Raw genomic sequence first — 56,656 nt, forward strand, 5'->3', positions numbered from 1 at the left:
ACGGGATGCGCCAGCCCCAGGCGGTCATCGCCTTGTCGTCGAGGCCGAGCGTCACCAGCACCACGACGAGCGAGGCCAGGAGCTGGCCGCCGATCAGCGTGACGTACTGGAACGAGCCGTAGAAGCCGCGCTTCCCCTTCAGCGCCACCTCGCTCATGTAGGTCGCCGAGGTACCGTACTCGCCGCCGACCGACAGGCCCTGCGCCATGCGGGCGAAGAGCAGCAGGATCGGCGCGAAGATGCCGATCTGGGCGTAGGTCGGCAGGATCGCGATGACGAGCGAGCCGGCGCACATCATCATGACCGAGATCAGCATCGAGGTCTTGCGGCCGTAGCGGTCGGCGACGCGGCCGAACAGCCAGCCGCCGATCGGCCGCATCAGGAAGCCGATGGCGAACACCGCCGCGGTGTTGATGAGCTGCACCGTCGGGTCGGCGCCGGGGAAGAACACGTCCTTGAAGTAGATTGCCGTGAAGGCGTAGGCGTAGAAATCGTACCACTCGACGAGGTTGCCCGACGACGAGCCGATGATGGCCTTGATGCGGGCCTTGTTGTCGTAGGCCGCGATGGTCGGGTTCGGCGAGGCGAGGCTGTCGGCGGCGGGCCGGCTCTGGGCGCTGGATGTCATCGCGGGTTCGGTCTCCTCCCGGAGGTGGGATTCTGGCGGCGCGACGGGGCCGCGGGCCCGCGCGTCGTGCAACGCACTAGGAGAATGCCGGGCCGGGGTACAGCCCCGCAGCGCACCTATCCGATGTTTTCGGCACCCCCGGGCCGGATGCCCCAAGGATAAAGCCGCTCGATGCGGTCGCCGCTCGATGTTGCGGCCCACGGATCATGGCGGAACGGAATTGCCGGAAACCGAGGGGAATCAGTCGGACAGTTTTTCGCAATGCAGCATGCTTGCGAAAACTCTCACGGCGCTCCGGCGCAGCTTGGACGGCCGGCCGTGCTCGCGGTGCCGGTCTCGCCGGCGACGCGCTCGGCATGGGCCGCCGCGGCGGCATCGAGATGCGGGGCCAGCTGCGCCTGCGGCGGCGGGATCTCGTCGCCGACCTGGACCCAGCGGGCACCGGTCCATTCCTGTATGGTGGCCGGGCGGTGGCCGCTGTGGTCGGCGCAGGTGAGGCGCAGGCGCCGGGCGAAGCCGACGAGGCCGAGCTCCTTCCAGCGCACCGGATCGAGGTCGATCGTCTCGAGGCCGCGGCGCATCTCGGTGCCGTCTATCCGCTTGCGGCCGGAGAGGCGTTGGGCGTTGCGGATGCCCTCGGCCAGGATCACTCCCGCATAGACGCCGCGGTTGTAGAGCGGGCCGGGCGTCTCCTCCTTGGGCGTCTGCGACAGGCCGGCATCGACCACCAGGAGGTCGATCTGGTCGAAGGCCGGGAAGCTGTCGCCCGGCGCGTGCCAGGTGACGACGCGCAGGCCCTTGGCGGTGAGGTCGCGGGCGCCGGGGGCGGGGCGCAGCAGGTCGTCCTCGCCGGTCCAGCCGACCGTGACGACCCGGTTGAGCGGCAAGCCCGCCGCCGCGGCATCCCGCAGCGGCGTGCCGCCGAGGCCCGCCGTGGCGTCGAGGATCACGTAGTCGGGGTCGGCCGCCCGGGCGGCGCGCCACGGGTCGGTGCCGCCCGCCTCGGGGCTGTCGGGCAGCGCGTAGGCGCGGAAGGCGAGGCCGGCCTCCGCGGCGAGCGCCCGCATCACCGCCACCGGCTCGCGCCCGGCCGGGCTGTCCCGGTGCAGGTAGGCGAGGCTGCGGCCCTGCGGGCTGTCCTCGCTGCCGTCCTGGGCGAGGTGGGCCAGCGCGACGGCGAGGCCGTCCCACACCGTGGCGGGCGGCGCGAAGGCCCAGGGAAGCACGTCGCCGCGGGCCATCACGGCCGGGCCGTAGCCCGCGGCGACGAGGGGCATCCGGTCGGCGGCCAGCCGCGGCAGCAGCGCCAGGGCCGCGTCGGCGCTCGCCGGCACGAGGGCGATGCTGCCCCGCGCGGTCGCGGCCTCGTAGCAGGACAGCGCCCGCGCCGGCTCGCCCCCGGTCTCGCATTCCTCGACCGCGAGGGGGATGCCGCCGACCCCGCCGTCGCGCCGGCCGAGCATCGTGAGGTAATCGAACAATCCGTTGGCGAGGGGCGTGCCCGCGGCGGCGGCCGGGCCGGTGCGTTCGGTCAGCACGGTCAGCGGCAGGCCCTCGGCCGCGACGGCCCGGCCCGGCAGGGCGGCCAGCACGGCGAGGAGGACGGCGATGGCGGCGGGGCGGGGCGGCATGGCCGGGTCCTGGAATCGGGGCGCGCCCGACCCTACGCCCGGGGCCGGCCCGGCGATAGACCACCTGCGGGTGGCCCGCCCGACGGATCCGTCAGGCGTCGAGCACGCGGCCGGCCGGGAACAGCAGCTCGACGAGGGTGCCCTCGCCCTTGCGGCTGGTGATCCGCAGGGTGGCGCGGTTGGCCTCGACCAGGGCCTTGGTGAGCGGCAGGCCCAACCCCGTGCCGCCGCCGCGGCGGGTCTGGGCGGTGGCGACCTGGCGGAAGGGCTGGAGCGCGACCTCGACCTCCTCGGGGCTCATGCCGATCCCGGTGTCGCGCACGCGGAGCGCCACGCCGCCCCGGTCGGTCGTCGCCGTCGAGACGATGACCTGGCCGCCCGCATCGGTGAACTTGACTGCGTTCGAGATCACGTTGAGCACCGCCTGGCGCAGGGAGCGCTGGTCGGCCAGCACCGCCGGCAGGCCGGCGGCGAAGCTCGTGCGCATCACCACCCGCTGCCGGGCGGCCTGGGGCTGCATCAGGGCGACGGACGCCGCCACGAGATCGTTGAGGGGAAGCCCCGCGAAGGCGAGATCGAGATGCCCGGCCTCGATCTTGGCGAGGTCGAGGAGGTCGTTGACGAGGCTGACGACGTGCTCGCCCGAGGCGCGGATGTCGCGCAGGTAGTCCCGGTAGCGCTCGCTGCCGACGGGGCCGAACTGTTCCTCCAGCATCACCTCGGCAAAGCCGATGATGGCGTTGAGCGGCGTGCGGACCTCGTGGCTGATCGTGGCCAGGAAATCGGATTTCTGGGCGCTGGCGCGCTCGGCCTCGCGCCGGGCCCGGACCAGCTCGGCCTCGGTGCGCCGGAACGCCGAGACGTCGCGCAGCACGGCGGCGACGCGGCGCTGCGTCCCAGTCGCCACCGGCGCCAGGGTGAGGAGGACGGGCAGCGGGCCGTCGGGCCCCCGCGCCATCACCTCCTCGCCGGTGGTCGCGGTCTGGCCCGCGCTCGCCCGCAGGAGGGCGGCCTGGGCCGCCGGCCGGCACTCGGGCGCGAACAGGCCGAGCAGCGGCTCGCCCGCGACCTCGCGGGACTCGACGGCGAGCAGGTCGCGCGCGCCCCGGTTCATCCCGACGATGCGACCCTCGTCGTCGAGCACCACCACGCCGTCGGTCACCGCATCGAGGATCGCGGTGGTCTCGCGCAGATGCGCGTCGCGGTGGGCGAGATGGGCCTCCGCCGCCGCGAGGGACTGGGCCGGGTCCAGGTCGGGCAGCCGCCGGATGGTGAGGACGCTGGCGGGTGCCCCGTCCCACTCGACCACCGCGACGGCGACGCCGACCGGCACGCTGCCGCCGGCCCGGGTCGCGAGGACGGTCGGGGCGCCCTCGCCGGTACCGGGCGCCGCCGCCGACGGGTCGCGGCCGCGAAAGATCGCGGACGGGCCGCCGGCCGCCGCCAGGGCTTCGAGGCTGTCGTAATCCGCCAGCGCCAGGAGGTGGCGGTTGGCGAGCAGCACCTCGTCGCCGCGATGGACCAGGAGTCCGACCGGCAGCCGCTCGACGAGGCGCGCCAGCGCCGCCTCGGTGCCGCGCTCGGGCAGGCGGGCGAGGGCCTGAGCGCCGCGGAACGGCGTCACCGCTCCCCGGCCCGACAGCCCTTGCGGCGCCGGTCCGGCGCCGAGGCTGCCCTGGTCGCCGCCGAACCGGGCGCCGAGCGCCCGGGCGATCTCGCGGAACGCCGCGTGTTCGTTGAGGGTGAGGGCGGCGGCATGCGGCGCCTCCTCGTCCTCCGACGATGCTTCGCCCGTCGCAGCCTGCTCCGTCGCAGCCTGCCCTGGCGCCTGGGCCGGGTCCTCTCCCGCGGACGTCTCGTGCGGGGGATTCTCTCCCGCAGGATGCAGGGGCTCGGTGCCGTCCCGGCCGGGCATCTCCGCCGTCGGTGGGTCCTCGACGGGCACGGCCGCGGTGGAAGGGCGCGCGGCGTCCTCGTCCGAAGTGGCCTGCGCCGCCACCGCGTCGGACGCGCTTTCCTCCGGGAGCGGTGCCTGCGCCGGGCCGGCCTGCGGCAGGGTCGCATCCCCGGCGATGTCCTGGACGGTGCCCGCCGCGGGAATCTCGAGCGTCGGCGCCTCCGGAAGAAGCGCGGCCGGAGGCGTCGCGTCCCCCGCGCCGGGCTCGACCGGCGCATCCGTCGTCTCGCCGGAGAGCGCGACCGGGGCGCCCGGCCCGGGCGAGGCGGGGGCGGTCACGGCTGCCGCGGTCGCCGGCCGGACGGACGGCTTGCTGGCAAAACCCCAGCTCATCCCGAGCTGCGCGAACGGCACCGCCATCAGGCCGGCGAATTCCGCCATCGTGGCGCCGGCGATCGAGGCGAGGTCGGGCGCCTCGCCAGTGGCGTCGGGCACGGGATCGGGGGCCGCGACCGGGCGGGGCCGGGCCGGGCCGGGGAGCGGCGCATCCGCGGCCGGCACGTGGCGGCCGACGGCGATCACCGCGGCGGCGCGCTCGCGCAGGCTCGGGCGCGGCGGCTTCGGCGCCGCCGGCTCGGGCCGGTCGGCCGCCGGCACGATCCGCTCGGGATGGATGACGCCGAAGCCGCTGAAGCCCGCGAAGCTGCGGCCGGCGCCGAGCCGCGGCGCGCCCGACAGGTCGACCGCCACCGCCTGCCGGGTTCCGTCGAGGCGCCAGCGCACCGGCACGGCCCGGAAGGTGCGCGGCTGTGCGAGCGCGTCGGCGAGATCCGCCTCGGCCTCGACCGGCCCGGCGAGGAGCGTCTCCCAGCTCTGGCCGACCGGGGAGGCGCCGACGGTGTCGGACAGGTGCCCGGTCGCCTCGATCACGACGCCGCGGGCGTCGCTGCGCCACAGGAAGCGCAGGCCCGGACCGGATGCGGGCCGCGGCTGCACCGGGGCGGCGTCGGCCGCGGGCGCCGGCAGATCCGATGCCGGAGCCTCGGGCGGGGGAGCGGGCGCCAGGACCGGCGCCGCGGCGACCTCCCGGATCGGAGCGTCAGGCGCGGCGGGCTCCTGCGTCGCCGCCCGGCGTCCGCGCCGCGCCGGCAGCGGATCGACGATCGCGACGGCGAGGCCGGTGGTCCCGTCGGGCAGGGCGGCCGGCAGGCAGGCGCAGAGCAGGGGCGGGGCGAGGCGGCCGGCGGCGAGGCGCAGGCGCGCGAGCCGCGGCTGCGCCGGGCCGTCGGGCCGGTTCGCCACCCCGCGCAATTGCCGTGCGAGGTCGAGGGCCGGATCGATCCGGCCCTCCGCGTCGGCGATCGTCTCGCGCAGGGAGGCCGCCGCCGGGGAGGCGTGGAGCACCCGCTCGGCGCCCGGATCGAGCAGCAGGAAGGCGCGATCGGGGCCGGCGATTCGCTGACCGAAGGCCGGATCGGCCCGCAGGGCCTCGATCGTCGTCTCGAAGAGCACGTCCCGACCCACTGCCTCTCCTTTGGCGCGCTGCGCCGCGCCGAACCCACGCGAGATCCGGACCGAAACCGTCTTCCGCTTTAACGCAACTGGCATCGTCCCGCACCGGCACGAAATGCGCAGTCGTTGCGTTATCGTGGCGTCAACCTTAACGAACCCCGGAAAGGTGGCGTTTCACCCAAAGCGTGCTATTGTGCAGTGCACAATACGTGCCGGATCCCAAGCGTGCTGCGGCAAGGTTCCAAGCGTGCCGCGTCAAGGGCCGCATCAGAAAACGAGGAGACGAACATGACCCAGACCCCGAACTACGAGATTCCGACCGAGATGCGGGACTTCGCGGAGAAGAGCGTCGAGCAGGCCCGGAAGGCGTTCGATTCGTTCATCGGCGCGGCCCGCAAGACCTCCGACACCCTCCAGGGCTCGGCCGAGATGGCGCGCAACAACGCGCAGGACGTCTCGAGCCGCGGCTTCTCCTTCGCCGAGCAGAACGTGAACGCCGCGTTCGACCTCGCCCAGAAGCTCGTCCGCTCGCGCGACGTCCAGGAGGCGATGCAGCACCAGGCCGAGTTCGTGCGCAGCCAGTTCGCCGCGATGCAGAACCAGGCCCGCGAGTTCGGCGGCATCGCCCAGAGCGCGATGCAGCAGAGCGCCGAGAACGCCAAGCAGGCGATGCAGCAGGGGGCCGAGCACGCCCGCTCGGCCATGCAGCAGAGCGCCGACCAGGCCCGGCAGGCGATGCAGAAGGGCGCCGATGCGGCCCGCAGCGCCACCGACCAGGCCACCAACGCCGCCAAGGACGCCGCGTCCTAAGGCAGGGCGCACGGGCCCGCTCCGGCGGGCCCCGGCACGTTCGGGCCGCGCTCCCCACGGGAGCGCGGCTTTTTTTATCAGGCGGAGGCCCCGATCAGGCCGGGGCGTAGCCGGGCTTCTTCAGGATCGTGTCGGCCTTGGCGACGATGTCCGGCTCGTAGACGGTCGCGGTCCAGGCGCTCGGCTCGACATCCTCGACGCCGACCGAGACCGAGCCCTCGGAACAGCCGGTGGCGGTGATGAGCGCCTTCGTGACCTCGTCGGCGATGCGCTGCTTCTGCTCGTCGCTGCGGCCGGCATAGAGCTTGACGATGATATGCGGCATGGAGCGTGGTCTCCTCGTTTAACGGGCGCCGTACTCGGCATCGGTGACCGGCTCGAGCCAGGTCACGGCACTGCCGTCGAGCTTCTCCTGGATGGCGACGTGGCTCATCCCGGTCGTCGCGCTCGCCCCGTGCCAGTGGCGCTCGCCGGGCTCGAACCACACCACGTCGCCGGGGCGGATCTCCTCGATCGCGCCGCCCTCGGTCTGGGCGAGGCCGAGGCCCGCGGTGACGATCAGCGTCTGGCCGAGGGGATGGGTGTGCCAGGCCGTGCGCGCCCCCGGCTCGAAGGTGACGTGGGCGCCGGCGACCCGGGCCGGCTCGCCCGGGCTCATCAGCGGGTCGATCCGCACCCGGCCGGTGAAGTACTCCGCGGATCCCGCCTGCGACGGACGGGACCCGCTCCGGTTGATCTCCATGTGCCCTCCTGGCGATGCTTCCCTGGCGTTCGGACCGGGATCTAGCGCGCTCCCGGCCCGCCCCGCCAGGGGAGGGGGATCAGCGCGCCGCGTCGCGGCCGACCCGGCTGTGGCGCCGGCCGTAGCCGAAATAGATCGCGAGACCGATCGCCAGCCAGACCACCAGGCGCAGCCAGGTCTCGCCGTCGAGGGAGAGCATCATCGCGAGGCAGACCAGGATGCCGGCCGCCGGCACGACAGGCACCAGCGGCACCCGGTAGCCGCGCGGCTCGTTCGGATGGGTGCGCCGCATGATGACGACGCCCGCGCACACGATGATGAAGGCGAGCAGCGTGCCGATGCTGGTCATGTGGCCGAGCGTGCTGATCGGGGTCAGGCCGCCGAGCAAGGCCGCGAACACCATGAAGAACAGGTTCGAGCGGTAGGGCGTGCGCCAGGTCGGGTGGATCGCCGCGAAGAACTTCGGCAGCAGCCGGTCGTTCGCCATGGCGTAGAACACCCGCGACTGGCCGTAGAGCAGCACCAGCATCACGGTGGTGAAGCCCGCGATGACGCCGAGGGTCACCAGGGTCTGGAGCCAGGGGAACGGGGTCTGCTTGATCGCGGTCGCGACCGGGGCCGCGTCGCCCTTCATCGAGGCGTAGGGGACGAGGCCGGTGAGCACCGCCGCGAAGGCGATGTAGAGCACGGTGCAGACCGCGAGCGAGCCGAGGATGCCGACCATCATCGTGCGCTGCGGGTTCTTCACCTCCTGCGCCGCCGTCGAGACCGCGTCGAAGCCGATATAGGCGAAGAACACCACGCCGGCCGCCCGCATGATGCCGCTCCAGCCGTACTCGCCGAAGGTGCCGGTGTTCTCGGGGATGAACGGCACGTAGTTCTGCGCCTTGACGTAGAACAGGCCGACGCCGACCACGGCGAGCACCACCGCGACCTTGACCACGACGATCACGCTGTTGACCCGGGTCGATTCGCGCACGCCCCGCATCAGCAGCAGCGAGATCAGGCACAGGATCAGCACCGCCGGCAGGTTGACGAGGCCGTGCACGCTCGATCCGTCGGCGAGCTGCACGGTCTCGAACGGCGAGTGCAGGAGCCGCGGCGGCAGCGTGATGCCCCAGTCCTGGAGCAGGGTCGCGACGTATTTCGACCAGCTGACCGAGACGGTTGCGGCGCCGACCGCGTATTCGAGGACGAGGTCCCAGCCGATGATCCAGGCGACGAACTCGCCCATCGTGGCGTAGGCGTAGGTGTAGGCGCTGCCCGAGACCGGGATCATGCTGGCGAGCTCGCTGTAGCACATGCCGGCGAGCGCGCAGCCGATGGCCGCGATGGCGAACGAGATCACCACCGCCGGGCCGGCATTCTCCGCCGCCGCGATGCCGGTGAGCGAGAAAAGCCCGGCGCCGATGATCGCCCCGATGCCGAGCCCGATCAGGCTGAGCGGCCCGATGGTCCGTTCCAGGGCGTGGCCGCTGCCCTCGGCGTCCTGCCGCAGCCGGTCGATGGGCTTCGTGCGCATCAGCCCCTCCGTCATGCTCTCCTGCGCCATCCGTGTCCTCCCGCTCGGGTTTTGTTCTCAACGCAGCGTCAGCGAGGAAGCTGCACTTGTCGAGATCGTGAAGAAGGCCGGGCGAACCGACGACGGGCCGCGCCGGGAATCGCAGTTCCGCGATCGTCTCGTCCGCGACGCATCGGCGGCTTGCCGACCCGGCCTCCACCTCCCTACTCTCGGGGGAACAGAGACAGGAGGAGCCCCCATGTGCCGGATCTTCGCCGAGCAGACGCCGGAGCGCTACGCCTACGAGACGCGCTCGCTGCGGATCGGCGGGCACTGCACGTCGCTTCGCCTCGAGACCGCGTTCTGGACCATCCTGGAGGAGATCGCCCGCCAGGAGGGTCTCAGCGTCGCCAAATTCGCCACCAAGTTGCACGACGAGGTGCTGGAGCGCCATGGCGAGGTGCGCAACTTCGCCTCCCTGCTGCGCTGCTCCTGCCTGATCTACCTGTCCCAGGGGCGCCCGGCCGCGGCGCCGGTGCTGATCGCCGCGGAGTAGGGCCTCACCCGGCATCCTCCAGGATCATCGCGGCGCCCTTCTCGGCCAGCATGATCGTCGGCGAGTTGGTGTTGCCGGACGTGATGCGCGGCATCGCCGAGGCGTCGGCGACCCTCAGAGACCGCACCCCGCGCACCCGCAGGCGCGCATCGAGCACGGCGCCGGCATCGTGGTCGGCCCCCATCCGGGCGGTGCCGACGGGATGGAAGATCGTGGTGCCGAGGTCGCCCGCCGCCTTCAGCAGGTCGGCGTCGCTGGCGATCGAGGGGCCGGGCAGGTGCTCCTCCGGCCGGTAGCGGGCGAGCGGCGCCTGGGCGACGATGCGGCGGGTCACCTTGAGCGAATCCACCGCCACCCGGCGGTCCTCCTCGGTCGAGAGGTAGTTGGGCCGGATCTCCGGGGGCGCCAGCGGGTCGGGGCTTGCCGCATGCACGCTGCCGCGGCTCGACGGACGCAGGTTGCAGACGCTCGCCGTGAACGCCCCGAACCGGTGCAGGCCCTCGCCCCACTTGTCGAGGGAGAGCGGCTGGAAGTGGTATTCGAGGTTCGCCGTGGCGTAGTCGGGCGAGGAGCGGGTGAACACCCCGACCTGGCTCGGCGCCATGGTGAGCGGCCCGGTGCGAAACAGCGCGTATTCGACGCCCATCCAGCCGCGCTTGATCAGGTTGGCGTATGTGAGGTTGAGGGTGGGCACCCCCGTCACCTTGTAGACCGGCCGGATCTGCAGGTGGTCCTGTAGGTTCTCGCCGACGCCGGGCGCGTGATGCGCGACCCCGACCCCGAGTCCCTGGAGCCGGGTCCCGTCGCCGATGCCCGACAGTTCGAGGAGCTTCGGGGTCGCGACGGCGCCAGCCGACAGCACCACCTCGCCGTTCGCCCGGGCGAGGTAGCGCCGCCCGCCGCGCTCGAACGCCACCCCGACGGCGCGGCCGTCCTCGATCACCACCCGCTCGACGTGGATGCCGGTCTCGAGCCGGAGGTTCGGGCGGTGCAGCGCGGGTTTCAGGAAGCCGCGGGCGGCGCTCCAGCGCCGGCCCCGGCGCTGGTTGACCTGGAAATAGGACGAGCCTTCGTTGTCGCCGGTGTTGAAGTCCGGGATCTTCGGGATGCCGGCGGCCTCCGCCGCGTCGCGGATCGCGTCGAGGATCGCCCAGCGGATCCGCGGCGGCTCGACCCGCCACTCGCCGCCGGAGCGGTGGAAGCTGTTGGGCGGCGCGATGTGGTCCTCGTGCTTGAGGAAGTAGGGCAGCACGTCGTCCCAGCCCCAGCCCTCCAGGCCGAGCTGGCGCCAGCCGTCGTAATCGGCGGCCTGGCCGCGCATGTAGATCATCGCGTTGATGGCCGAGGAGCCGCCGATGACCTTGCCGCGCGGATAGGCGAGGCGGCGCCCGTTCAGGCCGGCTTCGTCCTGGGTGGTGAACAGCCAGTCCGCCCGCTTGTTGCCGATGGCGAAGAGGTAGCCCGCCGGGATGTGGAACCAGATCCAGTTGTCGCGCCCGCCCGCCTCCAGCACCAGCACCCGCCGACGGGAATCGGCCGACAGCCGGTTGGCGAGCACGCAGCCCGCCGAGCCCGCCCCGACCACGATGTAGTCGTACGTGCCGAAATCCTCGAAACCACCGCCGGCCGTGGTGCCTGCCATCGTGCGTCCCGCCCTGATCTCTCGTTTTCTGGCGGCCGGTGTAGCGCATTCCCCTGGCGACGGCGCAAGAGGTTGCCGCTAAGCTCCCCGAAAAGCGGGGAGGGATCGATGCGGCGCAGCTTCGGAATCGTGGCGGGGCTCCTGACCGGGATCGCCGGCGGCCTGACGGCGGCCCCGGCACTCGCCGGCGACTGCGCGGCGCTGGCGAACCTCAAGGTCGAGGCGGTGAACCTCCATTCCGCCGCCGAGGTCCCGGCCTCCGGCGACCTGCCGGCCTATTGCCGGGTGCTCGGCACGGTGCGGCCGGCGACCAGCTTCGAGGTGCGGCTGCCGCTGCAGAACTGGAACGGCAAGTATTACGGCACGGGCTGCGGCGGCTTCTGCGGCACCCTCCTGTCGGACGCGCCCGGCTTCACCAACGCGATGAATTACGGCCTGCGCCGGGGTTACGCCGCCTCGACCATGGATGGCGGCCACTGGGGCACCGGCTCGGCGGACGGGCGCTGGGCCGCCGGCGACCTCGTCGCCCGGATGGATTGGGGCCAGCGCGCCGTGACCGAGACCGCCCGGGTCAGCAAGGTGCTGGTGCGGGCCTTCTACGACCGGCCGCAGCAAAAGTCCTACTTCGCCGGCTGCTCCACCGGCGGCCGCATGGCGGCGATGGAGGCCCTGAGATACCCCAAGGACTTCGACGGGATCATCAGCGGGGCGCCCGCCCTCGACTATACCGGTCTCGTCGCCACGAGCTTCGCCTGGGTGGCGAAGGCCAATACCGGCCCGGACGGCAAGCCGATCCTGACGACGCCGCGGGCCAGGCTCGTGACGGAGGCGGTCGCCGCCGCCTGCGGGGCGAAGGAGATGGGCGGTCTCGTCGCCGATCCGCGGCACTGCACTTTCAAGCCGTCCTCGCTCCGCTGCACCGGCGCCACCTCGGACACCTGCCTGACCGAGGCCGAGGTCGGGGTGCTGGAGAAGTGGTATGCCGGCCCGACCGACGCCTCCGGCCGCGCGCTCTATCCGGGCGGCATCCCGCTCGGCTCGGAGGCGCATTGGCCGCGCTGGCTCACGGGGCTGGGCAACGCACCGGCGATCCTGCCGCTCTTCGCCGCCGACTTCCTGCGCTACATGGCGTTCTGGCCCTCGCCCGGGCCGGGCTACCGGGTCACGGATTTCGATTTTTCCGCCGATCCGGCCCGGCTGGCACCGCAGGCGCAGGTCTACAACGCCGCCACCTACGACCCGGCGAGCGCGACGGCACGCCCGGCCGCCGGCCTCTCGGCGTTCCACGAGGCCGGCGGCAAGCTCCTGATCTATCACGGCTGGGGCGATTCCCTGGTCACGCCGTTCATGACCGTCGCCTTCTACGAGGCGCTCGCCAAGGGAACCGCCGGAAAGGCGGACGGTCTCGCGGCGGTCAAGGACACCGCGCGCCTGTTCATGGTGCCGGGCATGGACCATTGCGGCATCGGCACCGAGGGGCCGGGCATCGCCGATACCGGGATCGATCCCCTGACCGCGCTCGAGCGCTGGGTCGAGGCCGGCGAGGCGCCGCGCGAGCTCGTGGCGACGAAGCACGATGCCGGCGGGGCGATCGCGTGGTCGCTCCCGGTCTGCGCCTATCCGGAGGTCCCGCGCGCCGAAGGAGCGGGCCTCGTCTGCGCGGCGCCGTGATCGGCGCGGCGCCGTGACCGGTGCAGACCGTGACGGGCCGCTCGCTCGCGAGCGATTCGCTTGGCCAATCGGCTTAGGACGAGATCCTGCGCGAGCCGACGAGCTTCTTCAACAATCACATGTTAGACGTTGGCGATGGCCGCTTTCGTGGCATTGAGTGCCGCAGGAGTGGCGGACATGACGACCGACGACGCACGACCCCGGGTCCTCTCGATCACCAGCATCACCGCCGTCAGCACCATCGACGGCGGCGATACCCTGGCGGCCGAGGTGAGTGGGCCCGATGGCGGCACGGTGTTCCTGCTCATCCCCCTCGGCGCCGCCGGCGCCCTGATCACCCAGCTGACCGACGCCGCCGAACGGGGCGCGCAGGAGCGGCGCCTGCACAGCCGCGGCCGTCTGCCGACGGTGGAGGTCTAGCCTTTCCTCCGGCGAATGAGCGGGATCGTTCAAATGTGAACGATCGGCTGCACCGATCGTTTCGAGGGACCGGAGAGAACGGACCTCCGTCGTGGAGGTCCCGCGTTTGTCGTTCAGGAACAGGCTGCGATTCGAGCATCAGCTCGCCGCCCTGGTCGGGCTGCTCTGCCTCGCCCTCGTGGGGGCGACGGTGGGCGGAGCGATCTGGCTCGAGCGGCGCAGCGCCGTGCGGCTGGCCGAGGATCGCCTCGGTCGCCTGGCCGCCGGCATGGCCGAGAGCCTCGACGCCACCCTGCGCGAGCGCTTCCGCGAGATCCAGGTCGTCGCCGGCCTCGCGCCCTTGCGCGAGCGCTGGACCGCCGACCCCTCGGCGGCCCGCGGCGTCCTCGCCGCCATGCGGACGACGGCGCCGGACTATGCCTGGCTCGGCTTCGTGGCCGCGGACGGGCGCGTGCGGATCGGCACCGAAGGGATGCTGGAGGGGGATGCGCTGAACGGACGCGCCTGGTTCGAGGTCGGCCTGATCCGGCCCACTGTCGGCGACGTGCACGAGGCGGTGCTGCTGAACCGCCTGCTTCATCGCACCGGCGCGGAGCCCCTGCGCCTCGTCGACCTCGCGGCCCCGGTGCACGATGCGGCGGGCGCGGTCATCGGGGTGCTGGGCGGTCACCTGAGCTGGGACTGGGCGGGCCGGGTCCGCAATCGCCTCATCGAGACGGCCGCGCCCGGTACCGAGCTCTGGGTTCTCGACCGGCGCGGCCGCGTGCTCCTCGGACCCCATCTCGGGGCGGCACCGTTCGGCCCGGCCTTGACCGGCGGCATGGTTGAGCGCGGCAGCGGCACCTTCTCGGTCGATCTCGGCGGCGAGATGGTGCGGGCGGGTTTCGCCTCGGCGGCCAAGGGCGAGCGGACCGAGATCGCGGGCGGCGATCCCGCCCTCGGCTGGATCGTGGTGGCGACGCGCCCGCAAGTCCAGATCCTCGCGCCGGTGCAGCAATCGATCCGACCGCTCCTCGGCCTCGGCGCCGCCCTGGCCCTCGTCGGCGTCGCCCTGGCCTGGTGCCTCGGCCGCGGCATCGCCGCGCCGCTGCGCCAGATGACCGCCGCGGCCGACCGGATCGGCCGCGAGCCCGACGCGACGACGTTGCCGCATCTCGACCACGCCCGGGAATTTCGCGAGCTGTCGGCGTCCTTACGCGCGCTCCTGCAGCGGATCGGCACCGCCGAACGGCAGCTCAGCGACGCCACCGACCGCTCGACGCGCGTCGCAGCCTTCTACCGGCGCCAGATCGAGGCCCTGCGCCAGGTCGCCGGGACCGACATGCTGACCGGCCTTCTCAACCGCCGGGGCTTCGTCGTGCCGGCCGAGGAGGCCTTCGCCATCGGCCGCAGCGGCCGGGGCGCCGCGGTGCTCGTCATCGACATCGACCACTTCAAGCGCGTCAACGACGAGCACGGCCACGATGCCGGCGACGCGGTGATCCGCCATGTCGGCGCCCTGCTGGCGGAGGCGGTGCGCGGCTCCGACACCGTCGCGCGCTTCGGCGGCGAGGAATTCGTGGTCCTGCTCGTCGGCCTCGGTGCCGCCGAATCGGTGCTGATCGCCGAGCGCCTGTGCGCGGCCGTGCGCGAGACGACGATCACCCATCCGGGCGGCACCATCGGGGTCACGGTCAGCATCGGCGTCGCGATGGTCTCGGGCCTCGACCCCGACATCCACGCGGCGATCGCCCGCGCCGATGCGGCGCTCTACGACGCCAAGGCCCGCGGGCGCGACCGGGTCGGCGTCGCGGCAGGGCCCGACGGCGTGGGGCGAGCCGCGTGAGCAAAGCTCCGAGCGCCAGGTCGTGGCCTCTCCCGCAAGATCTAACGGTGACCGGAACCTGAGCGGGAATCGTCTCGTTGTTACTCCGTGTGAGTATCATGGAGCGATGGAGGCGACGATGATGAAAGGCGGATTGCTCTGGCTGATCGGCATTCCGATTCCGATCATCCTGATCCTGTTCTTCCTCGGCTACCTGCACTGACGAGGCCGGTTTCACCGGTTCGATCGTGCCGGCTTTCCCGCCTCCGTGTGCGGGAGGGGCGACCGGGAAGCGTGCGGGGGTGCCCCTGTTCCGAGAACCTGCTCGATCAGACAAGGGATCTTCAGACCCTCATCGTCGTTCCGGGCTCCGCTGCGCGGTTCCGGAACGACGCGGTGCTTATAAAAAATTTGCAAAACAACGATAGCAGTCAATCGGTCTCCAAGAGGCTGGTTGATTGCCAAATTCGAGACAAAACCCTCCATCGTCATCCCGAGTTCCGCTGCACGGCCCCAGGATGACGCAGGGAAGCGGCAATGTTGGCGCCAGATCGACGGGATGCATCGATCAAACAGGCTCTCCGGGCTATTCATTCGGTCGCATCATCCTCGTGCGCGGGATCTTCGATCCTCCGGCTCTCGTCCCGTGCAGGAGGCGCGCCATCTCCCATCCCGCCCTTGCGTCGAACGCCGCCGGCTTGGCAGACAGGTCCGCGGGCGGGAGCGCGAATGCGACGCCGCCGGCGACGGGAGGAGACCGACATGACGGACCGACACGTGACCAAGCCGCTCGCGGAAAAGATCGCCTGGGTGACGGGCGCGGGCAGCGGCATCGGCGAGGCGGCGGCCCTGGCCCTCGCAGGGGCGGGCGCCCGGGTGGTGCTCACCGGCCGCCGGGAGGAGCCGCTGCGGGCCCTCGCGGCACGGATCGTCGCCGAGGGCGGCGAAGCGGAGGTCGAGGTCGGCGACGTGACCGACGCGAGCCGGGTCGGCGCCATCGTCGGCAGCATCGAGCGGCGCTTCGGTCGCATCGACGTGCTGGTGAGCAATGCCGGCAGCAACGTGCGCGAGCGGCGCTGGGATGCCCTGTCGCCGGAGGGCGCGCAGGACGTGATCGCCGCCAACCTGTCGAGCGCCTTCTACGCCTCGCTCGCGGTGCTGCCGCTGATGCGCCGGCAGGGCGACGGCGTGCTGATCCACACCGCCTCCTGGGCCGGGCGCTTCGTCAGCCCGGTGAGCGGGCCCGCCTACACGGCGGCCAAGCACGCCGTGGTGGCGATGAGCCACAGCATCAACATGGAGGAATGCGTCAACGGCATCCGCTCGACGGTTCTGTGCCCGGCCGAGGTCGCGACCCCGATCCTCGACAAGCGCCCGGTACCGGTGACGCCCGAGGACCGCGCCCGCATGCTCCAGCCCGACGACATGGCGGCGCTGATCCTGTTCGTGGCGACGCGCCCGCGCCACGTCTGCCTCAACGAGGTGGTGATCAGCCCGACCTGGAACCGCGGCTACGTCCCGGATGCCCGGCTGGGCTCGCGCCTCGGCGCCTGACGGCCGGGCCTCACGCGGCTTTGCCGCGCGGGCCCCGGGTGACCGTCGCGCGGTCGCCCGGGGCCTGCGGGAGGTGATCCAGGTCAGGCACCCCGGCCGGCGGCGTCGGCCTGCTCGGCTTGCGCCTTCAGCTCGAGCTCGCTCCGGTGGAGCCGGCTGAGCAGCATGAGCATGCGGCCCGGCAGGGCCGTATCCTCGGCGGTGAGCGGCGCCGCGCGGCGCCAGGGGGCAGCATCCCGTCCGTAGGCATCCCGTGAGGGGACGAGCCGGGCGGGGGCTTGAGCGGTCTCGGCGGAAACTTCCGGCTCGACCTGCTCGCGGAGTCGGGTACGCATCGCACGATCCTTCGACGGCCGGCTTCTGGCGACCGGCGCCGCTATGAACGTCGACCCGCTGCCGCGGTTCCGTCGGAAGATGCGGATCTTCCGCAGGGGCAGGGCGGCTGTGTCGTCGACGCCACACCGGGCCGGGGCGGCCGGGGGTCCGGCTGCAGCGCCGTCATGCCGGAGGGGCGTGACGGGGCGGTGACGGCGGCCGGCGCGGATGCTATGGGCGCGGGCATGCTCGAAGGCCTGCCGCCCCACCGCCCGACCCACGTGCTCCGTCTCGATACGAGCGAGCGCGCGGCCCGCGCCATGACCGACCTGATCGGCGAGGTCTTCGACCCGACCGAGACGGCCGTCGCCGCCTTCGAGGCCGAGGACGGCAAGACCTGGCACCTCGAAGCCTATTTTTCCGAGGAGCCCGACGAGGAGGCGGTGCGCGAGCTGATCCGCCCGATCCTCGGCGACGCCGCCGACGAGGCGGTCTTCGCGGCGATCGACCAGCAGGACTGGGTCCGCGCCTCCCTGGAAGGGCTGAAGCCCGTGCGCGCCGGCCGCATCCTGGTCCACGGCTCGCATGACCGCGGCCGGGTGCAGCCCAACGACCTGCCCATCGAGATCGAGGCGGCGCTCGCCTTCGGCACCGGCCACCACGGCACCACGCTCGGCTGCCTCCTCGCCCTCGTCGACGAGGTGAAGCGCCGCCGGCCCCACCGCGTCCTCGACGTCGGCACCGGCACCGGCATCCTGGGGCTCGCCGCCGCGCGCCTGCTGCACACCCGCGTCATCGCCGGCGACCTCGACCCGGAGGCGGTGGCCACTGCCCGCACCAACGCCGCCTTCAACGGCATGGCCAACCTGATGGCGTTCTACGAGGCGCCGGGCCTGCGCCACCCGCTCGCCCGCGTCGCCCGCGGCTACGACCTCGTCTTCGCCAACATCCTGGCCCGGCCGCTGCGCGGCCTCGCCCCCAGCCTCGCCCGCGCGGTGGCGACGGACGGTACGCTGGTCCTCTCGGGCTTGATTCCCCGCGACGTGCCGGGCGTGCTCTCGGCCTACGCGGCGCAAGGCTTCCGCCTGCGCCGGCGCCGCCTGATCGAGGGCTGGGCCACCCTGGAGCTGCGCCGCGGCGGCGCGGCGCCCCGGCCGCGCTGAGGCCGGGCTGCCCGAGCCCGGATTCCGAACCTCTCGCTGACCCGACGACGGGAATCCCGCGGGCCGTTCAAGGAACAGGCCCACCCCTGATCGGTTGTCCGGGCATCGCCGCTTACCGGTAGGGGGTATATGTACCTGAGCCGGGGCGGCCCGTGCGCGGACCGCCAATCCCGGCCTCTCCGCGGCACGCGCCTCGGAGACCGATCAGCCATGAAGGCCCTCGTCTGGCACGGCACCGCGGATATCCGGTGCGACACCGTCCCCGATCCGACGATCGAGGACGGGCGCGACGCGATCATCAAGGTCACCGCCTGCGCCATCTGCGGCTCCGACCTGCACCTCTACGACCACTTCATGCCGGGCATGAAGTCGGGCGACATCATGGGCCACGAGACCATGGGCGAGGTGGTCGAGGTCGGGCGGGACAACAAGGCGCTCAAGGTCGGCGACCGGATCGTCGTGCCGTTCACGATCATCTGCGGCCAGTGCGACCAGTGCAAGCGCGGCAACTTCTCGGTCTGCGAGCGCACCAACCGCAACGCCAAGCTCGCCGAGGCCGCCTTCGGCCACACTACCGCGGGCCTGTTCGGCTACACCCACCTCACCGGCGGCTATGCCGGCGGCCAGGCCGAGTACCTGCGGGTGCCCTTCGCCGACGCGACCCACATCAAGGTGCCGGGCGGCATCCCGGACGAGAGGCTGCTGTTTCTCTCCGACATCTTCCCGACCGGCTGGCAGGCGGCGGTGCAGTGCGACATCCAGCCGGAGGACACGGTGGCGATCTGGGGCTGCGGCCCGGTCGGCCAGATGGCGATCCGCTCCGCGATCCTGCTCGGGGCCAAGCGCGTCATCGCCATCGACCGGGTGCCCGAGCGCCTGACCATGGCCCGGGCCGGCGGCGCCGAGACGATCGACCTCGATGCGGAATCGAACGTCGTCGCCAAGCTCAACGACATGACGAACGGCAAGGGGCCGGAGAAGTGCATCGATTCGGTCGGGATGGAGGCGCACGCCACCACCTCGCTCGACGCGATCTACGACCGCGCCAAGCAGGCGGTGATGCTGGAGAGCGACCGGCCGCACGTGCTGCGCCAGATGATCATGGCCTGCCGCCCGGCCGGCGTGCTGTCGATTCCCGGCGTCTATGGCGGCCTGATCGACAAGGTGCCGTTCGGCGCGGCGATGAACAAGGGCCTGACCTTCCGCATGGGCCAGACCCACGTCAATCGCTGGACCGACGACCTCCTGCGGCGGATCGAGGAGGGGCAGATCGACCCGTCCTTCGTCATCACCCACACGGTCGGCCTGGAGCAGGGGCCGGAGATGTACCGCACGTTCCGCGACAAGCAGGACGGCTGCATCAAGGTGGTGATCAAGCCGTGAGGACCCGGCCATGAGCATGAAGCGCACGGTGAACCCCCGCGCCCGCTCGGCGCACGACACCCTCGCCCGCGGCCTCGGCTGGTTCTCGATCGGCCTTGGCCTCGCCGAGATCCTGGCGCCCCGGGCCCTGTGCCGGGCGCTCGGGATGGAGGGCCGCGAGGCCCTGATCCAGGCCTACGGCGCCCGCGAGGTCGCCACCGGCGCGGCGATCCTGATGAGCCACGATCCGACGCCGTGGATCTGGGGACGGGTCGCAGGCGACGCCCTCGATCTCGCCACCCTGGCGACCGGTTTCGAGGACGACAATCCCCGCGCCGGCACCCTGGCGCTGGCCACCGCGGCGGTGGCCGGGGTGACGCTCGCCGACATCGTCTGCGTCCAGGGGCTGACGGCCGACAAGCGGCTGCCGCCGCCCGGGACCTACGAGTACCACCACCGCAGCGGCTTCCCCGGCGGCCTCTCCGCCGCGCGCGGCGCTGCCCGCGACTTCGCGGTCCCGCGGGACTTCCGCATCCCCGGCCCGCTGCGCCCCTGGCGCGACGGCCGCCCGGCGGACGCGTAACGAGAGAGGGCCGCCTCGCGGCGGCCCTCTCGCTCCGGTTCGAAGCCGGAGATCCCGTGATCTCTCAATTCCCCGTCGGCCGCTTGCCCATCGCGGCTGCGACCGACGGGAGGCGAGGGGCGACTACTCCTTGTCGCCGCGATGGATGCCCTTGTCGCGGTTCTCCTTCAGGCGGCCGTCATCCGAGTGCTGGACGGTGCCCTGGTTCGGCGCATCGGGATTCTTGTGGTTGTGGCGAGTGGTATCATCAGTATTGTGCGACTGAGACTGCTGCTTCTTATCCGCCATCTGCGTATCTCCACAGTCTATGCGGCGTACCGCCGTGAGTGTTTCGATAACATATGATCGGGGATCGGGTTCCTGATCGAATCGCGTGACTGCCGTGGGCGGCGCGCGACATTCCGTCGATGCCCGCGCGATGTCGCAGGGGACTGGACGGATCCTGACGAAGCGCGAGCGACGACGGCCCGAGGCGGTGCCGCCCTAAAGCCTGTCTCGCCTGCGCGATCCGGCAAGGCCGGTCCCCGCTCCCATCGCCGCGACCTCCCCCGATCGTCCGTTGACGCGCGGATTGGCTACGCCTATCAATTATAGCATTAGCTATAATAATGAGCTTTGGCGATGCGCTTTCCCCGTCCGTCGTTCGCACCCCGCGCCACCGGTGCCGTCTTGGCCTGTCTGGCGATCGGGCAGGGGGCCCCGCCCGCGCGGGCACAATCCCTGCCCACCGCCGCCGAGAACCTGACCCCCGGCGACCTCGACAGCGAGCACCTGTTCGGCTTCACCGAAGGCAGCGACCTCGGCGTACCGGGCGAGGCGGAACTCGAATGTGAGACGAGCGGACGGCTCGGCCGGCGCCTCGGCCGCTTCCTCGCCATCGACAGCGGGCTCGCCGTGAAGGTGCCGCTGACGGCGGATTTCCGCCTCGCCCCCGGGATCACCTTCAACGCCTACGATATCGGGACGCCCGGCACTCCGGTCCGGACCACCGGCGGGTTCAATGGCGGATTTCTCGAGACCCGCCTGCGCCTCCTGGACCGGCGCACCGCGCCGTTCGGCCTGACGCTCGGCATCGTGCCCGCCTACGGCACCGTCGATGGCGGAACGGGCGCACCGGCCCGCAGCTTCGGCACCGATGTCGGCCTGCTCGCCGACCGGGAGCTGATCCCCGGCACGCTGGTCGCGGCGGTCAATCTGGGCTTCGCGGTCTCCTCGACGCGACCCGCCGTCCCGGGCGGGCAGGCCCTCGCATCGGGGTTCGAGGCCGCCGGGGCCTTGTCCTATCAGGTCCGGCCCGGCCTCTTCGCCGGTGCCGAGATGCGCCACGCCCGGACCTACGACGGCCCGGCGCTCGACCGGCTCGTCGGCGAGGCGATCTATCTCGGGCCCACGCTGTATATGACCCTCTCGCCGCGGGCCTGGGCCTCGGTCGCCTGGAACGTTCAGGTCGCCGGGCGGGCGGTGGACGAGCCGGGGGCCCTCGACCTGTCGAGCTTCGACCGGCACCAGATGCGCCTGCGCGTCGGCTACAGCTTCTGACGGCGGAGGGGGCCGCGCCCACGTTTTTTTTCAGGCCCGCATGTCCCGCGACAAGGTTTCGATTGCCTGCGCAAAAAATCTCTCCTAGCGTCATCGCATGAGCCCGACCTGCCCGACCCTGGCCGTCCGAGGCCGACGCCGCGTCCGACGCGGTCGGCGGGACGGGGGCGTGTAGCTCCTCGCCAGCTCGAGCGGCCCTTTGCCGCTCGCTGGCACCCATACCGGATCGCGTCCTCCCGAGCCTCGCGGCCGTGGACGCGGCGGGGCCTCACCTGTGCCCCGTGCGGTGGAGCCCGATCGTCGGGGCCGGGGCCAAGCCAAGGCGTAACCTCTGTGACGACCATCGACCCTCCGACCGTCTGGGCCGTGCCCGAGCCGTTCCGCACGATCTACACCCATGCCCGCGCGGTACCGGCGGGCCGCACGCTCTTCGTCTCCGGTCAGTTCGGGGTCGCACCGGACGGCCGGATGCACGAGGATTTCGCGGGACAGCTCGATCAGGCGATGACCAACGTCGAGGCGCTGCTGGCGGCTGCCGGACTGGGGCTGCCGGACGTCGCCAAGGCGACATTCTTCCTGACGCAGAGCGGTGATCTGCCGGCCCTCGGGCAGGCCCGCCGGGCGCGCTGGGCGTCCGAGACGCCCGCCGCCGTCACGGTCGTCGTGGTCGCGGGCCTGGCGCGCCCGGATGCCCTGGTCGAGATCGAGGTGACGGCGATCGAGGCGGCGGAGTGGGCGATCGGCACCCTGCGTCCCGCCACGAAGGCGGACGTGCCGCGGATCACCGCGCTGGTGCGGGAGGCCTATGCCCGGTGGGTGCCCGTCATCGGCCGCGAGCCGGTGCCGATGACGGCGGATTACGAACGGGCGGTCCGCCTGCATCGCGTCGACCTCCTGGAACGGGACGGCGCGCTCCTGGCACTGATCGAGACGATCCCGCGGGCCGATCATCTCTGGATCGAGAACCTGGCGGTCGATCCGGCTCAGCAGGGCCGGGGGCTCGGGCGCTGGATGCTGCAGCGGGCCGAGGAGATCGCCCGGGCCCTCGGGCACCCGGCCATCAGGCTCGCGACGAATCAGGCGTTTGGCCGCAACGTCGACTTCTACCGGCGGGCGGGCTTCGTGATCGAGCGCGAGGAGCCGTTCCGGGGCGGCGTCGGGGTGTATCTCGCCAAAACGCTCTGACCGAGACGCTTTGACCAACACGCTCTGACGGGCGGAGACGCCGGGCCCGATCCCGGCCGGGGAGGGGCGGCGCCTACCCCACCCCCGTCGGCCCGTCGAGTGTCAGCCGCACGCGCCGCGCCAGCTCCATCCGGCGATAGGGCTTGTTCAGGATCTCGAACTCGCTGCCGCCGGCATCGGTCCGCTCGATCGAGGCCTCGGCGTAGCCTGTGGTGAGCAGCACCCGGATCCGCGGCTGGCGCTCGCGGGCGGCGCGGGCGAGGAGCACGCCGTTCATGCCCCCGGGCATGATCAGGTCGGAGAACAGGAGATCGACCTTGTCGCTCTCGTCGAGGAGGTCGAGGGCCTGCCGGGCGTCGTGAGCGACGAGCACCGTGTAGCCGAAATCCTCCAGGATCACCCTGGCGGTGTCGGCGACGTCCGGCCGGTCGTCGACGACCAGGATCGTCTCGGTGCCGGTGCGGTCGGCGGCCCGCGGCGCCGGGCGGCGCTCGGCGGCGACGACCTGGTCGGTGGCGGGGAAGAGCAGCCGCACGGTGGTGCCGCGGCCGACCTCGGAGGTGATCCGCACCGTGCCGCCGGACTGCTTGGCGAAGCCGTACACCATGGCGAGGCCCAACCCCGTGCCGCGGCCCTCCTCCTTGGTGGTGAAGAACGGCTCCATCACCCGGGCCAGGATCTCCGCCGGCATGCCGAGGCCGGTATCCTGCACCTGCACCACCGCGTAGGGGCCCGGCCGCACCATCAGCAGCAGGCCCATCTCGTCGTCGATGGTCAGGTTCTCGGTCTTGATCGTCACGGTGCCGCCGCCCGGCATCGCGTCGCGGGCGTTGAGCAGCACGTTGAGCAGCGCGACCTCGGCCTGCGTCGGGTCGATGCGGCAGTTCCAGAGCTCGGGCGAGAGGTCGGTGCGCATGACGACGTGATCGCCGAGCGTGCGCCCGGTGATCTCGTTCATGCCGCGCACGAGGTTGTTGAGGTTGAGCGCCCGCCCGTCGAGGCGCTGCTTGCGGGCGAAGGCGAGGAGCTGGTGGGTGAGGCGGGCCGCACGGTCGGTCGCGGCGCGGATCGCCGCCCCGGCGCCGAGCAGCCGGTTCACGTCGATCGTCGGATGCTCGGCGAGCGCCAGCACCACGTCGGTGTAGCCGCTGATCACCTGGAGCAGGTTGTTGAAGTCGTGCGCGATGCCGCCGGTGAGCTGGCCCAGCGCCTCCATCTTCTGGGCCTGGTGCAGCGCCAGCTCGGCGTCGCGCCGGCGCGACACGTCGAGCTGCGAGCCGAAGAAATAGACCAGCTCGCCCTTCTTGTCGTAGACCGGCGAGATGAACAGCGCGTTCCAGAAGGTCGAGCCGTCCTTGCGGTAGTTCAGGATCTCGGTGGCGAGTTCCTTGCGCTCGGCGATGGCGCGGCGCACCTCCGCCACCGTCTCGCGGTCGGTCTCCGGACCCTGCAGGAAGCGGCAATTGGTGCCGACCAGCTCGTCCGGCGTGTAACCGGTCATGCGCAGGAAGGCCTGGTTGGCGAAGACGATCGGGTTGTCCGGCTGGTGCGGGTCGGTCACGATCATCGGCATCCGCGTCGTCTCGACGGCGGCGAAGAAGATGTCCGAATGCGTGTCGGTGACGGCCCGCGGCCCGCGCGAGGTGACGGCGGGCCCGAGGCCGCCGAGATCCGGCTTCTCCGATATGTCCACCACCCGAGGCCTCCTCGTCGCCGGCTGAGCCACGCGACACGCGGTCAGGCCTCCATCACCGCCGAACAGATAGGCGTCGGGGCAGGATATCAACCGGCCCCAAAGGATAGTGCACGACTTCCCGGAGCGCGTCTTTGTCGCGGCATCTTCGTGGAACGATCCGGATCGAGTCGGCGACGGTGGACGGCGCGGCTCTCACCTTCGGCGGATACCGACCAGCAAGGCGGCTCACCTGTGCCGCCGTCGGCGATGCCCGATGGTCGGGGTCGCAACCGGCCCCCGGTCCGACACGGGCGATGGAGTGATTTCGACGTGACGCCCGACCGGTCCCGAGGCTAGACTCGCCGTGCCCATTTCTGTCGTCCACGATGTTCGCCCGCGAGGTTCCGATGCCGCCCGCCACCGTCCCGGACGTGACCTTCCACACCCGCGTCAGGAACGACGCCCTCGGCGGGCCCAACCCGTTCGAGTGGAAGGACCTCACCTCCACCGAGGTGTTCGGCGGCCGCAACGTCGTGCTGTTCGCTCTCCCCGGCGCCTTCACGCCGGCCTGCTCGGACGACCACCTGCCCGGCTACGAGCAGCATGCCGACGATTTCGCCGCGCTCGGCATCGATCAGGTGGTCTGCCTGTCGGTCAACGACGCCTTCGTGATGTTCCAGTGGGCACGGTCCAAGGGCATCGAGAAGGTGTTCATGCTGCCCGACGGCAATGCCGACTTCACGCGGCAGATGGGCATGCTGGTCAAGCGCGGCCGCCAGGGCATGGGGATGCGCAGCTGGCGCTACGCGATGCATGTCGAGGACGGCAGGATCGCCAAGATGTTCGTCGAGCCGGGATTTCGCGACGACCCGCCGGGCGTCGGCCTGACGGTCTCGGATGCCGGGACGATGCTCGATTACCTGAGGAGCCGGTAAGGCGACGGGTCAGGCCCGCAGCGCCTCCACGAAGGCCCGGAACGCCGCGCTGGGCTGGCGCCGGCTCGGATAGTAGAGGTGGTTGGGCGGCAGGACCGGCGCCCACCCGGCCAGCACCTCGACGAGCGAACCCGTCGCGATGCCGCCCTCGACGCAGGCGCGCGGCAGGCAGGCGACGCCGAGGCCCGCGAGCGCGGCATCCCGCATCAGCTCGACGTCGTTGGTGACGAAGGCGCCGGGCACAACCCGCTCGAACCGGTGCCCGTCCCGCACGAACTCCCAGAAGTGGATCGTGCCCGACGAGGTGTAGCGGTAGCACAGGCAGCGATGCCGGCCGAGATCGTCCGGCTCCCGCACCCCGCCGTGGGCCGCGAGGTAGGCCGGGGCCGCCACGAAGACGAGCGGCACGGCCCCGCTGACGCGGACCGCGATCATGTCGCGCTGCAGCTCGACCTCATGCCGGATCCCGCAATCGAACCGCTCCGCCACGATGTCGATCAGGCCGTCGTCGACGACGAGCTCGACCGAGACGTCCGGGCAGGCCGCCGCGAAGGCGGGCAGGCGCGGCAGCACGACGTGCACGGCCGCCATGCGGTGCGCATTGACCCGGATGCGGCCGGCGGGCCGGGCGCGGGCGGCGTCCAGGCCGCCGAGCGCCTCCTCGACGGAGGCCAGGGCGGGGCGCAGGCTCAGCAGCAGGTCCGCGCCGGCCTGCGTCGGCGCCAGCGAGCGGGTGGTCCGGTCGAGCAGCCGGACGCCGAGCTTGGCTTCGAGGCTCCGCATCGCATGGCTGAGCGCGGAAGCCGAGAGGCCGAGCCGGATCGCGGCCCGGGCGAAGCTGCCGGCCTCGACGATGGCCGCGAAGACGGCGAGCCCGGACCAGAGATCACGATCCACTGCTGAGAATCCTTCAGCAACCCGTGCGGCCTGCCCGGTCTAATCCGCGGTCCGCCCCCGGTCCATCTCCGGGACAGCCTCCGAGGGACGAGTCCTCGGATTCCCTCGCTCCGACGAGACAGGACCCTTTGCCATGGATCTCCACGCGCTCCGCGCCCTCGGCCGCTCCGGGCTGCTGGTCAGCCCGCTCGCGCTCGGCACCATGACCTTCGGCACCCGGCGCTGGGGCCTCGACGAGGCCGGCAGCCGCGCGGTGTTCGACCGCTACGTCGCCCTCGGCGGCAATTTCATCGACACGGCCGACGTCTATGCCGGCGGCCGGTCGGAGGAGATGGTGGGCCGGTTCGTCGCCGAGGGCGGCCTGCGCGACCGCCTGGTGATCGCCACGAAATCCGGCTTCGCGACCGGGCGGGGCCCGCACGAGGGCGGCAACGGCGCACGCCACGTCCGCGCCGCCCTCGACCGCTCGCTGGCGCGGCTGCGCACCGATTTCGTCGACCTCTACTGGGTCCACGTCTGGGACGGGATCACCCCGGCGGAGGAACTTTTGGAGACGATGACGGCGCTGATCCGGGCCGGCAAGATCCGCTATTGGGGCCTGTCCAACACGCCGGCCTGGTACGCGGCCGAGATCGCCACCCTGGCGCGGCTGCGCGGCCGGCCGATGCCGGTCGGGCTTCAGGAATTCTACGCCCTGGTGGAGCGCGGGGCGGAGCGGGAGCACCTGCCCTTCGCCCGGTCCGCCGGCCTCGGCCTGGTGCCGTGGAGCCCGCTCGCCTACGGGCTCCTGACCGGCAAGTACGACCGTGCCGCGGTCGAGGCCGGCCCGCGGCGCCGGGACGGCGTGCCGAACGAGGCCGCGACGGACGGTGCCGTTCGCCCGGCCGACGACAAGCGTCTCGACGGCGACAATCCCTTCGGCGACCGCCTGTTCACCGCACGCAACTGGGACATCGTCGATGCGGTGAAGCGCGTCGCCGCCGAGGCCGGGGAGACGCCGGCCCGGATCGCGCTCGCCTGGGTGGTCGGACGGCCCGGCATCGCCTCGACCCTGATGGGGGTGAGCCGGGCCGGGCAGGTCGGCGACAATGCCGCCGCGCTCGACATCACGCTCTCGCCCGAGCACCTGGCGGCGCTCGATGCGGCGAGCGGCGGCGGGCCGATGCTCTCCGGCCTGTCGCGGCCGCCCCTGCGCAACCGGGTCGTGTTCGGCGGCGCGGACGTCCGCGGCTGGGGCGAGTAGCGGCTCAGGCCGCCGCGCCTTTGCCCGCCGCCAGCACGATGCGGGCGGCGCTGCGGCTCGGCTCGTCGCCGTCGGGCAGCCGCATCGTCGCGTCGAGGCGGGCGAGCGCCGCCTCCTGCGCCGCCCGGGCCGGGCCCTCGGGCAGGAGGGGCGCGAGCGCCGCCGCCAGGCGCTCGGGGGTGCATTCGGCCTGGATCAGCTCGGGGATCGCGTTCTCGCCCAGGATCAGGTTCGGCAGGACGATCGTCGGCACCTGGATCAGGCGGCGGACGATCACCTCCTCGATCTTCGGCACCTGATAGGCCACCACCATCGGCACGCCGGCGAGCGCCAGTTCGAGCGTCACCGTGCCCGACGCCGCCAGCGCCGCGCGGGCCCGCCGGAAGGTCGCGAGCTTGTCGGCCTCGCCGTCGATCAGCCGCGGACGCACCGTCCAGGAGGCCGCGAGACGCGCGATCAGGGCGCGGTGGCGCGCCACCGCCGGCAATTCGACCGTGAACGGGTGGCCCTGCGCCTGCACCTTGGCGAGGGCGGCACCGAAGATCGGCATCAGGCGCTCGATCTCGCTGCGGCGCGAGCCCGGCAGAACCGCCAGGACCGGTTCGGGGCCTCGGCGTGCCTCCCGCTCCGCCGAGCCCGGGCGCAACTCGCCGAGCCGCTCGATCAGCGGGTGGCCGACATAGGTGCAGGTCGGCCCGCCGAGGCGGCGATGCGCGTCGGGCTCGAACGGGAGCAGGGCGAGCACGTGGTCGATGTAGCCGCGCATGGTCTTGGCGCGCCACGGCCGCCACGCCCACACGCTCGGACTGACGTAATCGACCACGGGCAGGCCGGGCAGCTGCCGGCGCACCCGGCTCGCCACCGCGTGGGTGAAGCCCGGGCTGTCGATGATGACGAGCACGTCGGGACGCGCCGCCACGCAGGCCTGCACGGTCTGGCGGATGCGCCGCATCAGGAGGCGGATGCGGGCGGCCACCGCGAGGTAGCCGATCACCGCCACGTCCTCGAGCGGAAAGAGGGAGGCCATGCCCTCCGCCGCCATGGCGTCGCCGCCGACGCCGGCGAGCGCCAGCGGCCGGTCGGAGAGGGCGTGGAGCGAGCGGATCAGCTTGGCGCCGAGCTGGTCGCCGGATTCCTCGCCCGCCACCAGCCAGATCGTGAGGGGACGCCCGGTCGGGGCCGTGTCGCTCAAGGGGCAGGCTCCGGAGGATCGGGCGGCAGGCCGAGGAGGAAGAGGCCGAGCCGGTCGGCGAGCGCCGCGGTCTCGGCGCGGTCGAGCACCAGGGTGTCGCCGGCCCCGACCGCGATGCCGATGCAGCCGGCCTGCGCCGCCCGCTTCACCGTGCGCGGACCGATCGCCGGCAGGTCGACCCGGAGGTCCTGGCCGTCCTTGGCGCGCTTCACCAGCACCATCGCGGCGGGGGCGCGACCGAGGCCGAAGGGGCGGCGGGAGAGCGCCCTCGCGCGGTCGAGCATGCGGTCGGTCCCCTCCGGCCCCTCGACCGCCAGGACCCGCCGGCTCGCCACGACCGCGGCCTGGCCGACATCGTGCGGGGAGAGGCTGGCGAGCAGCGCCCGCCCGGCCGCCACCGAGGCCTCCGCCGCCGCGTCCGGCCCCAGCGCCCCGAGGCGGCCGACCGGTGCCATCAGCCCGGGGGCGAGGTCGCGCACGCCGAGCACCTGCAGGCCGTGCTCCTCCAGCAGAGCCAGCACGCCGCGCAGGAGGTGGTCGTCGCCGCCGGAAGCGAGCGAGCGCAGGGTCTCGCGGTTGCGGTAGGCCGCGAGCGTGTTGAGGAGGGCGGCGGGGCTCGGCCGCGCCACCGCGCCGGCGAGCGTCACGCCGGCCGGATGCCAGCCGCAGAGGATGTCGAGGGCGCCGCGCACGTCGAGGAGGTCGACCGTGGCGTCGGCCCGCCGCCGGGTCGCCGGATCGGCGAAGCCCCGGATCGCCAGCACGCGGCAGGGACGCCCGACCGCATCCAGGGCGGCGGCGATGAGGAGCGGCAGCCGGCCGGCCCCGGCCACGATGGCGACCGGCCCGGCCGCCTGCGGAGCGGGAGAGCGATCGGCGTGGGCCGCCGCGGCGGCCATCACGCCGGGCCCGGTGCCTCGCGCGGCGTGCAGACCGAGCGCTTGCCGCCCTCGCGGATGAAGGCCAGGATCTCCTGCACGATCGGGTGCTGGTCGAACTCCGCCGCCACGTCCTCGACCCGCTCCATCAGGGTGCCTTCGAGGGCGAAGAGCAGCCGGTAGGCCTTGCGCAGCGCGTGGATCTCCTCGCGGGAGAAGCCGCGGCGCTGCAGCCCGATGATGTTGAGCCCCGACAGGTGGGCGCGGTTGCCCACCGCCATGCCGTAGGGAATCAGGTCGTTCTCGAGGCCCGACAGCCCGCCCACGAAGGAATGGGCGCCGACCCGGGCGAACTGGATCACCGCCGCGCCGCCGCCGAGGATCGCGTAGTCGCCGACCTGGCAATGGCCGGCCAGCATCACGTTGTTGGAGAACACGACGTGGTGGCCGACCCGGCAATCGTGGCCGACATGGCTGTTGGCGAGGAACGCGCAGGAATCGCCGACCGTGGTGGCCAGCCCGCCGCCGGCGGTGCCGGGGTTCATCGTCACGCCCTCGCGGATCTGGCAATCGGCGCCGATCGTCAGGGTCGAGTCCTCGCCGCGGAACTTCAGGTCCTGCGGCGGGTGGCCGATCGAGGCGAAGGGATAGATCCGGGTGCGCGGGCCGACCGTGGTGCGGCCGGCCACGACGACGTGGCTGACGAGCTTGACGCCGTCGCCGAGCGTGGCCTGCGGCCCGACATGGCAGAACGGCCCGATCTCGACGCCGGCGCCGATCACCGCGCCGTCCTCGACCACCGCGCTCGGGTGGATGCGGGTCTCCGGCAGATCGGCCGTCCGGGCCTCGCTCGTCTGGCTCTCGCTCATTCGGTCACCAGCATCGCGCCGATCTCGGCCTCGGCCACCAGCACGCCGTTGACCTTGGCCTCGCCCTTGAACCACCACATGAAGCGGCGATTGCTGGTCTTGCGCATGTGGTACTCGACCACGTCGCCCGGCACGACCGGCTTGCGGAACTTCGCCTTGTCGATGGTCATGAAGAAGACCTTGCTCGGCTTGGTGTCGCCCTTGAGCTTGTGGGCGCAGCAGATCGCGCCGGCAGTCTGAGCCATGCCCTCGATCAGCAGCACGCCCGGGAAGACCGGGGCGGCCGGGAAGTGGCCGGTGAAGTGCGGCTCGTTGATCGTGACGTTCTTGATGCCGATGCAGCTCTCGTCCCGATCGATCTGGACGATCTTGTCGATCATCAGGAACGGGTAGCGGTGGGGCAGAAGCTCCATCACCCGCAGGATGTCGGCCGTGCCCAGCTCGGCAGGCATCTCGGTCATGGTGTCTGGCTCCCTCGTGGCGGTCCCGGAGACGCTCCGGTCATCGGTGCGTCGTCTTTGGCGAGAAGCGGCGCGGATGCAAGCGATTTGCGGCGGGAGCGCGGCGGAGGCGTCGTCCCCGGCGGCCCGGCCGCGACGTCCGGCGCCTCAGCCCTCGCCGCCCTCGTCGCGCGCGCGCGCCGCGAGGTGCTTGAGCGTCGTCATCTCGCGGAACCACTCGCGCACGGGCTTGGCCGGCGTGCCGCCCCAGCGCGAGCCCGCCGGCACGTCCTTGTTGACGTTGCTCGATCCGGCGATCTGCGCGCCCATGCCGATGCGCAGATGCCCCACCACGCCGACCTGGCCGCCGAGCACGACGTAATCCTCGAGCGTGGTCGAGCCCGAGATGCCGACCTGGGCGACGATCACGCAGTGGCGGCCGATGACGACGTTGTGGGCGATCTGCACGAGGTTGTCGATCTTGGTGCCCTCGCCCACCACCGTGTCGCGGCTCGCGCCGCGGTCGATCGTGGTGTTGGCGCCGATCTCGACGTCGTCCTGGATGATCACCCGGCCGACCTGCGGCACCTTGAGATGGCCGCCCGGCCCCATGGCGAAGCCGAACCCGTCCTGGCCGATGCGGGCGCCGCCATGCACGATCACCCGATTCCCCAGGAAGGCGTGCAGCACCGAGGCCCCGGGACCCACCGCGCAACCCCGCCCGATCCGCACCCCCGGACCGACGACGCAGCCCGCCGCCAGCACCGTCTCGGCGCCGATCTCGGCCTCCGGCCCGATCACCACGCCGGGATCGACCACCACCCCGGGTTCGAGCCGGGCGGTCGGGTGGACGAAGGAGCCGGGCGAGATCCCGGTGGCGCCAAACAGCGAGGTCGGACGCGCCGCGCTCGGAAACAGCCGGGCCAGCACCTTGGCGAAGCCCCGGTAGGGCTGGGGCGTCACGAGGGCGACCGTGCCGGCGGGCACCCGGGCGGAGAAGCGCGGAGAGACCAGGCAGGCGCGGGCGCGGGTCGCCGCCAGCGCGTCGCCGTACTTGGCGTTGTCCATGTAGGCGAGGTCGTCGGGCCCGGCGCTCTCGAGCGGGCTCGCGGCCCGGATCACCGCCTCGCCGTCGACCTCCGGCGGCAGGGTCGCACCGGCGAGCGCCGCGATCTCGCTCAAGGAGACGGGGCCCGAGAGGGGAAAGAAGACCGGTTCCGACATCGCCTGCATCCGCTGGGGCCGGGCGCGCCGGGGAGCCGGCCTGTCCCGTCCTCGTCGAGGGGAGGGCGCCCGGACTAGCGGCATAATCGGGTGGGTACAAACGAAAACGGCCGCGGGGCTGGATGCCCGGCGGCCGTCTGTCCGGAAGGGGCGCCGGCGGCGCCCCCGCGATCGGTCTTAGAAGCGCGAGCCGCCCGAGAAGCGGAACGCCTGCGTCTGGTCCTTGCCGACCTTGCCGAAGTAGGTGCCGTCGGCGCCGAAGAACTTCTGGCCCTCGTCCTTGGTCAGGGCGTAGGCGTAGTCGAAGCGGATCGGGCCGAGCGGCGAGTTCCACAGGATCGAGGCGCCGACCGACGAGCGGATCGTGGCCTTGTCGCGGACGTTCACGCATTCCGGCTCGACGCCGATGGTCGAGGCGTTGAAGTTGCACGCGCCGAGCGGGCTGGTGCCGTTGATGAAGCCGTCGCCGTTGACGTCGAAGGCGCGGCGGCCCTTGTAGCCGAACAGCGTACCGGCATCGGCGAAGACCGCGCCCTTCAGGCCCAGATCCCGGGGCAGGCCCCAGATCGGGAACTGCACCTCGACCGAGGCGCCGACATAGGTGGTGCCGCCGATCGCGTTGGAGCGGGCGTCGCCCGAGCCGACGTCGCGCGGGCCGATGCCGTTGGGCGCGAAGCCGCGCACCAGCGACGGGCCGAGGAAGAACTGGTCGGTGACGCGGAGCGAGTTGCCCTCGGTCGGCTGGACGTGGCCGCCCTGGAACTTCACGAAGCCGACGACGTCTTCCCACAGCTCCTTGTAGTAGCGGGCCTCGCCGGTGACGCGGAAGAACTTCGAATCGCCGCCGATGCCCGCGTATTCCGGCTTGATCTCGCCGTAGAAGCCGTTGCGCGGCAGCTGCAGGTTGTCGAGGGTCGAGTAGGCGAGCGTCACGCCGGCGAGCGAGGTGAGGGTGGAGCCCACCGCCTCCTTGAGCGCGATCGAGGCCTCGCCGTCATAGGCGCAGTTCGGGTACTGGGCCAGGCCGCCGACGTTGCGGCCGTTGAGGATCGTGCCCGGATCGTAGGTCTTGGTGTAGCCGGGGATCGGGAACGAGCAGTCGTTGTACGGCCGCTTGAGGGTGTTCGGGATCTTCAGGTCGGTGTTGTAGATCGAGTAGCGCAGCGTGATGCCGAAATCCTCGGTGATCGGCAGGCCGAGGCGGAGCTGGCCGCCGACCACGTCGGTCACGTAGCGCGAGTAGCGGGTCTGGTCGCTGTACTTGTTGAAGACGTCGAAGCCGGCCGCCAGGCGGTAGCCGAGGAAGTACGGCTCGGTGAACGAGAAGTCGACGCCGCGGGTGTACTGGCCGGCGGTACCGGCGAGGCGGACGTACTGGCCGCGGCCGAGGAAGTTCGACTCCGAGACCGAGACCTCGCCGATGATGCCGTCCGCCGTCGAGTAGCCGCCGGCGACCGAGAACGAACCGGTCGGTTGATCCTCGACATCGATGTTCACGACGACGCGGTCGGGGGCGGAGCCGGGCTCGTTGGAGAACCGCACCTTCTTGAAGAAGCCGAGGCCGTTCAGGCGCCGCTCGGCGCGGTCGACGAGGACGCGGTTGTAGGCGTCGCCCTCGGTGAGGTCGAGCTCGCGCCGCACGACGTAGTCGCGGGTGCGGGTGTTGCCGCGCACGTTGATGCGCTCGATGTAGACCTTCGGGCCGTCCTCGACGATGTAGCCGAGGGCGACGGTGCCGGTGGCACGGTCGCGCTCGCCGGTCGGGCGGACCTGCGCGAAGGGATGGCCGGACCGAGCCACCGACGTCGTGACGCCGGTCAGCGTCTTCTCGACGTCCTCGGCGTTGTAGACGTCGCCGACGCCGGTGCGCAGCTCGTCGCGCAGGACGGTGCCGTCGACGCCCGGGATGCGGGAATCGACCGAGACCGCGCCGACGCGGTACTGCTGGCCTTCCTCGACCGTGATGGTGATGATCCAGCCGCCGGCCGCATCATCGTAACGCGAATCCGCCGAGGCGATCCGGAAGTCGGCATAGCCGTTCTTCAGGTAGTAGCGGCGGATCAGGTCGAGATCGTTGGCGAGCCGGTCGGGATCGTAGACGTCGGAGGTCTTGACGAAGCTGAGGAGGTTCATCTCCGACAGCGTCATCAGATCCTTCAGCCGGCCGTCCGAGTAGACGTGGTTGCCGACGAACTTGATTTCCTTGACGCCGGTCTTGTCACCTTCCTCGATGGTGTAGACGACATCGACGCGGCCGTTCGGCAGGTCGACGGTGCGAACCGAGACCTTGGCCGAGCCGCGGCCGGCGCGACGGTACACCTCGCGGATGCGCTCGAGGTCGGAGTTGACCTGCGCCTGGCTGTAGGGCCCGCGCGACTTCGACTCGACGATGCTCTCGAGCGTCCCCTTCTCGACCTTCTTGTTGCCCTCGAAGAAGACGCGGTTGATCGTGTTGTTCTCGCGCACCGAGACGACGATGCGGCCGCCGCTATGCGAGACCCGCACGTCCGAGAACATGCCGCTGGCGATCAGGTTGCGGCGGCCCTCCTCGGGCGACACGCCGACCACGTAGGAACGGACCGTATCCGGGTCGATCCGGGAATTGCCCTGAACGACGATCTGCTGCGCGAAGGCGCTGCCGCTGGCGGCGATGGTAGCGGCCATGACAATGGCGCCCTTCGCCGACGCACGCCGGCGCTTACCCGTCATCGACATCATAAATGGCCCGTCTCATTTTTTGTCGGCACGGGTTTGCACCCGCAGACGATCGAACTCTCACGAGGTCGAAGTCCCCTGGTCCTAGCCCTGCTTCTATCGGGAATCCCCGGCGACGCAAACGCCACGCTCCCGACCTACCGGGATTTTGCCCAGACGTTGCCTTCCTGTCACGGCCCACGGCCACGCTTTTCACAGGGCAGGGTCAGCGCGCGGTGAACGGCGCACCGAGGCGAAAGCCCCGGAATGGAACGCTTTTTATGAAAATTGTGTGGATTCGCCAAAACGCCGCCCGCGCTCGCGCGCGGACGGCGTGCCCCTGGGGGAGGGGAGGCCTCAGGTGCCGCGGTTGAAGGCGGCGCCGATGTGCAGGATGTCGTTCCAGGTCGCGAACAGCATCAGCATCAGCACGAGCGCGAGACCGATGCGGAAGCCGATCTCCTGCGCCCGCTCGCTCAGGGGCCGGCCGCGGACGATCTCGACGGCGTAGAACATCAGGTGCCCGCCATCGAGCATCGGCACCGGAAACAGGTTGATGAGGCCGATCGAGACCGACAGGACCGCGATCAGCCCGACGAGCGCGCCGATGCCGCCGACCTTGGCGGCCTGGCCCGACACCCGGGCGATGCCCATCGGCCCCGAGAGCTGGTCGGCCGATTCGCGCCCCGTGATCAGCTTGCCGATGTAGCTGAAGGTGCGGTCGACGACGAAGTAGGTCTCGGTCACGCCGATCTTCAGCGAGTCGAGGGCGCCGTACTGCACCAGCTTGACGTCGGCGGCGTCGCGCGGGCCCTGGATGCCCAGCCGCCCGATGCGCTGGGTGCCGAACGGGGTCTTGTCCTCGTAGACGTCCGGCGTCGCGGTGAGCGGCGTGGTGACGCCGCCGCGCTCGACCGTGAAGTCGAGCCGGTCGCCGGCGGCGCCCGAGACGGTGCGCTGCATGTCGGCGAAGTTGTGGATGGCGCTGCCGTTGATCGTCAGCACGACGTCGCCGGCCTGGAAGCCGGCCCGCTCGGCCGCGCTGCCCGCCTGCACCGCCGAGACCCGCGGGGCCACCTCGTAGCGGCCGGTGGCGTAGACGGCGCCGGCAAAGACCGCGATGGCGAGAAGGAAGTTGGCGACCGGGCCCGCCGCCACGATGGCGACCCGCTTCCAGACGTTCTGGGCGTGGAAGCTGATCGCGTGATCGGCCGGGTTCATCCGCGCCATGGCGCTCGGGTCCGGCACGCTGGCGCCGTTCATGTCGCCGACGAACTTGACGTAGCCGCCGAGCGGGATCGCCGAGAGCTTCCAGCGGGTGCCGCGACGGTCGTTGAAGCCGACGATCTCGGGCCCGAAGCCGATCGAGAAGCTGGTCACCCCGACGCCGCACCAGCGCCCGACCAGAAAATGGCCGAGCTCGTGGATGAAGACCACGACGGTCAGGACGAACAGGAACGGCACGATGTAGCCGAGCAGGTTCGTCGTCGCGCCGCCGACGACGTTGAGCAGATCCATGGTCACCTCGATGCGGCGCGGCGGACCCTCTCCGGTCCGATCCGGCCACCTTGCCGATCGTCACTCATACAGAGTCCACGGGCCTGCGAACAGGCCGCGCGTCGACCGAGGGTTAACTTAACGGAAGCTTGACGCTCCCTCAGGCCGCGAGTGCCGTCGTGCTCCAGCCACGCACCTCGGCGTCGATGGCGAGCGCCTCCTCGACATCGGCGGGGGCTTCCGGGAAGCGAGCCGCGAAATGCTCGCAGGCCCGCTCGACCAGCGCGGCGATGTCGTAGAAGCCGATGCGCCCGGCGATGAAGGCCGCGACCGCGATCTCGTTCGCGGCGTTCATCACCGTCGGCTGGGCACCGCCCGCCGCGAGCGCGGCCTTGGCGATGCGCAGGCAGGGGAAGCGCTCCTCGTCCGGGCGCTCGAAGGTGAGGCTGCCGACGCTTGCGAGGTCGAGGGGCTTGCCGCGGGCGATCGACAGGCGGTCGCCCAAGCCCAGGCAGTGCGAGATCGGCACCCGCATGTCGGGGACGTAGAGCCCGGCCGTGACCGCGCCGTCGCGCCAGGTGACGAGGGCGTGGACGATCGATTGCGGATGCACCACGGCGTCGAGACGCTCGGCCTCGATGCCGAACAGGTGGTGGGCCTCGATCAGCTCCAGCCCCTTGTTCATCAGGGTGGCCGAATCGATGTTGATCTTCATGCCCATCGACCAGGTCGGGTGGGCGGCCGCGTCCGCGGCGCTCGCCGCGGCGATCCGCTCGCGGGTCGCGGTCCGGAACGGCCCGCCGGACGCCGTGATGGTCATCCGGGTGATGTCGTCGATCCGCCCGGTGCCGATCGACTGCTCCAGCGCGTTGTGCTCGGAATCCATCGGCAGCAGGCGGGCGCCGTATTTTTTCGCGTCGCGCATGAAGGCGTCGCCGGCGCAGACCAGGCTCTCCTTGTTGGCGAGCGCCACGGTGCGGCCCTGCCGGATCGCCGCGCAGGTGGGGCTCAGGCCCGCCGCCCCGCTCACCGCCGCCACGACGATGTCGGCCTCGCGCGTTGCCGCCTCGATCACCGCCGAGGGACCGGCGCCGCAGGCGATGCCGGAGCCCGACAGCGCGTCGCGCAGCGCCGGGCCGGCCTCGGGATCGGCGATCGCCGCGAACTCGGCGTTCAGCTCGCGCGCGACGCGGGCCAGCGCCTGCGCGTCGCGGCCGCCCGCCACGGCACCGACCCGGAAGCGGTCCCGGTGCTGGTCGAGCAGGTCGGCAGTGGAGCGCCCGATCGAGCCGGTGGCCCCCAGGACGGAAACGGTGAGGGTCATGGATGTCCCGTGAGAGTGAGGCCGGCGAGCAGGAGCCCGGCGAGGAGCGCGACGGCGAAGAAGCCGTCGAGGCGGTCCATCACGCCGCCATGGCCCGGGATCAGGCGGCCGGAATCCTTGGCGCCGTAGGCGCGCTTGAGGGCCGATTCGGCGAGGTCGCCGCCCTGGCTCATCACCGAGGCGATGGCCGACAGCGCGCAGGCCAGCGGCAGCGACAGCGCCTCGGTGGCGCCGAGATGGCGCGCGCCCGCCGCCACCGCGCCGCCGACGATCGTCGCGCCGACGAGTCCGCCGCAGAAGCCCGACCAGGTCTTCTTCGGGCTCACCGCCGGCCACAGCTTCGGCCCGCCGAGCGACCGGCCGGTGAAGTAGGCGGCGATGTCGGTGGTCCAGACCACCCCGAACAGCCAGAGCGGGCCGGCGAGCCCGATGCGGGGATCGTCGCGCAGGAGCACCGGCACCAGGGCGACGACGAGGGCGCAGGCGAGGCTGGCGGGCGCCCAGATCCGGCCCGCGGCCGGCCGGGCGAGGAGCGCGAGGGCCGCGAGGCCGAGCGCGACGGTGCCGACGAGCCAGGGCGTCGCGACCGGCAGCCGCGCGCCCGCGACGACGCCGAGGAGGACGAGGCCGGCGATGGCCAGAAGCGGTCGGTGCGGCGCGGTCCGGGTGATGGCGAGCCATTCGCCGACGATGGCGAGGCCGGCCAGGAACCAGACCACCGCGAAGATCCAGCCGCCGTTGAGGGTGGCGCCGAGCACCAGGAGGCCGAGCACGATGCCCGACACCGTGCGGGCGCCGAGTTCCGTCGCCGGCCAGCCCGGCCGCGCGCCCGGGAGCTTCGTTCCGTCGGAGCCCGCCATCAGCCCGCCCGGGCGCTGAGGCCGCCGAAGCGGCGGTCGCGATTCTGGAACTCGCCGATCGCGGCGAGGAAGGTGGCGTGATCGAAGTCCGGCCAGAAATCCGGTACGAACACGAATTCCGAGTAGGCGGTCTGCCAGGTCAGGAAGTTCGAGACCCGCTGCTCGCCGGAGGTGCGGATCACGAGGTCGGGATCGGGAATGCCGTGGGTGTCGAGTGCCCCCGTCATCGCCGCGGCGTCGATCGCCTCGGGCGAGAGCCGCCCCTCGGCGACGGCGCGGGCGAGGTCCCGCACGGCGCGCAGGATCTCCTGGCGGCCGCCGTAGTTGAACGCCACCACGAGCGTCAGCTTGGTGTTGCGGGCGGTGCGCTCCTCGGCCTCGCGCAGGAGGCCGGCGATGTCCCCCGGCAGGCCGTCGCGCTCGCCGATGATCCGCACCCGCACGCCGTTGGCGTGCAGGTCGGCGAGGTCGCGGCGCACGAACAGCTTGAGCAGGCCCATCAGGTCGGCGACTTCGGCGGCGGGCCGGCGCCAGTTCTCGGACGAGAAGCTGTAGATGGTGAGGTAGGGGATTCGCAGGTCGATCGCCGAGCGCACGGCCCGGCGCACCGCCTCGACGCCGCGGCGGTGGCCCTCGACCCGCGGCAGGCCGCGGCGGGCGGCCCAGCGGCCGTTGCCGTCCATGATGATGGCGACGTGCGCCGGCATCGTCCCGGGATTCACGCCGCCGGCTTCGGGACACGCCCCGTCCCGGCCCTCGGCCCGGCCTGCGTCCAGCAGGGTCACCGTCTCGCTGTCGCCTGCCATGCTGGCCCCGACCCCGGCGGAGCCGTGACCCGGCTCCGCGCTCTCCACGCCGTCGCTTCGATCATGCCGGTCCGAGACACCTCAGACCTGCATGATCTCCTTCTCCTTGGACGCCAGGGTCTGGTCGACCTCGGCGATGTGCTGGTCGGTCGCCTTCTGCACCTGGTCGGCCTGACGCTTCTCGTCGTCCTGGCCGATGGCGCCGTCCTTCTCGAGCTTCTTCAGGAGATCGAGGCCATCGCGGCGCACGTGGCGGACCGCGACGCGGGCCTCCTCGGCGTATTTGTGCGCGACCTTGACCATCTCCTTGCGGCGCTGCTCGTTCATCTCGGGGATGCGCAGGCGGATGGTCTGGCCCTCGGTCATCGGGTTGAGGCCGAGATCGGATTCGCGGATCGCCTTCTCGACCGCCGCCACCATGCCGCGGTCCCAGACCGAGACGCTGAGGAGGCGCGGCTCCGGCACGCTGATCGTGGCGACCTGCGCCATCGACATCGCGGCGCCGTAGGCATCGACCTGGATCGGGTCGAGGAGCGAGGGCGTGGCCCGCCCGGTGCGCAGCGATCCGAGGTCGTGCTTCAGGGAGTTGATCGCGCCCTGCATGCGCCGCTTGATGTCGTTGAGGTCGAAGGAGGGTGTAGCCATTCCTGCGCGTCCCGAGGCGTCGTGAGGAGAAGGGGAGGAGCGGGCCCGACGCCGAACCCTTGCGGGCGGGCCGAGGCCGCGCCCCGATCGGGCTTCAATGAACCAAAACCCGACCCGCCGCAAATCGTCGGGCCGCGGATTTCGCTTGAGGATATGGCGGATTTCGCGCGCCGCGGGATCCTACGGCGCCACCAGGGTCGAGGGCGCGGCGCTGGTGAGGATCGCCGTCACCGAGCTCGGGGCGTGGACCGAGCCGACGATCAGCGGCAGCCCGCCGTCGCGGGCGAGCGCGAAGGCGGCGGTGTCCATCACCTTGAGGTCGCGGGCGATCGCCTCGTCGTGGCTCAGGCGGTCGTAGCGCACGGCATCCGGGTTGGTCTTCGGGTCAGCCGAGTAGACGCCGTCGACCTGGGTCGCCTTCAGCACGGCGTCACATTTCAGCTCGGCGGCGCGCAGCACCGCGGCGGTGTCGGTGGTGAAGTACGGGTTGCCGGTGCCGCCGGCCAGCACCACGACCTGGCCCTTGTCGAGGTGGTGCAGGGCGGGCTGGCGGGCATAGGTCTCGCAGATCGTCGGCATCGACACCGCCGACATGGTGCGGGCGGTGACGCCGGCGGCGTTGAGCGCCGTCTCGAGTGCCAGGGAGTTCATCACCGTCGCCATCATGCCGAGGGAATCACCGGTGGCGCGGTCGATCCAGCCGGCGGCCGAGACGCGGGCGCCGCGGATCACGTTGCCGCCGCCGACCACGAGGGCGATCTCGAAGCCCTTGTCCACCGCCCGGGCGATGTCGTCGGCGAGCGCGGCGAGGGTCGGCGGGTGCAGCCAGTAGCCGTCGGGCGCGGCGAGCGCCTCGCCGGAGAGCTTCACCAGCACGCGGCGGAAGCGCGGCGAGCCCTGCGCCGTCAGGGAAGGGTCCGACAAGCGATGGTCTGGCATGGGCGCTCCTCTGGCCCGCCCGGGTCGGGCGGCCGCTGCCGGCGTCAAGTGTCGATGCGAGTCGGGCCGGGTTCTAGCCTGTCGCTCCCGGCCCGTCGAGGCGTCGGCGCGCCGGAATCGGCACGCCCGGACGGGTCGCGGCAGGGGGGCGCGAGGGGTGATCGCGGCACGAAAAAGGGGGCCCGCCTGCGCGGACCCCCTCGTTTCATGCGACGCATCGCCCAAGGCGACGCTGGCCGTCGAGCTCAGCCCTTGGCGGCGGCCGCGACCTCGGCGGCGAAGTCCGGGGCCTCTTCCTTCTCGATGCCCTCGCCGAGCGCGTAGCGGACGAAGCCGGTGAGCTTCACCGGAGAACCGGCCTTGCCCTCGGCCTCCTTGAGCACCTGCGAGACCGTCTTCGAGCCGTCATGCACGAAGGGCTGCTCGAGGAGGGTGACCTCCTTGTAGTAGCTCTTCAGGCCGCTCTCGACGATCTTGGCCATGACGTGGTCCGGCTTGCCGGCGTTCTTCTCGCGCAGGATGTTGCTCTCGCGCTCGACCGTGGCGGCGTCGACGCCCGAGGCGTCCAGCGCCACCGGGTTGGTCGCCGCGACGTGCATGGCGATCTGGCGGCCGAGCTGGCTGAGGAACGTCACGTCGCCGGCCGATTCGAGGGCGACGAGCACGCCGATCTTGCCGAGGCCCTCGGAGACCTGGCCGTGGACGTAGGAGGCGATGACGCCCTTCTCGACCGACAGCTTGGCGACGCGGCGCAGGGTCATGTTCTCGCCGATGGTGGCGATCAGCTCCTGCAGCTTGTCCTTCACCGTGCCCTCGGCGCCCGGGAAGCGGGCGGCCTCGAGGGTCTCGATGCTGTCGCCGGCATTCAGCGCCAGCTTGGCGGCCTCGCGCACGAAGGCCTGGAAGCCGTCGTTGCGGGCGACGAAGTCGGTCTCGGAGTTCACCTCGAGCACCGCGGCGTGATGGCCGGCGGACTCGACCGCGACCAGACCCTCGGCGGCGACGCGGCCGGCCTTCTTGGCGGCCTTGGCGAGGCCCTTCTTGCGCAGCCAGTCCACGGCCGCCTCGAGGTCGCCGGCGGTCTCGTTGAGGGCCGACTTGCAGTCCATCATGCCCGCGCCGGTCTTCTCGCGCAGCTCCTTGACCATCGCTGCCGTGATGTTGGCCATCGTGGGATCCTCTCGATTGGCGCCCCCGCGGGCCCGAGGGCCGCGCCGGTCGGCGGATAAAAGGGAACCCGGCGCCGTGGCGGCGCCGGGCTTTTGCAGAGCATCGGGTCGCGGGACGATCGCCCCGCCTGGTCACCGAGCCGAGGTTACGCGGCGGCGGCGGCCTCGACGAAGCCGCGGGCCTGGTTCACCCAGCCGTCGCGGTCGAAGCGGCCGTTGAGCTTCAGGTCGCCGTCGACCTTGGCGACGTCCTCGGGGCTCATCGCGGCGATCTGCCAGTAGTGGTAGATGCCGGCATCGTTGAGCTTCTGGACCAGCTGCGGGCCGACGCCCGTGAGCTTGGTCAGGTCGTCCGGGGCGCCGCGCGGGGCGGCCAGCAGCTCGAAGGGCTCGCCGACATACGGCTCGGTGATGTCGACGGTGGCGACCTCGGGCTCGTTGGCGAGGGCGGGCAGCTCCTCGGCCATCGGCTCCTCGGACTCGCCGAGGTCGACGCCGAGCGCGCCCTGGCCGCGGGAGATGCCGTCGATCGCCGCGCGGGCGACGAGGTCGCAGTAGAGCGCGATGGCGCGGCCGGCGTCGTCGTTGGCCGGGACCACGTAGGTGATGCCGTCCGGGTTGCAGTTGGTGTCGACGATGGCGGCCACCGGGATCTTGAGGCGGTTCGCCTCCTTGATCGCCAGCTGCTCCTTGTTGGTGTCGATCACGAACAGCAGGTCGGGCACGCCGCCCATGTCCTTGATGCCGCCGAGTGCCTTCTCGAGCTTGTCCTTCTCGCGGGACAGCATCAGGCGCTCCTTCTTGGTGAGGCCCTGGCCGCCGCCGGCGAGGGTCTCGTCGACCTTGCGCAGGCGCTGGATCGAGCCCGAGATGGTCTTCCAGTTGGTCAGCGTGCCGCCGAGCCAGCGCGAGTTCACGTAGTACTGGGCCGAGCGCTTGGCCGCGTCGGCGATGGTGTCGGCCGCCTGGCGCTTGGTGCCGACGAACAGCACGCGGCCGCCCTTGGCGACGGTGTCGCTCACCGCCTGCAGCGCCTGGGCGAGCGCCGGCACGGTCTGGGCGAGGTCGATGATGTGGATGTTGTTGCGGGTGCCGAAGATGTACGACTGCATCTTCGGGTTCCAGCGGTGCGCCTGGTGACCGAAGTGCGAGCCGGCCTCGAGCAGCTGGCGCATGGTGAAGTCGGGAAGGGCCATGATCTTTGTTCTCTCCGGTTGTCTCCGCCGCGGAGGAAGCGACCGGCGTGACCAGGGACTTGCCGAGAGACAAGAACCAGGAATCGACCGGCCACCGGAAACGCCTCATTCAGGCATGAGGCCGGCTCCGCGTGTGGGATGGCCGGGCCTTTATCCGATCGGGGGTGGGATGGCAAGGCGGCGCGGTCCGCGCCTGTGCCGCCGCGCGCTTTCCTGGGGGCTCGGCGCGGGGTCACGGCTCTCCGATCGGTTCGGTGCGTCGTCCGAACCATGCCTTCGCGCCGATGGAGACGGAGCCACCCTTGCGGCGCAGGACTGTCTCGCCAGAACGCTCAGCGCCGCCGCTCGCAGAGCGTCTTCACATACGTCCCCGCCTCCGTCCCGCGACCCGAATTCGCCGCGATGGCCGGGCCGAGCAGCAGGCATTCCTGCGGCGTGTGCGCCGGATGGGTCATCACGTCCTGGGCGGTGTCGCGGGTGCAGTCCTTCGCCGCCAGGGACGAGGCGCAGATCAGGGTGACGACGAGGATGGTGGGCATGGCGGCCTCCCGGATGAAGGAGGCGTGCCTCCTCGTGGGGGAGGCAGGATAGTGCCGGGCGCCGCCGCGCCAAACCAGGCAGGCGGCGTTATCTTGCCTCAGGGGTGGCGAGCCGCGAGACGAGGCGGCGGGCGACCTCGTCCTTCGGCAGGTCCGGCCAGGTCTCGAGGCTGCCGTCGCGGCCGATCAAGTGGACGGTGTTGCGGTCGCCCCCCATCACGCCGGTGGCGGGCGAGACGTCGTTGGCGACGATGAGGTCGCAGCCCTTGCGGGCGATCTTGGCCCGGGCATGCGCGATCACGTCGGTGGTCTCGGCGGCGAAGCCCACCACGAGCGGCGGGCGCCCGTGTGCCCGCTGCGCGATCGTCGCCAGGATGTCGGGATTCTCGGTGAGGGCGAGGGGAGGGGGGCCCTCCGGTCCCTTCTTGATCTTCTCCTCGCCGAAGGCGGCCGGACGCCAGTCGGCGACGGCGGCGGCGAAGACCGCGATGTCGGCCGGCAGCGCGGCCTCGACCGCTGCCAGCATCTCGCGGGCGGTCTCGATCCGGACCACCGCGACCCCGGGGGGATCGGGCAGGGTCACGGGGCCCGAGACCAGGGTCACCCGGGCGCCGGCCGCCGCCGCCGCCGCCGCGATGGCGTGGCCCTGCTTGCCCGACGAGCGATTGGCGAGGTAGCGCACCGGGTCGATCGGCTCGTGCGTCGGCCCCGAGGTGACGAGAACGTGGCGGCCCGACAGCGGCTTCGCCTCCTGCGGCCCCACGAGCAGAACTTCCACCGCGTCCGCGATCTCGTCGGGCTCGGCCATCCGGCCGGGACCGGTCTCGGCTTCGGCCATCCGGCCGTTGTTGGGGCCCACCACCGCGACCCCGTCGCTCGTCAAAAGCGCGAGGTTGCGCTGCGTCGCCGGGTGCAGCCACATCCGCACGTTCATCGCGGGCGCGATCAGGATCGGCAGGGTGGTGGCGAGCAGGATCGTGGAGGCGAGGTCCGGGGCGTGGCCGCCGGCCATGCGCGCCAGCGTGTTGGCGGTGGCGGGCGCCACCACCACGGCGTCGGCGTCGCGGGCGAGCTTGATATGGCCGATATCGGCCTCGTCGGCGCGGTCGAACAGGTCGGTATGGGCGCGCTGGCCGGCCAAAGCCGCGGCAGCGAGCGGGGTGACGAATTCCTGTGCGCCCTTGGTGAGCACGCAGCGCACCGAGGCGCCGCGCTCGCGTAAGCGCCGGATCAGGTCCAGCGACTTGTAGGCCGCGATGCCGCCCCCGATGACGAGAAGGATCCGCTTGCCGTCGAGGGCGCCCATGGATGGCCTACACCGTCACCTGGGTCCCGACCTCGACCACGCGGCCGGTCGGGATCTGGAAGAAGTCCGTCGCGTCGTTGGCGTTGCGGGCGAGCGTGATGAACACCCGGTCCTGCCACAGCGGCATGCCGGATTGCGCCGCCGGGCGGATCGAGCGCCGCGACAGGAAGAACGACGTCGCCATGATGTCGAACTTGAAGCCCTGCTTGCGCAGCAGCGCCAGGCCCTTCGGGATGTTCGGCGATTCCATGTAGCCGAACTTCATCACGACCTTCCAGAAATGCGGCCCCATCGGCTCGATCCGGACCCGGTCGGCATCGGCGATGCGCGGCAGGTCGATGGTCTTCACCGTGAGCACGACGTTCTTCTCGTGCAGCACCTTGTTGTGCTTCAGGTTGTGCAGGAGGGCTGCCGGCGCCGTCTCGGGGTCGCTGGTGAGGAAGACGGCGGTGCCGCGGACATGGTGCGGCGGGCTCTTCTCCAGCATGGCGACGAGCTCGGTCAGCGGCACGTCGGTCTTGCGGGTCTTGTTAAACAGGATGGTGACGCCGCGCACCCAGGTCCACATCAGCACCACGAGGCAGCCGGCGAGCAGCAGCGGCATGTAGCCGCCCTCGAACACCTTGAGCAGGTTCGAGACCAGAAAGAGCAGCTCGACGGCGATGAACGGCACCATCGCGGCGCCGGCGGCCAGCGGCGACCACTTCCACACCCGCCACAGCACCAGGAAGGCGAGGCCGGCGGTGATCAGCATCGTCCCGGTGACGGCGATGCCGTAGGCGGAGGCGAGCGCGGAGGAGGAGCGAAAGAGCACCACCAGGATCACCACGCCGAGCATCAGCAGCGTGTTGATCTGCGGCAGGTAGATCTGGCCCGAATGCGATTCCGAGGTGTGGCGAATCTCGAGGCGCGGCAGGAGGCCGAGCTGCACCGCCTGGCGCGAGAGCGAGAAGGCGCCGGTGATGACGGCCTGGCTGGCGATGACGGTCGCGGCGGTGGCGAGCAGCACCATCGGCAGCAGGCCCCATTCGGGGACGAGCTGGTAGAACGGATCGGTCGTGTCGGGGTTCGACAGGACGAGGGCCGCCTGGCCGAGGTAGTTGACGGCGAGCGCCGGGCCGACGAGGGCGATCCAGGCGGTCTGGATCGGCCGGCGGCCGAAATGGCCGAGATCGGCGAACAGGGCCTCGGCGCCGGTCACCGCCAGGAACACCGCGCCGAGCGCCACCAGCGCGCCGGTGCCGTGGCCCAGCAGGTAATGCACGGCGTGCCAGGGGTTGAGCGCCCACAGCACCTGCGGGGTGCGGGCGATGTGCGGCAGGGCCGCCAGCATCAGCACCGAGAACCACACCAACATGATCGGGCCGAAGAACGTCGCCATCCGGGCGGTGCCCCGGCTCTGGACCAGGAACAGCGGCAGGATGATCGCGATGGTGATCGGCAGGACGTAATGGTCGAGGGCGGGGGTGACGAGCTTCAGGCCCTCCACCGCCGACAGGACCGAGATCGCCGGGGTGATGATCGCGTCGCCGTAGAACAGGGCGGCGCCGAACAGGCCCAGCATGAACACGATGTGCGAGCCGCCCAGCGCCTTGCGGGCGAGCGCCATCAGCGAGAGGATGCCGCCCTCGCCCTTGTTGTCCATCTGCAGGAGCAGCAGGACGTACTTGATGGTGACGATCAGCACGAGCGCCCAGAGCAGCAGCGAGACGGTGCCGAGCACCTCCTCGCCGGTGAGCACGCCGTCGGCCCGGCCCGGGGCCAGCGCCTCGCGGAAGGCGTAGAGCGGGCTCGTGCCGATGTCGCCGTAGACGACGCCGACGGAGCCGAGGAAGAGGGTCCAGAAGCTCGCCTTGGCGTGGCCGTGGCCCTCGGCCTCGTCGACGCTGCCGGCCTTGGTCGGCGGGCCGCCGCTCTGCGGGGTGAGGCTGTCGGGCGGCGCGGCGGAACCGTCCGTGGGTGCGGCTGACTGTGTCATGTCTGATCGGGGATGTGCCCGCGGGCGGTCGGGATGGCCGCCAAGCGCGCTGATGGGCCGGGGGCGGGCTCAAATCCTTGGCGGTCCGGCGTGGGCGCCGGGCCGGAATGTGGCAGGATTGTAGCACGGGGCCGGAGGGGCGCAAGGCGCACGGCCCGCTGCCCCACCGGTCACCGGCTCTCGCTGCGTCGCTTTCTCTGGCTCTTACTCGGCGGCGCTGCGGCGCCCCTGGCCGAAGCGGCGCTCGATGTAGTCGATCACGATGCCCTCGAAGTCCTTGGCGAGCGTCGGGCCGCGCAGGGTCATCGCCTTCTTGCCGTCGATGAAGACCGGGGCGGTCGGGGTCTCGCCGGTGCCGGGGAGCGAGATGCCGATATCGGCGTGCTTCGACTCGCCCGGGCCGTTGACGATGCAGCCCATGACCGCGACGTTCAGTCCTTCCACGCCCGGATAGGTCTTGCGCCACTCGGGCATCGAGGTGGTGATCCAGTTCTGGATGTCGCGGGCGAGCTCCTGGAACACCGTCGAGGTGGTGCGGCCGCAACCCGGGCAGGCGGCGACCAGCGGCACGAAGGTGCGGAAGCCCATGGTCTGGAGCAGTTCCTGGGCCACCTTCACCTCGACGGTGCGGTCGCCGCCCGGCTCCGGGGTCAGGGAGTAGCGGATCGTGTCGCCGATGCCCTCCTGGAGCAGCACGCCGATCGCCGCGGAGGCCGCCACGATGCCCTTGGTGCCCATGCCCGCCTCGGTCAGGCCGAGATGGATGGCGTAGTCGGAGCGGCGCGCCACCTCGCGGTAGACCGCGATCAGGTCCTGCACCGCCGAGACCTTGGCCGAGAGCACGATGCGCTCCTTGGGCAGGCCGATCTCCACCGCCCGGTCGGCGGAGAGCAGGGCGGACTGCACCATCGCCTCGCGCATCACCGCGCGGGCGTCGCGCGGACGCGCCGAGTTGGCGTTCTCGTCCATCATGTGGGTGAGGAGCGCCTCGTCGAGGGAGCCCCAGTTGGCGCCGATCCGCACCGCCTTGCCGTAGCGGGCCGCCTGCTCGACGATGGTGCCGAACTGCAGGTCCTTCTTCTCCTTGAAGCCGACGTTGCCCGGGTTGATCCGGTACTTGGCCAGCGCCTCGGCGCAGGCCGGATGGTCGGTCAGGAGCTTGTGGCCGATATAGTGGAAGTCGCCGACGAGGGGGACGTGGACGCCGATGCGGTCCAGGCGCTCGCGGATCTTCGGCACGGCGGAAGCCGCCTCGTCGCGGTCGACGGTGATGCGCACGACCTCGGAGCCGGCGCGGGCCAGCGCGGCCACCTGCGCCACCGTGGCGTCGATGTCGGCGGTGTCGGTGTTGGTCATCGACTGCACGACGATCGGGGCGCCGCCGCCCATCACCACCGCGCCCTCGCCCTCGCCGATCCGGACGCCGACGGTGCGGTGCCGGGGGCTCGGGCCGGCGATCTCCGGGGCAGCGTACTCTTGGGCGGCGGTCTCCGCCGGGGCGAGGGCTTCCATGGCTTCCATCGGATACCTTCAGGGGGTCGTTCGCAGGAGAATCGAGACAAGACGGGTGAGCGGGGTCGCGAGGACCGCGGCGTGCCCTCCGTCTAGAGCATTTCCGGGCGCGGTGGAAATCGCTCCGGCCGCATGAAAGCCCGGCGCGATCAACGGGCTACGCCGGTCCCCAGCGGAATGCCGCGACATCCTTGCGATATCCTTCCTCGGACCGCCGGGCGGCCCGCGGATTTCGAGGGCGCGCCGATCCGCTCCGGAGCATGACCTTAGCTGAGGATGCGTCGTCCGCACGTCAAGCGCGTGACGCCCCGCGCAGGCCGGGTTCCCGTGCGCGACCTTGCGGCGCACCATTTGGTTTTCGCAGTGCAGCGCACCACATCTCACGCCATGACGGATTCAGCCTCACTCCCGGAACCGGATCGGAACGCGGGTGACCGCGCTCCCCCTCCGCCCGCGCCTCTCGCGACCATCGCTCACGGCCTGGAGGATGCCAGCCCGCAGGCGGCGACCGGCCCGCACCTCGCCGCGGCTCCCCAGGCCGTGACGGGACCCTTGGGCCGCGGCCTCGTCGGTCCGCGGGCCGAGAAGGCGGTCGCCCTGGCGCTCCAGGGCGGCGGCGCCCACGGCGCCTTCACCTGGGGCGTGCTCGACGCCCTGATCGAGGATGGCCGCCTCGCCTTCGAGGCGATCACCGGAGCGAGCGCCGGCGCGATGAACGCCGTCGTGATGGTCGACGGCTGGCTGCGCGGCGGTCCCGAGGGCGCCCGCGAGCGGCTGGAGACGTTCTGGCGCGAGATCAGTCTCGACGCCGACCTGTCGCATGCCCAGCAGACCTTCGTCGACGGCGTGATGAGCTTCTGGAAGAAGACGCCGGTCGGCGCGTTCTGGAACGCCGTCGCCAGCCCGTACATGACCAACCCGCTCAACATCAATCCGCTGAAGCGGGCGCTCGCCGACACGGTCGATTTCGAGGCCGTGCGCCGCGACGGGCCGGCCGACCTGTTCATTTCGGCCACCAACGTGTGGACCGGCAAGATGGCGGTGTTCGAGCGGCCGGACCTGACCATCGACCACCTGATGGCCTCGGCCTGCCTGCCGACCGTCTTCCAGGCGGTGGAGATCGACGGCGTGCCGCACTGGGACGGCGGCTATCTCGGCAATCCGCCCCTCTACCCGCTCTATCACGGCGCCCGGTCCCGCGACATTCTCCTCGTCCAGATCAACCCGGTCGAGCGGCGCGAGACCCCGCGCAGCCCGGCCGAGATCCGCGACCGTCTCAACGAGATCACCTTCAACGCCAACCTGCTGCGGGAATTGCGGGCGATCGACTTCGTCGACGACCTGATCGAGGACGGGGTGCTCGGCCGCTCGAACGCCTACAAGCAGGTGCTGCTCCACCGCATCGACGGCAGCGGCGGCGCGCTCGACGACGCCTCGGCCTCCTCGCGGCTTCGTGCGCAGTGGCCGTTCTTCCTGCACCTGCGCGACGCCGGGCGGGACGCGGCGAAGGCCTGGCTGGCGGAGAACTACGATTCGGTCGGCCGCGAGAGCACCCTCGACCTGAAGGCGATGTATACCTGAGGTATGACGCCTGAGCCTCTTCCGCTCTCCAGCAGAGCGGTTTGGGGGAGGGGCCGGGCGTGGGTTTCCTTCCCTCCGAGGGCGCGAAGGGAAGGAAACCCACGCCTTTTTCTTCTGCCGGACACCCCGGCCGATAAGTGGAGGTGCACAGGCCTGCGCACCGCGAGGCCTCTCCTACAGGCAGGCTTGACGCCCTAAAATATTAGTGCACCAATGGAATGAAAGCACGCAGCGATCCGTAGCGGTCGTGGGCCGCCAGAGCCCCGTGCGAGAGAGCGGGGGAAACATGACGATCACACGCCGCAGCGCGGTCGTGGGGCTCGCGGCCGGGGCGGGGCTCGTCCTCGGCGGGCGCGCCCGGGCCAACCTCGCGCTGCCGACCTCGCCGGTCGTCGTCACGGTGGTGGACGTGGCCGGCAACCTGGCGCTGACCCAGAAGGCGATCGAGGCCTATCGCCGGGCGCGGCCCGGCATCGTCTCGCGCTTTGCCTTCACCAAGGCGCCGGCGCCGGAACTGCCCTCGAAGCTCAAGGCGCAGCAGGCCGCCGGCCGGGTCGACATCGACCTCGTGCTCACCGGCACCGACGGCATCGCGGCCGGCATCGAGCAGAAGCTCTGGATCGACCTGAAGCCCTATGCCGGCCAGCTGCCGAAACCCGCCGAGATCTACCAGCCCGCCGCGCTGCGGCTGAACGGCCTGGCGCAGGACCAGGGCCTGTGCGTCGCCTGGTACCCGTCGGGTCCGCTGATCGAGTACATGCCCGACCGGGTGAAGACGGCGCCGACCACCGCCGAGGAGCTGCTGGCCTGGGCGCGCCAGAACAAGGGCCGGTTCATGTATGCCCGCCCGGCCAATTCCGGCCCGGGCCGCACCTGGATCATGGGTCTGCCCTACATCCTGGGCGACACGAACCCGACCGATCCCGACAAGGGCTGGGACAAGACCTGGGAGTACCTGAAGGCGATCGGCGAGACGATCGACTACTACCCGGGCGGGACCTCGCAGACCATGAAGGAGCTCGGCGAGGGCAGCCGCGACATCATCGTCTCGACCACCGGCTGGGACATCAATCCCCGCGTCCTCGGCATCGTGCCGGCGGAGGCGAAGGTCGGCACGCTCAAGAACTTCCGCTGGGTGGCCGACGCCCACTACATGGCGGTGCCGAAGGGCGTCCCGGAGGAGAAGCTCGCGGTCATCCTCGACCTGATGGCGTTCCTGCTCCAGCCGGCGCAGCAGGCCTACACCTACGACGAGGGCTACTTCTATCCCGGGCCCGCCGTGAAGGGCGTCACCCTCGACATGGCCCCGCCGGAGAGCCGCGCCGCGCTGAAGGAGTTCGGCCGGCCGGAATACGACACGATGATCGCCGGCCACCCGATCGAGATGCCCCTCGACGCCGACAAGCTGGTGGTGGCCTTCCGCCGCTGGGACGAGCAGGTCGGCTCCGGCAAGAAGCGCTGAGTCGCGCCCGATACACGGCAGCGTCCGGCCTTATCCCACCCGCAACCTCATCCTGAGGTATCACTCCATCAGAGATGGACTGACCGCGAAGGAGGGCTCCAGTTGGCTCGGAGACTTCTGGAGCCCTCCTTCGAGGTCAGTCGATCGAAGATCGACTGACACCTCAGGATGAGGTCGCGAGTGGGAAGGGCCGGTGTCGCACGTGAACCGTCCCGTCGTGTACAGTGGCGTTGCGATTGGTCGCTACTCTATATATTTTGTTGTGCCGCATTTTCCATGACGAGCCAGTCTCCGCTTCGTCGGGAAATGCTCTAACGCCGCAATGGTCGCTCGGAAGAGGCGACGCGGCAGGAGAGGACACCGATGGCACGCCATCACGAGGCGCCGCAGGACCTGTCATTGAGCGGCCTGAGCCGCCGGTTCGGGGCGATGACCGCCCTCGACGGGCTCGACCTGACGATCCGGGGCGGCGAGTTCATCGCCCTCCTGGGGCCCTCGGGCTGCGGCAAGTCGACGGCGCTCAACTGCATCGCCGGGCTCCTGCCGCTCACCGGCGGGTCGATCCATCTCGGCGAGCGCCGCATCGATCGGCTGAAGCCGGAGGAGCGCGGCTTCGGCATGGTGTTTCAGAGCTACGCGCTCTTCCCCCACATGAACGTGGCGAAGAATGTCGGCTTCGGCCTCGCCATGCGGGGCGTGAAGGGCGAGGCGGCCGCGCGCCGGGTCGACGACGCCCTCGCGCTGGTGCGGCTGCAATCGCAGGCCGCCAAGCTCCCGGGCCAGATGTCCGGCGGCCAGCAGCAGCGCGTCGCCATCGCCCGGGCGATCGTGATCGAGCCGCCGGTGGTGCTGATGGACGAGCCCCTGTCGAACCTCGACGCCAAGCTGCGTCTCGAGATGCGGGCCGAGATCCGCCGCATCCACGACGCCATCGGCTCGACCACGATCTACGTCACCCACGACCAGGACGAGGCCCTGTCGATGGCCGACCGGATCGTGGTGATGCGCGACGGGCGCATCCGCCAGGTCGGCACGCCGGAAGACCTCTACGAGCGACCGAGCCACCCGGACGTCGCCGACTTCATGGGCTTTCGCAATCGCCTGCGCGGCCGGGCGGTCGCGGTCAGCGGCGAGCGGGCGGAGGTCGAGGTCTGCGGGACACGCCTCGCCGGGATCCTGCGCGAGACGGTGAATCCGGGCTCCCCGGCCGTCGCGGCGATCCGGCCGGAGGACCTGATGCCCGCCGCCGAGGGCCTGCCGGTCCGGGTCGCCAGCGTCGAGTATCGCGGCCGGGCCTTCTTCGGCACCGCCGTGGCCCAGGACGGGACCGAGCTTTTTTTCCGCTCCGACCGATCGGTGGCGCAGGACGAGGCCCTGCACCTCGCCGCCGCCTCGCCCCGGGTCCTGGTCTTCCCCGGCGAGGCCGCGTGACCTCCGCCTCGCTCCCCACGGCCGCGCCGGCAACGCCCCGGGAGGAGGCGCCGCTCTCGGTGCGCCTGGCCGCCCGCGGCCTCGACGGTACGACGCTCCTGGTGCTGCCGGCGCTCCTCGCGATCCTCGGCCTGTTCGTCTATCCCTTCGCCTACGGGCTGTTGCTGTCGGTCCAGCCGAAGGCCGGAGCCTGGTGGGCGAACTACGCCCGCTTCTTCTCCGACCCGTTCCTGTACGATACGATCGCGGCGACGCTGCGCCTCGCTTTGCCGGTCACGGTGCTCAACCTCGTGCTGGCGGTGCCGATCGCGCTGCGGGTGCGGCTGATGCGCCGCCAGCGCCTGCTGACCACGATCCTGGTCCTGCCGATCACGCTGGGCACCGTTCTGGTGGCGGAGGGCCTCCTGAACTTCCTCGGGCCGCAGGGCTGGTTCAACCGCTCGCTGATCTGGCTCGGGGTGATCGGCAGCCCGCTCAAGCTCACCAACAACTACTGGGGCGTCTTCGCCTCGCTCCTGATCACCGGGTTCCCGTTCGCGTTCCTGCTGACGCTCTCGGCGGTCACCGGCATCGATCCGGCGCTCGAACAGGCGGCGGCAACCCACGGCGCCAATGCCTGGCAGCGCTTCAAGGCGGTGATCCTACCGCTGATCCTGCCGGGCCTCGCCGTGACCTTCTGCCTGTCCTTCGTCCAGGCCTTCTCGGTGTTTCCGTCCGCGGTGCTCCTCGGCGCGCCGGCCGGCGCCACGCGGGTGATCTCGATCGCCGCCTACCAGGCGGCGTTCGAGGAGTACGACTACTCGCTGGCCTCCGCGATCGCGATGATCATGGGGGCGGTCCAGCTCGCCATCGTGGCGGCCGTGCTGTGGGGACGCAGCCTGCTCTATACCGGCCCGGTCGGGGGCACCAAGGGATGATCGAGCGATGATCCGCGATACCGGCCCCGGCTCGCGCCTGTGGCGCATGGCGGTCTGGGCCGTCACGCTGCTGTTCTGCCTCAACCTCCTGGCGACGATCGCCGCGGTGGTGCTCAACTCCTTCGCCACGCGCTGGCTCGGCACCTGGCTGCCGCTCGGCTTCACCACCCGCTGGTACGCCTCGGCCTGGGACGAGTTCCAGCTCGGCGACGTGCTGGTGGTCACCCTCCAGGTGGTCGCCCTGGTGGTAGTGCTCTCCGGCGCCCTCGGGGTCACGGCGGCCTACGCGCTGGCGCGGCGCGATTTTCCGGGCAAGCGGCTGGTGATGCTGGTCTTCCTGCTGCCGCTCCTGGTGCCGCCGATCACCTACGGCATCCCGCTCGCCACCGTGCTCTACCGGGCCGGGCTCGCCGGCACGCTCTGGGGCGTGGTGCTGGCCAACCTCGTGCCGAGCATTCCCTTCGTGGTGCTGGTGATGATCCCGTTCATCGAGCAGATCGATCCGCGCATCGAGGCGGCGGCCCGGGTCTTCGGCGCCGGCACGGGGCAGCTCTTCCTGCGGGTGCTGCTGCCGCTGCTGATCCCCGGCATCCTGGCCGCCCTGCTGCTGGTGCTGGTGCGCACCATCGCGATGTTCGAGCTGACCTTCCTGGTCGCCGGGCCGACGAGCCAGACCCTGGTGGTGGCGCTCTACTACGCGGTCTTCGCCGCCGGCGTGCGGGCCGGACAGTCGATCGACGCGATGGCGGTGGTCTACATGGCGGTGACGCTGGTCTGGCTGATCGTGGCCCTGCGCTTCGTCAACCCGACGCAGATCGTGGCGCGGGCGAAGCGCCAGGAGGTGTGAATCCAGAGGCGCGGATCCAGAGGCGCGAGTCCGGGGGCGGCTGCCGCCTCACGCCCGAAACCGCCACACCCCCGTCCGCTTGATCTCCGCATCCTCCAGCGCCCGGGTCACCGGCACTGCGTAGGTCGCGAGGTTCTCCAGCCTGTCCTTCGGCAGGTAGGCCCGGCCGGGATCGCCCAGCAGCACCCGGGCGCCGCGGGCGTGCAGGGTCGCGAGCCAGTCGCCGACTCGTGCGGCGAGGTCGCGCTCGTAGAAGATGTCGGCGGCGAGCACGCAGTCCCAGCCCTCGTCGCGGCCGATCAGGTCGGCGCTCATCGCGGTGATCCGATCCGCGACGCCGTTCTCGGCGGCGTTGAGGGCGATGGCCGCATGCGCGAAGGGATCGAGGTCGCTCGCCGCGACCGAGGCTGCCCCCGCCATCGCCGCCGCGATGGCGACGAGGCCCGAGCCCGAGGCGAAGTCGAGCACCCGGGCGCCCGCGACCGTCTCAGGGTGCTCCAGCACGTAGGCCGCGAGCGCTTGCCCACCGGCCCAGGCGAAGGCCCAGAACGGCGGCGGCAGGCCGATCTCGCCCAGCTCCTCCTCGGTGCGGCCCCACAATTCCGTCGCCTCGTCGGCGACGTGGAGGCGGATCGCCGGGGCGTGCGGCACCGGGCGGAGCGCGGTGTGGGTGCGGATGAAGGCTTCGGGCTCCATCAGGCGAGATCCGCATAGAGCGCGAGCACGGCCTGCGTCACCGCCGCTTCGGTGAAGCCGCCTTCGCAGATGCGGGCGCGGGCCGCCGCACCCATCCGGGCGACGAGGGCCGGATCGGCGGCGAGCCGCGCCATCGCGGTGGCGAGCGCTCGGGGATCGTCGGGTGGCACGATCAGCCCCTCGATCCCGTCGCGCACCAGGCTCCGGCAGCCCGGCACGTCGGTGGTGAGGATCGCCCGGCCGCTCGCCGCGGCTTCGAGCAGGGCGCGCGGCAGGCCCTCGCCGCCCCGCGAGGGCAGGCAGGCGACATGGGCCTGCGCCAGGGCGCCGGCGACGTCGTCGGTCGGCCCGTGCCAGGTGACGCCGTCCCGCGACCAGTCCCGCAGGGTCGCCTCGGGGATCGCGCGGCGGTTCGAGGGATCGGGCGCGCCGTGGAGCCCGAGGTCGAGGTCGGCGCCCTGGCTGCGGGCGAGGCGGGCGGCCTCGACCGCGGTGTCGACCCCCTTCGACCACAGCATCCGGGCGGTGAGCGCGATCCTGAGCGGCGGGTGGGGCGGCAGGGGCTGGGGCGTCCATGCCTGCGGGTCGATGCCGGCGCCGCCCACGATCGTGACCCGGGAATCGTCGGGGGTCAGGCCGAGCAGCCGGGCATCGTCCGGGTTCTCGAACAGGTAGCGGGTGCGGGCGGTCTCGAGCGGGCCGCGGATCAGGAGACGCAGGGCGGTGCGGGCGAGCCGCCCGGCCCGGTCCTGCCGCGCCCCGATCAGCCCGAGGCCGGTCAGGGCGTAGACCCGGGACGGGATGCCGGCGAGCATCGCCGCCGCCCCGCCGACCAGGATGCCCCGCAGGGCGATGCAGTGGACGATGTCGGCCTTGAGGGCCTTCAGGATCGCCGCGAGCTGACCGGCGGCGTAGCCCGCCGCCATCGGGTTCAGGCTCGAACGCTCGGCTTCGAGCTCCACCACCCGGGCGCCGGTCGCGGCGATCGCGTCCCGGTGCGCCCGCACGCGGGTGACGACCGAGACCGGATGGCCGGCCGCGACCGCGGCCCGGGCCATCGGCAGGAAATGCGAGGCGAAGAACCAATCCTCCGTGACCACGAAGGCGATATGCGCCCGCGTCCCGTCTCCGCCGTCGTTCCGTGGCTGCACCCGGTCTCTCCTGCTCGTCCCGCTCTCTCCCTACAGGCAGGGGCGGCGCGGGGGAACGCCCCGGAACCGGGGCGGGCGGGAGCCGGTTGAACCCGACCTGAAGCCCGCGAGGTTGGAAAGCCCATGCTGTCGGATCCCGAGATGGCGGCGAGCGCCGCCGAGGATCGCGTCGACACCCGCGATGCCGCCCGCGAGGCGGGCCTGCGCTATGTCAGCGACGAGGAGCCGGGCTTCCGCC

General features: G+C 71.6%; 50 protein-coding genes (1 of these 50 cut by a window edge). 19 read left to right on the forward strand and 31 right to left on the reverse strand.

Annotated features, from left to right (window positions below):
• The 3 genes from QR78_RS22680 to QR78_RS22690 all read right to left on the reverse strand — a co-directional run.
• Positions 1-628 (reverse strand): MFS transporter (locus QR78_RS22680; RefSeq protein ID WP_048429851.1); only part of this gene is annotated, 628 nt, incomplete at its 3' end.
• Positions 629-912: 284 nt separating this feature from the next.
• A complete protein-coding gene (locus tag QR78_RS22685; protein ID WP_048429852.1) occupies positions 913-2,259 on the reverse strand; it encodes an ABC transporter substrate-binding protein in 1,347 nt (448 codons plus the stop codon).
• Between the two features lie 91 nt (positions 2,260-2,350).
• Positions 2,351-5,680: an ATP-binding protein gene (locus tag QR78_RS22690; protein WP_048429853.1), complete on the reverse strand. Its 3,330-nt coding sequence runs from the start codon at positions 5,678-5,680 to the stop codon at positions 2,351-2,353.
• 276 nt (positions 5,681-5,956) lie between these two features.
• Between QR78_RS22690 and QR78_RS22695 the strand changes: the two genes are divergently transcribed.
• Entirely contained in the window at positions 5,957-6,478 is a 522-nt protein-coding gene (locus QR78_RS22695; RefSeq protein WP_048429854.1) for a phasin, read from the forward strand.
• Between the two features lie 94 nt (positions 6,479-6,572).
• Here the strand turns inward: QR78_RS22695 and QR78_RS22700 are convergent, their stop codons facing one another.
• The 3 genes from QR78_RS22700 to QR78_RS22710 all read right to left on the reverse strand — a co-directional run bounded on the left by QR78_RS22700 (position 6,573) and on the right by QR78_RS22710 (position 8,772).
• On the reverse strand, positions 6,573-6,803 hold the full coding sequence (locus QR78_RS22700; RefSeq protein WP_048429855.1) for a tautomerase family protein: 231 nt from the start codon (positions 6,801-6,803) through the stop codon (positions 6,573-6,575).
• A gap of 18 nt (positions 6,804-6,821) precedes the next feature.
• Positions 6,822-7,220, reverse strand: coding sequence for a (R)-mandelonitrile lyase (locus tag QR78_RS22705; RefSeq protein ID WP_048429856.1), 399 nt, complete (start codon positions 7,218-7,220; stop codon positions 6,822-6,824).
• A 79-nt stretch (positions 7,221-7,299) separates the two neighbouring features.
• Complete coding sequence (locus tag QR78_RS22710) at positions 7,300-8,772, reverse strand: amino acid permease (protein WP_048429857.1); 1,473 nt, start codon at positions 8,770-8,772, stop codon at positions 7,300-7,302.
• Positions 8,773-8,980: 208 nt separating this feature from the next.
• Between QR78_RS22710 and QR78_RS22715 the strand changes: the two genes are divergently transcribed.
• Complete coding sequence (locus QR78_RS22715; protein ID WP_048429858.1) at positions 8,981-9,277, forward strand: ribbon-helix-helix domain-containing protein; 297 nt, start codon at positions 8,981-8,983, stop codon at positions 9,275-9,277.
• Between the two features lie 4 nt (positions 9,278-9,281).
• On the opposite strand, the gene QR78_RS22720 is transcribed toward QR78_RS22715, so the two are convergent.
• Positions 9,282-10,919, reverse strand: a complete 1,638-nt coding sequence (locus QR78_RS22720) for a GMC family oxidoreductase (protein WP_048429859.1) — start codon at positions 10,917-10,919, stop codon at positions 9,282-9,284.
• A gap of 108 nt (positions 10,920-11,027) precedes the next feature.
• Here QR78_RS22720 and QR78_RS22725 point away from each other — a divergent pair, with 108 nt between their 5' ends.
• The 4 genes from QR78_RS22725 (at position 11,028) to QR78_RS22740 (ending at position 16,368) form a co-directional block, all read left to right on the forward strand.
• A complete protein-coding gene (locus QR78_RS22725; protein ID WP_053221049.1) occupies positions 11,028-12,590 on the forward strand; it encodes a tannase/feruloyl esterase family alpha/beta hydrolase in 1,563 nt (520 codons plus the stop codon).
• A 177-nt stretch (positions 12,591-12,767) separates the two neighbouring features.
• On the forward strand, positions 12,768-13,010 hold the full coding sequence (locus QR78_RS22730; protein ID WP_048429860.1) for a hypothetical protein: 243 nt from the start codon (positions 12,768-12,770) through the stop codon (positions 13,008-13,010).
• Between the two features lie 106 nt (positions 13,011-13,116).
• Complete coding sequence (locus QR78_RS22735; protein WP_053221050.1) at positions 13,117-14,835, forward strand: sensor domain-containing diguanylate cyclase; 1,719 nt, start codon at positions 13,117-13,119, stop codon at positions 14,833-14,835.
• Positions 14,836-15,591: 756 nt separating this feature from the next.
• Positions 15,592-16,368 carry an SDR family oxidoreductase gene (locus tag QR78_RS22740; RefSeq protein WP_048429898.1) on the forward strand — a complete coding sequence of 259 codons (777 nt, stop codon included), beginning with the start codon at positions 15,592-15,594 and terminating at the stop codon, positions 16,366-16,368.
• 83 nt (positions 16,369-16,451) lie between these two features.
• On the opposite strand, the gene QR78_RS22745 is transcribed toward QR78_RS22740, so the two are convergent.
• Entirely contained in the window at positions 16,452-16,703 is a 252-nt protein-coding gene (locus QR78_RS22745; protein ID WP_048429862.1) for a hypothetical protein, read from the reverse strand.
• A 225-nt stretch (positions 16,704-16,928) separates the two neighbouring features.
• Between QR78_RS22745 and QR78_RS22750 the strand changes: the two genes are divergently transcribed.
• From QR78_RS22750 to QR78_RS22760, 3 genes are all read left to right on the forward strand, one after another.
• On the forward strand, positions 16,929-17,846 hold the full coding sequence (locus tag QR78_RS22750) for a 50S ribosomal protein L11 methyltransferase (RefSeq protein ID WP_048429899.1): 918 nt from the start codon (positions 16,929-16,931) through the stop codon (positions 17,844-17,846).
• Positions 17,847-18,056: 210 nt separating this feature from the next.
• A complete protein-coding gene (locus tag QR78_RS22755; protein ID WP_048429863.1) occupies positions 18,057-19,229 on the forward strand; it encodes a zinc-dependent alcohol dehydrogenase in 1,173 nt (390 codons plus the stop codon).
• A gap of 10 nt (positions 19,230-19,239) precedes the next feature.
• Positions 19,240-19,791: a hypothetical protein gene (locus QR78_RS22760; RefSeq protein WP_048429864.1), complete on the forward strand. Its 552-nt coding sequence runs from the start codon at positions 19,240-19,242 to the stop codon at positions 19,789-19,791.
• A 123-nt stretch (positions 19,792-19,914) separates the two neighbouring features.
• Here QR78_RS22760 and QR78_RS35075 read toward each other — a convergent pair whose 3' ends face one another.
• Positions 19,915-20,079: a hypothetical protein gene (locus tag QR78_RS35075; protein WP_158004068.1), complete on the reverse strand. Its 165-nt coding sequence runs from the start codon at positions 20,077-20,079 to the stop codon at positions 19,915-19,917.
• A 333-nt stretch (positions 20,080-20,412) separates the two neighbouring features.
• Here QR78_RS35075 and QR78_RS22765 point away from each other — a divergent pair, with 333 nt between their 5' ends.
• Both QR78_RS22765 and QR78_RS33120 read left to right on the forward strand, forming a co-directional pair.
• Positions 20,413-21,330, forward strand: coding sequence for a hypothetical protein (locus QR78_RS22765; RefSeq protein ID WP_048429865.1), 918 nt, complete (start codon positions 20,413-20,415; stop codon positions 21,328-21,330).
• Between the two features lie 333 nt (positions 21,331-21,663).
• The gene (locus QR78_RS33120; RefSeq protein WP_082171809.1) at positions 21,664-22,515 is read left to right on the forward strand and encodes a GNAT family N-acetyltransferase; all 852 of its coding nucleotides are present in this window, start codon (positions 21,664-21,666) and stop codon (positions 22,513-22,515) included.
• 73 nt (positions 22,516-22,588) lie between these two features.
• On the opposite strand, the gene QR78_RS22775 is transcribed toward QR78_RS33120, so the two are convergent.
• Positions 22,589-24,211, reverse strand: a complete 1,623-nt coding sequence (locus tag QR78_RS22775; RefSeq protein WP_082171810.1) for a hybrid sensor histidine kinase/response regulator — start codon at positions 24,209-24,211, stop codon at positions 22,589-22,591.
• 386 nt (positions 24,212-24,597) lie between these two features.
• On the opposite strand from QR78_RS22775, the gene QR78_RS22780 reads away from it, so the two are divergent.
• Entirely contained in the window at positions 24,598-25,125 is a 528-nt protein-coding gene (locus QR78_RS22780) for a peroxiredoxin (RefSeq protein ID WP_048429902.1), read from the forward strand.
• 9 nt (positions 25,126-25,134) lie between these two features.
• Here QR78_RS22780 and QR78_RS22785 read toward each other — a convergent pair whose 3' ends face one another.
• Positions 25,135-26,022: a LysR family transcriptional regulator gene (locus QR78_RS22785; RefSeq protein ID WP_048429866.1), complete on the reverse strand. Its 888-nt coding sequence runs from the start codon at positions 26,020-26,022 to the stop codon at positions 25,135-25,137.
• Between the two features lie 133 nt (positions 26,023-26,155).
• Here QR78_RS22785 and QR78_RS22790 point away from each other — a divergent pair, with 133 nt between their 5' ends.
• Positions 26,156-27,265 (forward strand): aldo/keto reductase, encoded by a 1,110-nt coding sequence (locus QR78_RS22790; protein WP_048429867.1) that lies wholly within the window; start codon positions 26,156-26,158, stop codon positions 27,263-27,265.
• Between the two features lie 4 nt (positions 27,266-27,269).
• On the opposite strand, the gene lpxB is transcribed toward QR78_RS22790, so the two are convergent.
• The 18 genes from lpxB to ispG all read right to left on the reverse strand — a co-directional run bounded on the left by lpxB (position 27,270) and on the right by ispG (position 48,342).
• The gene (lpxB, locus tag QR78_RS22795) at positions 27,270-28,457 is read right to left on the reverse strand and encodes a lipid-A-disaccharide synthase (RefSeq protein WP_048429868.1); all 1,188 of its coding nucleotides are present in this window, start codon (positions 28,455-28,457) and stop codon (positions 27,270-27,272) included.
• Positions 28,454-29,356 (reverse strand): LpxI family protein, encoded by a 903-nt coding sequence (locus tag QR78_RS22800; RefSeq protein ID WP_048429869.1) that lies wholly within the window; start codon positions 29,354-29,356, stop codon positions 28,454-28,456. The genes lpxB and QR78_RS22800 overlap by 4 nt, the downstream gene beginning before the upstream one ends.
• Positions 29,356-30,204 (reverse strand): acyl-ACP--UDP-N-acetylglucosamine O-acyltransferase, encoded by an 849-nt coding sequence (lpxA, locus tag QR78_RS22805; RefSeq protein WP_048429870.1) that lies wholly within the window; start codon positions 30,202-30,204, stop codon positions 29,356-29,358. The genes QR78_RS22800 and lpxA overlap by 1 nt, the downstream gene beginning before the upstream one ends.
• On the reverse strand, positions 30,201-30,656 hold the full coding sequence (fabZ, locus tag QR78_RS22810) for a 3-hydroxyacyl-ACP dehydratase FabZ (RefSeq protein ID WP_420865479.1): 456 nt from the start codon (positions 30,654-30,656) through the stop codon (positions 30,201-30,203). Before fabZ ends, lpxA begins: the two co-directional genes overlap by 4 nt.
• A gap of 156 nt (positions 30,657-30,812) precedes the next feature.
• Positions 30,813-31,868 carry a UDP-3-O-(3-hydroxymyristoyl)glucosamine N-acyltransferase gene (lpxD, locus tag QR78_RS22815; protein ID WP_048429903.1) on the reverse strand — a complete coding sequence of 352 codons (1,056 nt, stop codon included), beginning with the start codon at positions 31,866-31,868 and terminating at the stop codon, positions 30,813-30,815.
• Between the two features lie 177 nt (positions 31,869-32,045).
• On the reverse strand, positions 32,046-34,586 hold the full coding sequence (bamA, locus tag QR78_RS22820) for an outer membrane protein assembly factor BamA (protein ID WP_048429872.1): 2,541 nt from the start codon (positions 34,584-34,586) through the stop codon (positions 32,046-32,048).
• 333 nt (positions 34,587-34,919) lie between these two features.
• Positions 34,920-36,080, reverse strand: coding sequence for an RIP metalloprotease RseP (rseP, locus tag QR78_RS22825; RefSeq protein ID WP_048429873.1), 1,161 nt, complete (start codon positions 36,078-36,080; stop codon positions 34,920-34,922).
• A gap of 139 nt (positions 36,081-36,219) precedes the next feature.
• Positions 36,220-37,383 carry a 1-deoxy-D-xylulose-5-phosphate reductoisomerase gene (gene dxr, locus QR78_RS22830; RefSeq protein WP_048429874.1) on the reverse strand — a complete coding sequence of 388 codons (1,164 nt, stop codon included), beginning with the start codon at positions 37,381-37,383 and terminating at the stop codon, positions 36,220-36,222.
• Positions 37,380-38,243 carry a phosphatidate cytidylyltransferase gene (locus QR78_RS22835; protein ID WP_048429875.1) on the reverse strand — a complete coding sequence of 288 codons (864 nt, stop codon included), beginning with the start codon at positions 38,241-38,243 and terminating at the stop codon, positions 37,380-37,382. Before QR78_RS22835 ends, dxr begins: the two co-directional genes overlap by 4 nt.
• Positions 38,243-39,049 carry an isoprenyl transferase gene (locus QR78_RS22840; protein WP_082171811.1) on the reverse strand — a complete coding sequence of 269 codons (807 nt, stop codon included), beginning with the start codon at positions 39,047-39,049 and terminating at the stop codon, positions 38,243-38,245. The genes QR78_RS22835 and QR78_RS22840 overlap by 1 nt, the downstream gene beginning before the upstream one ends.
• Positions 39,050-39,130: 81 nt before the next feature.
• A complete protein-coding gene (frr, locus tag QR78_RS22845) occupies positions 39,131-39,694 on the reverse strand; it encodes a ribosome recycling factor (protein ID WP_048429876.1) in 564 nt (187 codons plus the stop codon).
• Between the two features lie 180 nt (positions 39,695-39,874).
• On the reverse strand, positions 39,875-40,633 hold the full coding sequence (gene pyrH, locus QR78_RS22850; RefSeq protein WP_048429877.1) for a UMP kinase: 759 nt from the start codon (positions 40,631-40,633) through the stop codon (positions 39,875-39,877).
• Positions 40,634-40,878: 245 nt separating this feature from the next.
• Complete coding sequence (tsf, locus tag QR78_RS22855) at positions 40,879-41,802, reverse strand: translation elongation factor Ts (RefSeq protein ID WP_048429878.1); 924 nt, start codon at positions 41,800-41,802, stop codon at positions 40,879-40,881.
• A gap of 146 nt (positions 41,803-41,948) precedes the next feature.
• On the reverse strand, positions 41,949-42,998 hold the full coding sequence (locus tag QR78_RS22860) for a 30S ribosomal protein S2 (RefSeq protein ID WP_048429879.1): 1,050 nt from the start codon (positions 42,996-42,998) through the stop codon (positions 41,949-41,951).
• Between the two features lie 332 nt (positions 42,999-43,330).
• Positions 43,331-43,537, reverse strand: coding sequence for a hypothetical protein (locus tag QR78_RS22865; RefSeq protein WP_048429880.1), 207 nt, complete (start codon positions 43,535-43,537; stop codon positions 43,331-43,333).
• A gap of 88 nt (positions 43,538-43,625) precedes the next feature.
• Positions 43,626-44,843 (reverse strand): bifunctional phosphopantothenoylcysteine decarboxylase/phosphopantothenate--cysteine ligase CoaBC, encoded by a 1,218-nt coding sequence (coaBC, locus tag QR78_RS22870; protein WP_048429881.1) that lies wholly within the window; start codon positions 44,841-44,843, stop codon positions 43,626-43,628.
• Positions 44,844-44,850: 7 nt separating this feature from the next.
• Positions 44,851-46,821 (reverse strand): potassium transporter Kup, encoded by a 1,971-nt coding sequence (locus QR78_RS22875; protein ID WP_048429882.1) that lies wholly within the window; start codon positions 46,819-46,821, stop codon positions 44,851-44,853.
• Between the two features lie 204 nt (positions 46,822-47,025).
• On the reverse strand, positions 47,026-48,342 hold the full coding sequence (ispG, locus tag QR78_RS22880; RefSeq protein WP_048429883.1) for a flavodoxin-dependent (E)-4-hydroxy-3-methylbut-2-enyl-diphosphate synthase: 1,317 nt from the start codon (positions 48,340-48,342) through the stop codon (positions 47,026-47,028).
• Between the two features lie 354 nt (positions 48,343-48,696).
• On the opposite strand from ispG, the gene QR78_RS22885 reads away from it, so the two are divergent.
• From QR78_RS22885 to QR78_RS22905, 5 genes are all read left to right on the forward strand, one after another.
• On the forward strand, positions 48,697-49,914 hold the full coding sequence (locus tag QR78_RS22885) for a patatin-like phospholipase family protein (protein WP_425284161.1): 1,218 nt from the start codon (positions 48,697-48,699) through the stop codon (positions 49,912-49,914).
• Positions 49,915-50,200: 286 nt separating this feature from the next.
• Positions 50,201-51,376, forward strand: a complete 1,176-nt coding sequence (locus QR78_RS22890; RefSeq protein WP_048429884.1) for an ABC transporter substrate-binding protein — start codon at positions 50,201-50,203, stop codon at positions 51,374-51,376.
• Positions 51,377-51,739: 363 nt separating this feature from the next.
• On the forward strand, positions 51,740-52,807 hold the full coding sequence (locus QR78_RS22895; protein ID WP_048429885.1) for an ABC transporter ATP-binding protein: 1,068 nt from the start codon (positions 51,740-51,742) through the stop codon (positions 52,805-52,807).
• On the forward strand, positions 52,804-53,724 hold the full coding sequence (locus QR78_RS22900; protein WP_082171813.1) for an ABC transporter permease: 921 nt from the start codon (positions 52,804-52,806) through the stop codon (positions 53,722-53,724). The genes QR78_RS22895 and QR78_RS22900 overlap by 4 nt, the downstream gene beginning before the upstream one ends.
• 7 nt (positions 53,725-53,731) lie before the next feature.
• Positions 53,732-54,571, forward strand: a complete 840-nt coding sequence (locus tag QR78_RS22905) for an ABC transporter permease (RefSeq protein WP_048429886.1) — start codon at positions 53,732-53,734, stop codon at positions 54,569-54,571.
• A gap of 48 nt (positions 54,572-54,619) precedes the next feature.
• Here the strand turns inward: QR78_RS22905 and QR78_RS22910 are convergent, their stop codons facing one another.
• Entirely contained in the window at positions 54,620-55,267 is a 648-nt protein-coding gene (locus tag QR78_RS22910) for a class I SAM-dependent methyltransferase (RefSeq protein ID WP_048429887.1), read from the reverse strand.
• A complete protein-coding gene (locus tag QR78_RS22915) occupies positions 55,267-56,418 on the reverse strand; it encodes a glycosyltransferase family 4 protein (protein ID WP_048429888.1) in 1,152 nt (383 codons plus the stop codon). Before QR78_RS22915 ends, QR78_RS22910 begins: the two co-directional genes overlap by 1 nt.
• A 123-nt stretch (positions 56,419-56,541) precedes the next feature.
• On the opposite strand from QR78_RS22915, the gene QR78_RS22920 reads away from it, so the two are divergent.
• Positions 56,542-56,656 carry the 5' portion of a DNA topoisomerase IB gene (locus QR78_RS22920; RefSeq protein WP_048429889.1) on the forward strand. The gene runs 1,133 nt beyond the window's last position, so only the first 115 of its 1,248 coding nucleotides appear in the window; its start codon is at positions 56,542-56,544; its stop codon lies off the right edge, out of view.

This window comes from Methylobacterium indicum (genome assembly GCF_001043895.1).
GTDB lineage: Bacteria > Pseudomonadota > Alphaproteobacteria > Rhizobiales > Beijerinckiaceae > Methylobacterium > Methylobacterium indicum.

What these genes read in the sequence shown, in the direction of transcription:
- rseP (WP_048429873.1), bottom strand. Translation starts at nt 36,080, where the DNA reads ATGGATCTGCTCAACGTCGTCGGCGGCGCGACGACGAACCTGCTCGGC.
- QR78_RS22755 (WP_048429863.1), top strand. Translation starts at nt 18,057, where the DNA reads ATGAAGGCCCTCGTCTGGCACGGCACCGCGGATATCCGGTGCGACACC.
- frr (WP_048429876.1), bottom strand. Translation starts at nt 39,694, where the DNA reads ATGGCTACACCCTCCTTCGACCTCAACGACATCAAGCGGCGCATGCAG.
- lpxD (WP_048429903.1), bottom strand. Translation starts at nt 31,868, where the DNA reads ATGTCGGAACCGGTCTTCTTTCCCCTCTCGGGCCCCGTCTCCTTGAGC.
- ispG (WP_048429883.1), bottom strand. Translation starts at nt 48,342, where the DNA reads ATGGAAGCCATGGAAGCCCTCGCCCCGGCGGAGACCGCCGCCCAAGAG.
- QR78_RS22905 (WP_048429886.1), top strand. Translation starts at nt 53,732, where the DNA reads ATGATCCGCGATACCGGCCCCGGCTCGCGCCTGTGGCGCATGGCGGTC.
- QR78_RS22790 (WP_048429867.1), top strand. Translation starts at nt 26,156, where the DNA reads ATGGATCTCCACGCGCTCCGCGCCCTCGGCCGCTCCGGGCTGCTGGTC.
- bamA (WP_048429872.1), bottom strand. Translation starts at nt 34,586, where the DNA reads ATGATGTCGATGACGGGTAAGCGCCGGCGTGCGTCGGCGAAGGGCGCC.
- QR78_RS22685 (WP_048429852.1), bottom strand. Translation starts at nt 2,259, where the DNA reads ATGCCGCCCCGCCCCGCCGCCATCGCCGTCCTCCTCGCCGTGCTGGCC.
- dxr (WP_048429874.1), bottom strand. Translation starts at nt 37,383, where the DNA reads ATGACCCTCACCGTTTCCGTCCTGGGGGCCACCGGCTCGATCGGGCGC.
- QR78_RS22705 (WP_048429856.1), bottom strand. Translation starts at nt 7,220, where the DNA reads ATGGAGATCAACCGGAGCGGGTCCCGTCCGTCGCAGGCGGGATCCGCG.
- QR78_RS22875 (WP_048429882.1), bottom strand. Translation starts at nt 46,821, where the DNA reads ATGACACAGTCAGCCGCACCCACGGACGGTTCCGCCGCGCCGCCCGAC.
- QR78_RS22780 (WP_048429902.1), top strand. Translation starts at nt 24,598, where the DNA reads ATGCCGCCCGCCACCGTCCCGGACGTGACCTTCCACACCCGCGTCAGG.
- lpxA (WP_048429870.1), bottom strand. Translation starts at nt 30,204, where the DNA reads ATGAGCGAGAGCCAGACGAGCGAGGCCCGGACGGCCGATCTGCCGGAG.
- QR78_RS22720 (WP_048429859.1), bottom strand. Translation starts at nt 10,919, where the DNA reads ATGGCAGGCACCACGGCCGGCGGTGGTTTCGAGGATTTCGGCACGTAC.
- coaBC (WP_048429881.1), bottom strand. Translation starts at nt 44,843, where the DNA reads ATGGGCGCCCTCGACGGCAAGCGGATCCTTCTCGTCATCGGGGGCGGC.
- tsf (WP_048429878.1), bottom strand. Translation starts at nt 41,802, where the DNA reads ATGGCCAACATCACGGCAGCGATGGTCAAGGAGCTGCGCGAGAAGACC.
- QR78_RS35075 (WP_158004068.1), bottom strand. Translation starts at nt 20,079, where the DNA reads ATGGCGGATAAGAAGCAGCAGTCTCAGTCGCACAATACTGATGATACC.
- QR78_RS22715 (WP_048429858.1), top strand. Translation starts at nt 8,981, where the DNA reads ATGTGCCGGATCTTCGCCGAGCAGACGCCGGAGCGCTACGCCTACGAG.
- QR78_RS22890 (WP_048429884.1), top strand. Translation starts at nt 50,201, where the DNA reads ATGACGATCACACGCCGCAGCGCGGTCGTGGGGCTCGCGGCCGGGGCG.
- QR78_RS22695 (WP_048429854.1), top strand. Translation starts at nt 5,957, where the DNA reads ATGACCCAGACCCCGAACTACGAGATTCCGACCGAGATGCGGGACTTC.
- QR78_RS22700 (WP_048429855.1), bottom strand. Translation starts at nt 6,803, where the DNA reads ATGCCGCATATCATCGTCAAGCTCTATGCCGGCCGCAGCGACGAGCAG.
- QR78_RS22800 (WP_048429869.1), bottom strand. Translation starts at nt 29,356, where the DNA reads ATGGCCGCCGCGGCGGCCCACGCCGATCGCTCTCCCGCTCCGCAGGCG.
- QR78_RS22910 (WP_048429887.1), bottom strand. Translation starts at nt 55,267, where the DNA reads ATGGAGCCCGAAGCCTTCATCCGCACCCACACCGCGCTCCGCCCGGTG.
- QR78_RS22710 (WP_048429857.1), bottom strand. Translation starts at nt 8,772, where the DNA reads ATGGCGCAGGAGAGCATGACGGAGGGGCTGATGCGCACGAAGCCCATC.
- QR78_RS22725 (WP_053221049.1), top strand. Translation starts at nt 11,028, where the DNA reads ATGCGGCGCAGCTTCGGAATCGTGGCGGGGCTCCTGACCGGGATCGCC.
- QR78_RS22750 (WP_048429899.1), top strand. Translation starts at nt 16,929, where the DNA reads ATGCTCGAAGGCCTGCCGCCCCACCGCCCGACCCACGTGCTCCGTCTC.
- pyrH (WP_048429877.1), bottom strand. Translation starts at nt 40,633, where the DNA reads ATGCCAGACCATCGCTTGTCGGACCCTTCCCTGACGGCGCAGGGCTCG.
- QR78_RS22760 (WP_048429864.1), top strand. Translation starts at nt 19,240, where the DNA reads ATGAGCATGAAGCGCACGGTGAACCCCCGCGCCCGCTCGGCGCACGAC.
- QR78_RS22895 (WP_048429885.1), top strand. Translation starts at nt 51,740, where the DNA reads ATGGCACGCCATCACGAGGCGCCGCAGGACCTGTCATTGAGCGGCCTG.
- QR78_RS22835 (WP_048429875.1), bottom strand. Translation starts at nt 38,243, where the DNA reads ATGGCGGGCTCCGACGGAACGAAGCTCCCGGGCGCGCGGCCGGGCTGG.
- fabZ (WP_420865479.1), bottom strand. Translation starts at nt 30,656, where the DNA reads ATGCCTGCCGAGCTGGGCACGGCCGACATCCTGCGGGTGATGGAGCTT.
- QR78_RS22730 (WP_048429860.1), top strand. Translation starts at nt 12,768, where the DNA reads ATGACGACCGACGACGCACGACCCCGGGTCCTCTCGATCACCAGCATC.
- QR78_RS22765 (WP_048429865.1), top strand. Translation starts at nt 20,413, where the DNA reads ATGCGCTTTCCCCGTCCGTCGTTCGCACCCCGCGCCACCGGTGCCGTC.
- QR78_RS22745 (WP_048429862.1), bottom strand. Translation starts at nt 16,703, where the DNA reads ATGCGTACCCGACTCCGCGAGCAGGTCGAGCCGGAAGTTTCCGCCGAG.
- QR78_RS22860 (WP_048429879.1), bottom strand. Translation starts at nt 42,998, where the DNA reads ATGGCCCTTCCCGACTTCACCATGCGCCAGCTGCTCGAGGCCGGCTCG.
- QR78_RS22865 (WP_048429880.1), bottom strand. Translation starts at nt 43,537, where the DNA reads ATGCCCACCATCCTCGTCGTCACCCTGATCTGCGCCTCGTCCCTGGCG.
- QR78_RS22840 (WP_082171811.1), bottom strand. Translation starts at nt 39,049, where the DNA reads ATGGCAGGCGACAGCGAGACGGTGACCCTGCTGGACGCAGGCCGGGCC.